The organism is Acidobacteriota bacterium (assembly GCA_026393755.1).
GTDB lineage: Bacteria > Acidobacteriota > Vicinamibacteria > Vicinamibacterales > JAKQTR01 > JBAXOX01.
In genome coordinates this window covers 1-57,671 of the sequence record JAPKZO010000009.1, presented here as the reverse complement: position 1 = coordinate 57,671, position 57,671 = coordinate 1, and the positions used below count along the sequence as shown (strand labels likewise).

General features: G+C 65.1%; 36 protein-coding genes and 1 pseudogene (1 of these 37 running past the window's edge). 17 read left to right on the top strand and 20 right to left on the bottom strand.

The annotated features are described in order from the left end of the window. Positions 1-1,056: the 3' portion of a glycoside hydrolase family 88 protein gene (locus NTV05_04470; GenBank protein ID MCX6543652.1), read on the top strand. Its footprint begins 87 nt before the window's first position; 1,056 of the gene's 1,143 nt are visible here — the last part of the coding sequence; its start codon lies off the left edge, out of view; its stop codon occupies positions 1,054-1,056. A 44-nt stretch (positions 1,057-1,100) separates the two neighbouring features. Continuing rightward, a complete protein-coding gene (locus tag NTV05_04465; protein MCX6543651.1) occupies positions 1,101-4,211 on the top strand; it encodes a DUF4982 domain-containing protein in 3,111 nt (1,036 codons plus the stop codon). Between the two features lie 282 nt (positions 4,212-4,493). Here the strand turns inward: NTV05_04465 and NTV05_04460 are convergent, their stop codons facing one another. The 13 genes and pseudogenes from NTV05_04460 to NTV05_04400 all read right to left on the bottom strand — a co-directional run bounded on the left by NTV05_04460 (position 4,494) and on the right by NTV05_04400 (position 24,135). Next, entirely contained in the window at positions 4,494-5,957 is a 1,464-nt protein-coding gene (locus NTV05_04460; GenBank protein MCX6543650.1) for a Gfo/Idh/MocA family oxidoreductase, read from the bottom strand. A gap of 24 nt (positions 5,958-5,981) precedes the next feature. Next, a complete protein-coding gene (locus NTV05_04455; protein MCX6543649.1) occupies positions 5,982-7,343 on the bottom strand; it encodes a DUF1080 domain-containing protein in 1,362 nt (453 codons plus the stop codon). A gap of 287 nt (positions 7,344-7,630) precedes the next feature. Continuing rightward, a complete protein-coding gene (locus tag NTV05_04450) occupies positions 7,631-10,966 on the bottom strand; it encodes a carboxypeptidase regulatory-like domain-containing protein (protein MCX6543648.1) in 3,336 nt (1,111 codons plus the stop codon). A gap of 337 nt (positions 10,967-11,303) precedes the next feature. Further along, complete coding sequence (locus tag NTV05_04445; protein ID MCX6543647.1) at positions 11,304-11,435, bottom strand: hypothetical protein; 132 nt, start codon at positions 11,433-11,435, stop codon at positions 11,304-11,306. Between the two features lie 42 nt (positions 11,436-11,477). Continuing rightward, entirely contained in the window at positions 11,478-12,560 is a 1,083-nt protein-coding gene (locus tag NTV05_04440) for a sugar kinase (protein MCX6543646.1), read from the bottom strand. 370 nt (positions 12,561-12,930) lie between these two features. Further along, positions 12,931-13,041 (bottom strand): annotated as a pseudogene (locus NTV05_04435) (glycoside hydrolase family 16 protein). Between the two features lie 23 nt (positions 13,042-13,064). Further along, positions 13,065-14,903, bottom strand: a complete 1,839-nt coding sequence (locus tag NTV05_04430; GenBank protein ID MCX6543645.1) for a glycoside hydrolase family 3 C-terminal domain-containing protein — start codon at positions 14,901-14,903, stop codon at positions 13,065-13,067. Between the two features lie 275 nt (positions 14,904-15,178). After that, positions 15,179-16,582, bottom strand: a complete 1,404-nt coding sequence (gndA, locus tag NTV05_04425) for an NADP-dependent phosphogluconate dehydrogenase (protein ID MCX6543644.1) — start codon at positions 16,580-16,582, stop codon at positions 15,179-15,181. Positions 16,583-16,604: 22 nt separating this feature from the next. Then, entirely contained in the window at positions 16,605-17,894 is a 1,290-nt protein-coding gene (locus NTV05_04420; protein MCX6543643.1) for a lactate racemase domain-containing protein, read from the bottom strand. Between the two features lie 50 nt (positions 17,895-17,944). Further along, positions 17,945-18,778, bottom strand: a complete 834-nt coding sequence (locus tag NTV05_04415) for an SDR family oxidoreductase (GenBank protein ID MCX6543642.1) — start codon at positions 18,776-18,778, stop codon at positions 17,945-17,947. 346 nt (positions 18,779-19,124) lie between these two features. After that, positions 19,125-20,483, bottom strand: a complete 1,359-nt coding sequence (locus NTV05_04410) for a sigma-54 dependent transcriptional regulator (protein ID MCX6543641.1) — start codon at positions 20,481-20,483, stop codon at positions 19,125-19,127. After that, positions 20,480-22,330, bottom strand: a complete 1,851-nt coding sequence (locus tag NTV05_04405) for an ATP-binding protein (GenBank protein MCX6543640.1) — start codon at positions 22,328-22,330, stop codon at positions 20,480-20,482. Before NTV05_04405 ends, NTV05_04410 begins: the two co-directional genes overlap by 4 nt. Before the next feature lie 53 nt (positions 22,331-22,383). Next, positions 22,384-24,135: a hypothetical protein gene (locus NTV05_04400; GenBank protein ID MCX6543639.1), complete on the bottom strand. Its 1,752-nt coding sequence runs from the start codon at positions 24,133-24,135 to the stop codon at positions 22,384-22,386. Between the two features lie 367 nt (positions 24,136-24,502). Between NTV05_04400 and NTV05_04395 the strand changes: the two genes are divergently transcribed. The 5 genes from NTV05_04395 to nrfD all read left to right on the top strand — a co-directional run bounded on the left by NTV05_04395 (position 24,503) and on the right by nrfD (position 28,156). Then, complete coding sequence (locus NTV05_04395; protein ID MCX6543638.1) at positions 24,503-24,841, top strand: hypothetical protein; 339 nt, start codon at positions 24,503-24,505, stop codon at positions 24,839-24,841. Positions 24,842-24,954: 113 nt separating this feature from the next. Beyond that, complete coding sequence (locus tag NTV05_04390; protein ID MCX6543637.1) at positions 24,955-25,425, top strand: cyclic nucleotide-binding domain-containing protein; 471 nt, start codon at positions 24,955-24,957, stop codon at positions 25,423-25,425. Between the two features lie 15 nt (positions 25,426-25,440). After that, positions 25,441-25,986 carry a hypothetical protein gene (locus tag NTV05_04385; GenBank protein MCX6543636.1) on the top strand — a complete coding sequence of 182 codons (546 nt, stop codon included), beginning with the start codon at positions 25,441-25,443 and terminating at the stop codon, positions 25,984-25,986. 54 nt (positions 25,987-26,040) lie between these two features. Further along, positions 26,041-26,892: a 4Fe-4S dicluster domain-containing protein gene (locus NTV05_04380; protein MCX6543635.1), complete on the top strand. Its 852-nt coding sequence runs from the start codon at positions 26,041-26,043 to the stop codon at positions 26,890-26,892. Between the two features lie 7 nt (positions 26,893-26,899). Further along, on the top strand, positions 26,900-28,156 hold the full coding sequence (gene nrfD / locus NTV05_04375) for a polysulfide reductase NrfD (GenBank protein ID MCX6543634.1): 1,257 nt from the start codon (positions 26,900-26,902) through the stop codon (positions 28,154-28,156). 34 nt (positions 28,157-28,190) lie between these two features. On the opposite strand, the gene NTV05_04370 is transcribed toward nrfD, so the two are convergent. Beyond that, positions 28,191-28,610: a hypothetical protein gene (locus NTV05_04370; GenBank protein MCX6543633.1), complete on the bottom strand. Its 420-nt coding sequence runs from the start codon at positions 28,608-28,610 to the stop codon at positions 28,191-28,193. 580 nt (positions 28,611-29,190) lie between these two features. Between NTV05_04370 and NTV05_04365 the strand changes: the two genes are divergently transcribed. Genes NTV05_04365 through NTV05_04350 form a run of 4 tightly spaced genes read left to right on the top strand, consistent with a single transcriptional unit; the run spans position 29,191 to position 33,083 of the window. Further along, a complete protein-coding gene (locus NTV05_04365) occupies positions 29,191-30,525 on the top strand; it encodes a hypothetical protein (protein MCX6543632.1) in 1,335 nt (444 codons plus the stop codon). Positions 30,526-30,537: 12 nt separating this feature from the next. Further along, entirely contained in the window at positions 30,538-31,467 is a 930-nt protein-coding gene (locus tag NTV05_04360) for a metal ABC transporter substrate-binding protein (GenBank protein MCX6543631.1), read from the top strand. A gap of 8 nt (positions 31,468-31,475) precedes the next feature. Next, positions 31,476-32,345: a metal ABC transporter permease gene (locus tag NTV05_04355; GenBank protein ID MCX6543630.1), complete on the top strand. Its 870-nt coding sequence runs from the start codon at positions 31,476-31,478 to the stop codon at positions 32,343-32,345. A 48-nt stretch (positions 32,346-32,393) separates the two neighbouring features. Continuing rightward, positions 32,394-33,083, top strand: a complete 690-nt coding sequence (locus tag NTV05_04350) for a hypothetical protein (GenBank protein ID MCX6543629.1) — start codon at positions 32,394-32,396, stop codon at positions 33,081-33,083. A 239-nt stretch (positions 33,084-33,322) separates the two neighbouring features. Here the strand turns inward: NTV05_04350 and NTV05_04345 are convergent, their stop codons facing one another. Then, positions 33,323-35,566 carry a hypothetical protein gene (locus NTV05_04345; GenBank protein ID MCX6543628.1) on the bottom strand — a complete coding sequence of 748 codons (2,244 nt, stop codon included), beginning with the start codon at positions 35,564-35,566 and terminating at the stop codon, positions 33,323-33,325. A gap of 220 nt (positions 35,567-35,786) precedes the next feature. Between NTV05_04345 and NTV05_04340 the strand changes: the two genes are divergently transcribed. Next, complete coding sequence (locus NTV05_04340) at positions 35,787-36,647, top strand: trypsin-like serine protease (GenBank protein MCX6543627.1); 861 nt, start codon at positions 35,787-35,789, stop codon at positions 36,645-36,647. An 80-nt stretch (positions 36,648-36,727) separates the two neighbouring features. On the opposite strand, the gene NTV05_04335 is transcribed toward NTV05_04340, so the two are convergent. Further along, the gene (locus NTV05_04335; GenBank protein ID MCX6543626.1) at positions 36,728-39,934 is read right to left on the bottom strand and encodes a hypothetical protein; all 3,207 of its coding nucleotides are present in this window, start codon (positions 39,932-39,934) and stop codon (positions 36,728-36,730) included. Positions 39,935-40,118: 184 nt separating this feature from the next. On the opposite strand from NTV05_04335, the gene NTV05_04330 reads away from it, so the two are divergent. Beyond that, positions 40,119-44,156 carry an amino acid adenylation domain-containing protein gene (locus tag NTV05_04330; GenBank protein MCX6543625.1) on the top strand — a complete coding sequence of 1,346 codons (4,038 nt, stop codon included), beginning with the start codon at positions 40,119-40,121 and terminating at the stop codon, positions 44,154-44,156. A gap of 11 nt (positions 44,157-44,167) precedes the next feature. Here NTV05_04330 and NTV05_04325 read toward each other — a convergent pair whose 3' ends face one another. Further along, positions 44,168-46,927, bottom strand: a complete 2,760-nt coding sequence (locus tag NTV05_04325; GenBank protein MCX6543624.1) for a hypothetical protein — start codon at positions 46,925-46,927, stop codon at positions 44,168-44,170. Positions 46,928-46,995: 68 nt separating this feature from the next. Here NTV05_04325 and NTV05_04320 point away from each other — a divergent pair, with 68 nt between their 5' ends. The 3 genes from NTV05_04320 to NTV05_04310 are packed head-to-tail and all read left to right on the top strand — an operon-like array spanning position 46,996 to position 51,578. Next, positions 46,996-48,315: an amino acid permease gene (locus NTV05_04320; GenBank protein MCX6543623.1), complete on the top strand. Its 1,320-nt coding sequence runs from the start codon at positions 46,996-46,998 to the stop codon at positions 48,313-48,315. Between the two features lie 47 nt (positions 48,316-48,362). Beyond that, on the top strand, positions 48,363-49,352 hold the full coding sequence (locus tag NTV05_04315) for an amidohydrolase family protein (GenBank protein MCX6543622.1): 990 nt from the start codon (positions 48,363-48,365) through the stop codon (positions 49,350-49,352). Positions 49,353-49,364: 12 nt separating this feature from the next. Next, entirely contained in the window at positions 49,365-51,578 is a 2,214-nt protein-coding gene (locus tag NTV05_04310) for a M20/M25/M40 family metallo-hydrolase (GenBank protein ID MCX6543621.1), read from the top strand. 17 nt (positions 51,579-51,595) lie between these two features. Here NTV05_04310 and NTV05_04305 read toward each other — a convergent pair whose 3' ends face one another. Then, a complete protein-coding gene (locus NTV05_04305) occupies positions 51,596-52,822 on the bottom strand; it encodes a Zn-dependent hydrolase (protein MCX6543620.1) in 1,227 nt (408 codons plus the stop codon). A gap of 155 nt (positions 52,823-52,977) precedes the next feature. Here NTV05_04305 and NTV05_04300 point away from each other — a divergent pair, with 155 nt between their 5' ends. After that, positions 52,978-54,324 (top strand): dipeptidase, encoded by a 1,347-nt coding sequence (locus NTV05_04300; GenBank protein MCX6543619.1) that lies wholly within the window; start codon positions 52,978-52,980, stop codon positions 54,322-54,324. 142 nt (positions 54,325-54,466) lie between these two features. Here NTV05_04300 and NTV05_04295 read toward each other — a convergent pair whose 3' ends face one another. Then, positions 54,467-57,127, bottom strand: coding sequence for a TonB-dependent receptor (locus NTV05_04295; protein ID MCX6543618.1), 2,661 nt, complete (start codon positions 57,125-57,127; stop codon positions 54,467-54,469). Between the two features lie 222 nt (positions 57,128-57,349). Then, the coding region (locus NTV05_04290) for a hypothetical protein (protein MCX6543617.1) at positions 57,350-57,671 on the bottom strand (322 nt) is incomplete at its 5' end.

The window sequence follows — 57,671 nt, the reverse complement described above, 5'->3', positions numbered from 1 at the left end:
GTGTCACCAACGGCGTTCAGCGCCGACATCGACCAGCGAGCCATCCTCAAGGTGATGACGGCCGCGGCCGACTGGCAGCTCGATCACCCATCCGACCATGCGCCGTACGACTGGACACAGGCGGCCTTCTACACGGGGGTGATGGCGTTCGCCGACGTCTCCGACCATCCGAAGTACTTCGAGGCGATGAAGGCGATGGGCCAGCGGAATCAGTGGCGGCCCGGGCTTCGGCCAGGCCACGCGGACGACTACGCCGTGATCGCCACCTACGCGAAGATCTTCCAGCGAGACCGCGACAAGACGATACTCGCGCCGGCGCTGGCGTTGTTCAACTTCCTGCTGACGCGGAAGTACGATGAGCCGCTCCTGTGGGGAAACGCCATCGAGACCCGCGAGTGGGCCTGGTGTGACGCCCTCTTTATGGGGCCGCCGGCGCTCGCGGCCGTGAGCGCGGCGACTGGCGATCGCAGGTACCTCGATCTGGCCAACCGCCTGTGGTGGAAGACCACCGACTACCTGTACGACAGGACCGAGAAGCTCTATTACCGCGACAGCCGGTATCTTGATCAGCGCGAACCGAATGGCAAGAAGGTGTTCTGGAGCCGCGGCAACGGCTGGGTCTTCGCGGGTCTGGCTCGGATGCTGCAGGATATGCCGGCCGACTATCCGGATCGCCCCAGATACGTGGCGCTCTTCAAGGAGATGGCGGACAAGATCGCATCCGTGCAGGGTGAGGACGGGTTCTGGCGGGCGAGCCTGCTGGATGCGACAAGCCTGCCGAATCCTGAGACGAGCGGAACCGGCTTCTTCACGTTCGGCCTCGCGTGGGGGATCAACAACGGCCTGTTGGACAGAACCCGCTACGAGTCCAACGTCCAACGTGGATGGGCCGCGATGGTCAAGGCTGTTCGTCCCGATGGCATGCTTGGCTGGGTCCAGCGCATCGGAGATAAGCCTGGAGCCACGACGGTGGACACGACGGAAGTGTACGGCGTTGGCGCGCTGCTCGCGGCTGGCAGCGAGGTCTACAAGATGGCGAAGTCCTCGGGTTCATGAATGCCTCAACGAGTTGATTGACTCAGGACGTCGTGGAGGAGTCGTTGATCACAGCCGTCTCTTTCCGTCAGGTAGTGCGTCGCCTGATCGTCGGTCTCGTCATGTGCGCGAGTGTGCTGCTGGGCACCGTCAACGCGGCCACAGCGGAACGTACCATCCTGAACTTCAATCCCGACTGGCGATTCATCAAGGCCGATCCAGCCGGGGCTGAGGCGGTCGGGTTCGACGATCGCGCCTGGGCCATCGTCTCGACGCCTCACACCTACAACGACATCGACACATTCGACAACTGGTCGACGCCGGGGCACCGCGGCGAGCAGATTCAATGGAGCGGCCGCACGTGGTATCGGAAGACGTTCACGTTGCCCGAATCGATGCGGGGCAAGCGGGTATTCATCGAGTTCGAGGGCGTGCGGCAGGTGGCGGAGGTGTATCTCAACGGCAGGCGGCTCGGTGTCAGCAAGACGGGATTCACGCCATTTGGCTTCGAGCTCACCCCGCACGTGAGATTCGGCGGCGCACCCAACGTGCTGGCGGTGATGTGCGATAACCGCTTCATGAAGGATCCGCTCGACGAAGCGGCGGCGGCCGCCCTGGGCACCGCGACGCAGGGCGGAAAGTCCGCACCCAACCCCAATCTCGCGCAGCTGTCGGCGAAGGTGAACGAGGCGATTCCTGGCGATCTCGAGCAGTTGTCGGCCGAACAGATCCCGTGGAACAACCCGCACTGGCATCCGGCGCACGGCGGAATCTATCGCAACGTGCGGCTCGTCGTCACCGATCCTCTGCACATTACGCTGCCGCTCTATAGCTTTCTCAAGACGGTGGGGCCGTACGTCTACGCGACCGACGTGACCGCGCAGTCCGCGAAGGTGACGGTTGAGGTGCCCGTCGAAAACGGCCGCAGCGCAGGTGTAGACCGGGTCGACATGCAGGTGGAGGTCTTCGACGCCGATCGGCGATCGATCCTCATCCTGCAGGCAGGGCCGACGTCGATGGCCGCCGGCGGGCGGTTGCGGGTGACGGCCTCCGGCAGCCTCCCGCGGCCGCGCCTGTGGGAGCCAGCCTATCCCCACCTCTATCGCGTCGTCTGCACGCTCAGGGCAAACGGCGTCACCGTCGATAGCAGCGAAGTGCCGCTCGGAATCCGGGGGATTCGCTGGGACGCCCAGGCGGGTCTGTTCCTCAACGGCCAACACTTGAAGCTCCACGGATGGGGCCAGAAGCCGACCAATGAGTGGCCTGGTCTCGGCGCGGCGCTGCCAGACTGGTTGCACGCATCCACTCTTCAATTGATGAAGCAGGCGGGCGGGAACTTCGTCCGATGGGGCCACACGGCGGGCGGTCCGTCGCTCATTGCCGCGGGCGATCGTCTCGGCCTCATCACCGATCAGCCCGGGGTCGATGGCGAGTCCGACACGCGTGCCGCCGCGTGGACACTTCGGGCTTCCGCATTTCGGGATGTGATCATCTACTTCCGCAACAACCCGTCGATCTTCATCTGGGAGGGCGGGAACCAGAAAGTGTCGAGGGAGCACGCGAAAGAACTGCGCGGCCTGATGGACATGTACGATCCGCATGGCGGTCGGGCCTACGCGCACCGCCGCGCGGATCAGGTGACGGCGGAGTTCATGGACGTGGGCATAGGCACCGAAGGCGGCCGCGAGATCGCTCGGCTTCCCGTCGTCGAAGGCGAGTACAACCGCGAGGAGTCGCCTCGCCGCGTGTGGGACGATGCCTCGCCGCCGAACTTCGGGTATCCGGAGGCGAAGGGCCAGACGTATCAGCTCACCTCCGAGCAGTTCGCGGTGAACCAGGTGGCGCAGTATGTGAAGAAACTCGGAGCGCCCGAGCACAGCGGCGGCGCCAACTGGATCTTCTCCGACTCGACCAGCGGTGGCCGCGTGGCCGTCGAAGTGGCGCGCGCCGGCGGCGAGGTTGACGGCGTGCGGTTGCCCAAGGAGGCGTACTACGTGTGCGCGGTGATGTTCCGCGGCGAGCCCGCTGTGCACATCATTGGGCACTGGACCTATCCGGCTGGGACGAAGAAGACGGTCTACGTCGCGTCGAACATGGACGACGTCGAACTCCTCGTCAACGGCCGATCGCTCGGCCATGGCAAGAGGTCGGACACGTATCTCTTTACGTTCCCTGATGTCACATGGGAGGCAGGGGAGATCAGGGCCGTTGCGTCGTCTGCGGGTAAGGCTGTCGCGACGCAGACCAAGCGGACAGCCGGGCCGGCCGCTGCGCTGAAGCTCACGCCCATCGCTGGGCCGGACGGGCTTCGCGCCGACGGGGCCGATATTCTGCTCGTCGACGTCGAGGCCGTGGACGCGCGTGGCGAGCGCGTCCCAACCGTCCAGCAGCGCGTCGATTTCGAGATGTCGGGCCCAGGCACGTGGCGCGGCGGCTACAACAGCGGCAAGATCCATTCGACCAACAACACCTATCTTGACCTTGAGGCTGGCATCAACCGCGTCGCGATTCGCGCCGGGCGAGTGGCCGGGGCGATCTCCGTGCACGCGCGCAGCCGGAGTCTCAAGGACGCCACGGCGACCGTAATGTCGCGGACGGTTGTCGTCGATGGCGGTGTCTCTGCCGTGATGCCGGCGGTGGCCACGATCGAACTGCCTGACCAGCCGCTGAGGCCTCTGGCTGGTCCCGAACCCGGCCTGGGCACGTCAGCACGGGCGTTGAAGAAGGCGTCGGCTGCGGTCGGACGTTTCATCCGATCGTTCAACTACTCGGGCCCCTCGTCCTACATCGTCCACATCGAAAGCCGCGCCGCCGATGGCAAGAACGCCTATGTCGATGTCGATTCGCCGCTCGCGGGATTGACTGACGATCTTCTGGGTGCGGATTGGGTTCAGGCCGCGAACCGGGAAAGTCTCTACGACGCCGTCGACCTGATGGAGCTGGCCGTCGTGGCCGGCAGCGTCGTGTCGATCGCGCACGACGACCGTGTGCCGCGCCCGGCGTGGCTGACACGGCAATTCACGCCGACTGCGAAGCGCATCACGGTGAACGGTCAACCGTCGAGCGTGTTCCAGCGCCGGGTCGAGCGCGACGAAAGCCTGACGCTCGGCGCCAACGTCGAAAGCGGCGCGGTGAAGGCCGCGAACATGTACGTCGTGTTCGTGAAAGCCCCATAGCTCCGGCCGCGATGGGTGGTGAAGGGCCAGGGCCGGCGCCTCGGGGGCACCCGCGTCTTCTGCATGACGCTGAACGGGCCGAGACGCATCGCTTCCTCGGCCGAACGCATCAGCGCGGACCGCGCTTCGGCATTCGCCGTCTGTTGGCCGAGCGCCGCTCGGCTTCCAGGCGCCGAGACCATCAGACATGCCGCCAGCAGAACGCGTCCGCCGCGAGCACACATACGCCGACCTCCGCAGCGGGCCCTCAACGACTCGCGCCGGTCACCGTCATGCTTCTCGTCACTTCACCGGCGACGGCGCTGGGCTCTTGACGAGGCCCGCCGACTTCATGATCTGTGCGAGGTCGTACTTGGCAGCGCGGGGCTTGCGCGCGCACATCGCGTTGGCCTCCGCATCGCCGACGAACTGCTCGAGTTTCGGATCCCACGTGAGCTTTCGCCTGAGCTTCATCCCGATCCAGGCGGCGGCACACGCCTCGAGACTGCGGGCCGCCTGATCAACAGGTGCGATCGGGTCCTGGCGCTTGGCTATTGCTTCGAGCCAGTTTCGATAGGAATTCTCGCTGGCCATCCAGCGCTTGGCGTTGGGTCCGTACGGCGCGCTCAGCAGTCGAAGGTCGCTGGCATCGAGCGACTTCCGCCCGTCCTTCTGGCCAGTGGCCCCAGGATCGCTGCTCGTCACCTGCGCGGATCCGCGCGCACAGAACACCCAGCCTTCAGTGCCCTCGAATCGGACGCCGTTCGGAAACGAGTTGTCCATGATGAGCAGCACGCCGTTGGGGTACGTCATTTCGACGTGATATGTCTCGTGCACCGTCCACACATCTCCGGTCATGAAGTCGGCGCGAGCCTCGATGCTCGTCGGCCCGCTCAATTCCATCCCCATGCCCCAATGGGCGATGTCCATGTGGTGCGCGCCCCAGTTGGTGATCATCCCGAGACCGAAGTCCTCGGTCGTAATCCAACCGGGCCGGCCATACCCCTCCTGGGGGTGCACGCGATCTTCCATGTACGGCTGCTGCGGCGCCGGACCGAGCCACGTCTCGTAGTCGAACGTCGCGGGCACGGGCTGGGCTATTGGCGCCTGTCCTTTCGGCTTGTCCTGGCCAATCCCCACCCTGATGGTCTTGATCTGCCCGATCCTTCCGTTGCGCACCGCTTCGGTGGCAATGCGGAACGTGTTCCATGGTTGTGACGACCGCTGCTGGCTGCCCGTCTGAAGAATGCGTCCCTTGGCGCGAACGGCCGTGCGCAGCGCGATGGCCTCGGCAATGTCGTACGTCAGGGGCTTCTGCACGTGCAGGTCCTTGCCGGCCAGCACCGCCTCAACCGCGACAATCGCGTGCCAGTGATCCGGCGGGGTCACGATCACGGCGTCGATGTCTGGCCTGGCCAGCACCTCGTGGTAGTCGCGGTACGCCTTGACGTCCACGCGACTCTCGCCCTTGGCCTTGTAGAACTGCTCGACCTCGGCCCGCGCCTGTTCCAGGCGCTTCGCGTCGAGATCGCATACCGCCACCATGCGGCAGAGGTCGTGCGCCATCGTGCCGCGCAAATCCTCGGTGCCCATCCGACCGCAGCCAATCTGCGCCACGTTGATCCGGCGGCTCGGTGGAGTCTGCGCGCCGAACAAGTACGTGCGAGGAATGAACGTCGGCAGGAACAACCCGGCGGACGCGGCGATGGACGTCTTCAGAAACCGGCGCCGCGACGCCTCGCGCTCGCTGCGTGATGAATGTGACATGTGCCCTCCGTTCCCTCGACCGGCCTACTTCAGTTCGCGAATCTTGATCGATCGAAACGACACCCGGTTACCGTGGTCCTGCAGCAGAATGTGCCCCTTGGGTGCCTCGCCGAACTTTGGCCAGACCACATACTTGCTGTGATCCACCAGCGCTCGCCACATCTGCGTGGCGCGCTCGTACTCGACCGTCTTGAACCCGTTGAGCCAGTGCTCGACATGTTTCCCCTGGACGATAATCCGCGCACGGTTCCACTCGCCGACGCCATTGAACCGGATGTTTTGTGGCGGAATCAAGTCGTAGAGGCCGGCATTCTTCCGGTTGCCGTTGACCCCCAGCTTCGCGTCGGGGTGCACGTCGTCATCGAGAATCTGGAACTCGCACCCGATCGAAGAGCCCGCCCCCTTGTTCAGCGTCGTGTCGACGAAGTACTTGACGCCGCTGTTGGCGCCCTTCGTGATGTTGTAGTCCACGATCAGTTCGAAGTTCTCGTACTGGTCAACCGTGACGATGTCGCCGCCTGCCGTGGATTCCTGGCCACCGGTTTCGTCAACCGCCAGCACGCCGTCCTTGATCTCCCATCCGCCTGTGGGGAAGGTGTCCGACTTCGCGCCGCGCCACCCGGCTTTCGAGGTGCCGTCCCACAGCAGTGTCCAGCCCTCCTTCTTCTCACGGACGGTCAGCGTGTTCGGGATGTAGTTGAACTGCGGCGTGTCGCCCTTGTCGGCCGTCCGGTTCGCTTCGAGATTCTGCGTGAGGATACGGATGTTGCGGAACCGGATGAGTTCTCCCGTCTTCTTCTCGTCCGATCCGATTGAATGAACCTGCAGGCCGAGGATCCCGGTCGGTGAGAGGTCGTCCACGATGTTCGCGCAGGGAACGCCGTTGAGCCAGGTTCGGATGGACGTGCCGATGGCCTCGACGCGGAACCTGTTCCACTCACCCATCTTGAACGCGTTGCGTGCGGCGTCCTGGCCGACCAGGGTGTGGAGCCACCCCCGGCGAGCCTCGTCGTAGATCCCGCCGCTCCATGCCCGATCCGACGGGTCGATCTCGACCTGGTAGCCGTGAACGCGCCCGTTCTTGATGGCCGGATCGGCGGTGCTTCGAAGCTGCATCCCACTGTTCAGATTGGTCGCGACCCATACGTCGTACTCGAGGATGAAATCGCCGAAGCGTTCCTTCGTGCACAGGAAGCTGTTGGGCGACTTGACGACGGTCCGGCCGGTGATCGTCCCATCCTCGACGGTGAACGGAGCCGTTCCGTTGCACTGATACCAGCCGTCGAGGCTCTTCCCGTTGAAGAGCGGCCGCCAACCGCCGTCTTGCGCGACGACTGGAACGGCCAGCAGCACACATGCGAGCGCAACAGCCAGAATCGTTTTCATCGACGGACTCCATGAAGGCCGAGCAATTCCGGATCCGGATAATCGGGTCATTATGGACTGGGGGGGCTCGAGACACCGCCTGGCCGCACGGACGCCAGGCGATCCCCTGTCGAAACGGTGACGGGCCAGAACCCCGTCGGCCTCCTCGATTTCGAAGACGGCCGGCAGGAGCCTGGCCCGCGCCACTTGTCTCAGCGGCCCGCGACGGGTCCGCAGATGACACTCGGTTTCAACACCCGTCTTGGCGGCCGACTAGCCATCCGCTGACGGAGGTTCTGAGCCCGTCCCTAGAACGTCACCCGGAACCCGAGCTGAATATTGCGAGGCGGCTGCACCGCGGTGATCAACCCGAATCCCGACCCCGACAGGTTGGTCGCCGGGTTCTGGAACTGAACCATGTTGAACGCGTTGAAGAAGTCCGCCTGGAACTGGGCCTTGACCGTTCCCTTGAGCGGGATCTGCTTACGCAGAGAGATGTCCCAGTTGTAGTACGACGGTCCCCGCACCTGGCCTCGCGCCGAGTTGCCCAGCCGATCAGCCGGGGCAACCGCGAACGCGACCGGATCGATGTACGACACGACGCCCGCAGCTGAAATCACTGGCGCACCCGCCAGGTACGGGTCGGTTCCGAGGTAGTCGGCCCGGCGGCCAATCACCTGCGTCCCGGTGATGGTGATCGGCCCGCCAGACTGGTACCGAGCGATCCCGGAGATCTCCCACCCGCCAAGCGTATAGCCCAGGAGGTTCCTCTCGTTGCGGAAGAACGGCACCCGGTATGTCCACGTGCCGACAAATACGTGCCGGCGATCGTTGTCGCTCGGCCCGTAGTTGTAGGCGAGCGGGGCGACGCCGGAATCAGGGTTGTCCCCGTTGCCGCTCCCGTTGTCCATCGCCTTCGACAGCGTATAGTTCAACGAGAAGTTCAGATCACCTCGGCGCTTGCTGAGGAACACCTGCAGCGAGTTGTACGTCGAGCTCGCATCCGACAAGCGCATCAGGATCGACGTGTAGCCCTTATAGGGCCGCAGGTAGTCGATGCTGTACTTTGCCCCGACCGCATTGGCCGCAATGTCGGTGAAGGTCGGATAGTTGATGTCGGGCTGCCGAATCTGCTGCTGGCCCTTGGCGCCCACGTATGTCACCTCGGCGAACAAGCCCCACAACCCCAGGTCGCGCTGCACGCCGATGTTGTAGTTCCAGACGCGCGGGATCTTCATGTTCGGATCGAGCGCGTTCATGCTGGCCCACGGTGTAATGGGCGGCACTGTACCGGCCTGGATGTTCGACAGGTTACCCATCAGGTACGAGGAACTCAAGGAAAACGGCGGGTTGTTGACCAGCGCAAAGTACAGATTGCCTTCCGGCCGGTCGTAGAAGAGGCCCGCGCCGCCGCGGACCACGGTGCGCTTATCGCCAAACGGCGTGTACGCAAAGCTGAAGCGCGGCGCGAACAGATTCTGGGTGTTGTAATAGCCTGGATACTTCGCGTTTGGAACCGTCGCCACAGCCGGGCTGTTGGCATTCGGCACGTTGGCAACCTGATCGCTCGGCACGGCGCCGGGCCTGGTCAGGCCGTTGTACCGATTGCCGGTGCCCGCGACGATGGTCCCATTGGTGTTCATCGTCACCGCCTGAGCGGCGCTGTACAAGGCCGGGTCGAAGCTGGTCGTGTTGTTCCCGAGCGTGGAGGTCGGCATCTGCCACGCGTAGCGAACACCAAATTCGACGCTCAGTTGCTTGTTCACGCGCCACGCGTCGGACACGAACGCCTCGCGCTGCCAGAACCGGAAGTATCCCATCGGGTCGAGTTGAGCCTCGTTGTAGTTGTAGAAGTTCCCCAACAGCACATCGGCGAAGGCGTTGCCGCTGGTGATCGTGTTGCTGTTCGTCTGGAACGTCAGGACGCCCGCGTAACCGGAGCGGCCGTTCTGATCCTTGCCATTACGGACCACCATGACGCCGCCCTGGACGGTGTGCGCGCCCTTGATCCACGTCAGTTTGTCGCTGAACGAGTAGTCCCACGTCGGCGAGATGAGCGACTGCGCCGCACCTCGGAACGAGGCGAAGTTCGTCACGTTCACGTCCGGAATGCTGTTCTCGTACCGTCCGCCACCCGTGTACACCTGCGCGAACTGGAAGCCGTAGGTGTCGCGCTTCCACGTATCGCCCACCGGAGGAATGATCTGGCCGTTGGCCGAGTAATTGAATTTCGCTTCATTGACCAGGTTTCCACCAATCGTCCAGTAGTGATTGACCTGGACGTTCCGGCCTGGGCGCATGCGCTCGGTCGGCACCGTTGGCAGCTGGGACGTGATGAAGGTCCCCCCCGGATCAATCAGATCGTAGTGGTCGAGCACCAGACGACCGGTCAACCGGTGCGACCCACTCGGCTGGAAGTCCAACCGCGCCATCTCCTGTCGGAAACGGAACGGATTCGGGTCCATAAACAGCGCGTTGTTGGTCGTCGGCGTGTCCGTGTACGACGAGGCTTTCAGCGCCATGGCCGCGTAGACGCTCGCAATCGCCTTGCCGTCGGCCGTGATCATGTTCGGTGGAATGATGTTGCCTTGGAACGCGAGCCCGGTGGACGGGTCCTTGAGAGACGTCGCCAGAGAGCTGAAGTCGCCGTTTCGCATGGCACTGTTCGGTATGGTCCGGAACGTCGGCGCCGTAAAGCGATCGATCTTCTTCCACTCAACGCCGCCGAAGAAGAAGAGTTTGTCCTTGAAGACGGGGCCGCCAAGACTGAAGCCGTAGTTGTCGTACTTGAGCGATGGCTTCGCCACGTGCTTCAGGTTCGCAAACCAGTCGTTGGCGTCGAACTTGTCGCGGCGGAGATACTCGTAGACCGATCCCTTGAACGTGTTGGATCCGCTCCGCGTGACCACGTTGATCGCCGCGCCGGAGTTGCGTCCGTACTCCGCCGAGAAGCTCGCCGTCTTGATGCTGACCTCTTCGATGAAGTCGACGCCGACGTTGCTGATCTGGCTGTTATTGCTGCCAGAGTCCATGTTGAATCCGCCGTCCACGGTCAGCGAGTTGGCGTTGCCCCGGCTCCCGTTGATGGACATGTTGATGCCAAGTCCGGTCATGATGTCGAGCGCGTTCATGTTGCCCTGCATCACCGGCGCGCCCGGGATCAAACTGGCCAACTGCAGATAGTTGCGGCCGTTGAGCGCGAGATCCTGCACCTGCGCCCGGTCAACATTGCGCGCGACCTCTCCCGATACGGTGTTGACCGTTTCAGCACCAACCGTGACCTGCACCGTTTCGCTGAACTGTCCCACTTCGAGATTGAAGTCCGCCGTCAAGCGCCCGTCAGCACTGAGCACGAACCCCGACTTCGACGCCTTCTTGAAGCCCTGCAGTTCGGCTCCAACGGTGTAGTTGCCCAGGGGCAACGAGACGAAGATGAAGGCGCCTTGCGCATCGGTGCCCTCGGTGCGCGTGAACCCAGTCTTGGTCTCGGTCACGGTGACCGAGACGCCTGGCAGGACGCCACCGGAAGAGTCTCTGACAATTCCGGAGATCCGGCCCGTTGTCGCCTGCGCGTGCACTGCGGGCGCGACCGCCAACAGAGCCACAGCGATCAGGCTCGTTACCATCCCCAGCCGCCTTCTCATAATGACCTCCACGCTCAAACCATTCGGCCGACTCAAGCACGCATCGCCGTGGCAAATTGGACTGACCAATTCTGAACTGGCAGAAACTACCACACACCGTGGAGTCAGTCAAGAAAATGAAAAATCGGCCAAAACTCTTAGCAATTACGTTTCACGCGGCGTAGGCAATTTGCAGGCTCAGGAACGGAATCTTCAAGTCTGGTCATACCGAAATGTTTGAATGGGCTCTTTCATTCCGGTTACTTCATGAGCCAGATGTCGGCGTGCATCCACTCCTCGGCGCGCTGCGGCCAGTTAGAGTCTCAGCACGTTGTGGGATTTCGGTAAGCCGCTGAGCCTAGACAGGGAAGCGGCCATCGTGCAGGTAGCGCGCCGCCGTGCGGTCGGGCGACACCGACACCGTGCGGCCTTTCCGGTCGGCGGTGCGACGGACGATACAGGTGCCAGGTGAAATGACGGGTTCGCTCATGAGATCCTCCAGGCTCCGTGATTTCAGGCCACCGCTTCCGCGCTACCGCTGAATCCGGGCCGACCCGCCCTTCGCGAACGCGCGCACCTGTTCCACCGTGGCCATCGTTGTGTCGCCTGGGAATGTCGTGAGCAGCGCGCCATGCGCCCAGCCGAGCCTGACTGCCGCGTCGGGCGATTCGCCGGCCAGCAGACCGTAGATGAACCCGGATGCGAAGCCGTCGCCGCCACCGACGCGATCGATGATCTCCAGGTCGCACGTGGGCGACACATAGGTCCTGCCGTCTAACCACGCCACCGCGCCCCAGCCGTGTCGATTGGTCGAGTGGACTTCTCTGAGCGTGGTAGCGACGGCCTTCACGTTGGGGTGTTTCCTGATGACCGATTCGATCATCGCAACGAACACACTCGGGTCGAGCTTCGACGTTGCCGCGACTTCCGGGCCCGCAATGCCGAGCCCCTTCTGCAGGTCCTCTTCGTTGCCCACCAGCACATCCACGTGTTCGACGATGCGCCGGACGACCTCCACCGCCTTCGCCTGACCGCCCCAGATGTTCCAGAGTTTCTCGCGGAAGTTGAGGTCAAACGAGGTCACTGCTCCTGCGGCTTTCGCCGCCGTCATGGCCTCAACAATCAACTCGCCGGTTGTCGCCGACAGCGACGCAAAGATACCGCCACTGTGGAACCAACGCACGCCGCCGCCGAAGATGGCGTTCCAGTCGAAGTCGCCCGGTTTGAGCAGCGCCGCCGCCTCGTTCGATCGGTTGTAAAACACTACGGGCGCGCGAACGCCGAATCCCCGGTCGCTGTAGACGGTGGCCATGTTGGGGCCATTCACGCCATTGTGCGCGAAGCGCTTGTAGAACGGCACGACGCCCATGGCCCGCACGCGTTCGGCGATGAGATCGCCGATGGGGTAGTCGGCCATGGCCGTGACGACGGCGGTCTTAAGCCGGAAGCAGTCGGCCAGGTTGGCCGCGCAGTTGAACTCGCCGCCGCTCACGTGGATGGCGCACGTCGTGGCTTTGCGGAACGGCACGATGCCCGGATCGAGACGATGAACCAGCGCCCCGAGCGACACGAAATCAAACTCGCCATCAGGCCGGATCGTGAGTCGGCTGGTCATGGTCTACCACTGTTCCAGGTTCATGGCCGTTCCCATCAACACCGCGTCGTCGTTCGAGGCGGCTGCCATCGCCGTTTCGGGCCGAGAGCCCCGGGGCGCGGGTATTCTTCCGGTCTGACCACAGTGAAAGCGAGGCGTGGCGACGGATGTTCACCGGCAACCTTACGTGGAGAGGACCCGGCTGTCAAGCCGAGAGCGTGACATGTGCTGCCATGCCTTAAGTAAAGGCAAGTATGGCCTTTGCCTGGGTTCGTGCCAGTCGCCTCCACGATCGGTCACCTGAAGCATCGCCGCCGACAGCCTGGCGTTGTGGACGGACCAATTTGTCAACCTCATGTTCGGCGGCCGGTCGTGTGACTGGTCGACGGCCTCACCGCCGCTGGTAGATCCGAACGTAGTCGATGAGGAAGCGCTTCGGAAACAGCGCGTCGTCGATGCCCTTCTGTCCGCCCCATGAACCGCCAATCGCGAGGTTGATTAATCCGTCGCGACCGGTTCACGCCGCTACCGATACCGAAGGCCGAAGCCGTACTCGAAGAGCGGAACGGCTCTCGGCTTCTCATCCCTCGGTTCGACGTTGATCGGAATCTGCTCCATCGACCGGGGCCAGGTGTGGCTGAGCTTGCCGGTCGGGTTGTACGAGCCAAACAGGACGTCGGCGACGCCGTCCCCCTCGGTACCCGGCAACCAGGCCGCAACGATCGCGTCGGCATCAGCCAGGATCGGCTCGATGATCATCGGCCGGCCCGACAGCAGCACCACGACGGTCGGCAGCCCCGCGGCCTTGACGCGCCGAACGAGCGCGACGTCCGCCCGATCGAGCGACAGGTCGGAGCGATCCCCCTGCATCTCAGCGTAAGGTGCTTCGCCGATCACGACCACCGCGACCTTGGCTTCCTTCGCTACTTCACCGGTCGGAGAGAAGCTGACCGTGCTGCGCGGCGCGGCGTTGCGGATAGCCTGGAGAATCGTCGTGCCCTTCGTGATGGGGCCCGCCGCCCCCTGCCACGTGATGGTCCATCCCCCGCACTGCATGCCAATGTCGTCGGCCGCCTTCCCGGCGACCACAATGGCAGGCGTGGTCTGGGCGAGCGGAAGCACCGCATTTCGGTTAGCCAGCAGTACCAACGACTCACGAACGGCCTGACGTGCCACCGAACGGTGCGCGGCCGATCCGACCTGCGCCAGCAGCGACTGATCGCCAAACGGCCGCTCGAATAGCCCCATACGGAACTTCACTGTCAGAATGCGCCGCACGGCGTCGTCGATGCGCGCGATCGGCATGCGCCCTGAAACGACGAGCGTCTTCAGCGTCTCGAAGAACTGGGGGTAGATATCCGGGACCATCACCATGTCGACGCCGGCGTCGACTGACTTCTCGATCTGCTGCGCGTAGTCGCCGGGCAGTTGCTCCAGCGCCTTCCAGTCGGATACGACGAACCCCTTGAAGCCCAACTCACCCTTGAGAACGGTGGTGAGCAGGTACTTGTGGCCGTGAATCTTCTGGCTGTTCCAGCTGCTGAACGACGCCATGACGGAACCGACGCCCGCCTTGACCGCCGCAACGTACCCTGGCAGATGGATCCGGCGGAGCGTGGCCTCGTCGACGCGGGCGTCCCCCTGGTCGATCCCGTTGGTCGTGCCGCCGTCGCCAACATAGTGTTTGGCCGACGCGAGCACGCCGCCTGGCCGCGACAGATCCTCGCCCTGGAAGCCGCGAATGGCGGCGGCTCCCAGCTCGGCCACGAGTTCCGGCGTCTCGCCGAAGCCCTCGTAGGTCCGTCCCCACCGCTCGTCCTGTGGGACGGCGAGGCAGGGTCCGAACGTCCAGTGCATACCCGTTGCCGCAACTTCCTGCGCCGTGACGCGGGCGGCATCTTCGACGATTCTCGGATTCCGCGTGCAGCCCAGCCCGATGTTGTGGGGAAAGATCACGGCGTTGCGCACGTTGTTGTGTCCGTGCACGGCGTCGATGCCGTACAGGATAGGAATGCCGAGCCGCGTGGCCAGGGCCCGTTTCTCCAGTCCCGTGACGAATTCCGCCCAGCCAGCCGGCGACACGTCCGGGATTTCCGAGTTCCCGCCGCTCAGAACCGATCCGACGAAGTAGCGGGCGACGTCGTCCGGGGATTTCAGGTAGGTGTGGTCTGGCTGTGTCATCTGCCCGACCTTCTCGTCAATCGTCATGAGCGCGAGCAGGTCGTCGACGCGCTCGACGACGGGTCGTCGAGAGTCCTGGTAGGGCAACATGCCTCGTGCAGGCCCAGCCTGTCTCGCGCCGGTCAGGGTGACGGCACATACAACGACCACGGCCAGGATGGCGGCCGGATACCGAGTCAGCATGGAAACTCCTTTCGGCATCTTGAGGATACCGCGACGAGTTCGCGCCACGAACACCCACTGGCGCAGAGGCAGGCACATCGTGCCCTTACCAGCCAGGCCGACGGTGCCATCCCCGACGTCCAGTCCGACACCGGCAGCCCGGGCGGCTTCCTTGCCGCCCTCGCTTCATCCGCGGCCGACATTCTATGCCCGTGGGGCAACAAGCTCACGCAATCGTGCTGAGATCGTCTTCCCGGGCGCGTTCCGGATGAGCCTCGCCGCTCCGCAGACATGGCCTACCACTCCGTGTGAAACACACCCGGCTTGTCAATGCGACGATACGTGTGGGCGCCGAAGTAGTCTCTCTGCCCCTGCGTAAGGTTGGCAGGCAGCCTCTCGCTGCGGTACGCGTCGAAGTAGCCGAGCGACGCGCTCATCGCCAGCACGGGAATCCCCAGACCGACGCTGGTCTGGATGACGAAGCGCCACGAGTGCTGTCGCCGCTCGATCGCGTCGCGGAACGCCTCGTCCATCAGCAGATTGACGAGCGACGGCGTGAGCCTGAACGCCGCCATGATGTCGCCGAGCAGGCCCGCGCGGATGATGCAGCCGGCTCGCCAGATCTTGCTGATGTCGCCCGGCTGCAGGTCGTAACCATACTCGTCTGACGCCATGCGCAGCAATCCCAGGCCTTGCGCGTATGACGTGATCTTGCTCGCGTAGAGCGCATCGCGCGTGGCGTCGATCAGGAACTGCCGGTTGCCGACGTGCCGCGGTTCGGGGCCGTGCAGGAACCGGCTGGCCGCCACTCGCTGCGGCTTCAACGCTGAGATGATCCGTCCCTCGACCGCCGCATTGACCGTCGGGATGGGCGCGCCCACATCAAGCGCGTTCTGGCTCATCCACTTGCCCGTGCCCTTCTGCGCCGCCTCGTCGAGGATCACGTCCACGAGCGGCCGGCCCGTGTCGGGGTCGATCCTTCTGAGCACCTCGGCCGTGATCTCAATCAGATAGGACTTGAGTTCGCCCGTGTTCCACTCCTCGAACACGTCGGCCAGTTCGGGCGCCGACAGGCCAAGGCCGCGCGACAGAATGTCGTAGGTTTCGGCGATCAGTTGCATGTCGCCGTACTCGATTCCGTTGTGCACCATCTTGACATAATGGCCGGCGCCCCCGGGTCCCATGTACTCAACGCACGGCGCCCCATCGTCAGCCTTGGCGGCGATCGCACGGAAGATCGGGGCGAGCGCCTCCCAGGCCTCCCGCTGACCACCCGGCATGATGCTCGGACCCCAGAGCGCACCCTGTTCGCCGCCCGACACGCCGGTGCCGACATAGTGGAAGCCCTCGGCGGCGAGTGCCTTGTTGCGGCGCTCGGTGTCGGAGAACAGGGAGTTGCCGCCGTCGATCAGGATGTCACCCGTCTCGAGATGGCCTTTGAGATGGGCGATCGCGTGATCGACCGGATCCCCGGCCGGCACCATCATCAGCACGCGGCGGGGCTTCTTCAGAATGGCCATCAGCTGATCGGGCGTGGCCGCGACTTCGACCTGCTTACCGGCTGCGGGTCCGGCGGCCCACGCCACGGCCTTGGCGGCATCAAGGTCGTAGCCCGCAATCCGGAATCCGTGGCGTTCCATATTGAGGGCCAGGTTGCTGCCCATCACTCCCAGTCCCACCACCCCGATATCGCACGTCATGCTTCAGGCTCCCTCGGCATCCTCATGATTTCATCCGGTACAGCATCTCGCCGGCGCGCGGGACGACCAGCACGCCTTCGTGTTCGCGGCCGACCCACTCCTCTGTCTTAACGCTTGCCGGATCGAGATAGCCAAGATTGATCCGCCGGCAACGCTCTTCCGGGATGCTGGTGGCGAGCGTGACCCGGATGCGGGGCGTCTCGACGCCGGTCGTGGCGTCGTACTGTCCGAGGCCCTTCAGGTGTGTCGAGTGCGCGAGTACGCCGCCCGGGTACTGTTTGAATCGCTCCCACTGGCCGAGGAAGTAATCCCGGCAGTGATATCCCACTTCGTCGATGATCCGGCCGTGCGTGTAGCTCACCTCGGTGATGTGCGGCGCGTAGATTACCACCTCGCCGCCATCGGCGATGGCCGGCTCGAGCTTGTACATGCCCTTGGCCGCCGTCCAGAGGTCGTCGTACATCTCCGGCATGATCGACAGCACGCGGCGAAACGGCCGATCGACGTAGATGATGTGGGTCTTCGCCGAAACCGCCGACGCCGCGCGCCACGCGTCCTCGGGGGCGCCGAAGTAGATCCCGTCGACGCCATCGTGGGTCACGACCAATGCGAGGCAACTCACCGGAACAGTGACCAGCGAGGCCGCCCGGTCGATGACGGCGCGCACCGGCGTGTAGCCCGCACCGATCACGTGGTAGCTGCAGATGATGGCGCCCAGCCAATGCGTGAAGTTGATGAGATCCGGGCCCGCGATGCCCGGAAACAGGTACTTGTTGCCGCCCGAGAACCCGACGACTTCGTGCGGAAATACCGGACCGCAGATGAGCACCTGGTCGTAGTCGAAGATGAGCTTGTTCAGTGAGACGACGACCGATCGATCGAACAGACCGCCGGTCAACGTCCCGATCTCGGATGCCGGAATGGTCCCCAGCGTGACGAACGTGGCCGGATCATCCCAGCGGTGGTTGAAGATCCGGCTCCGGCCCGCGCGGCCGCCGACCACCGTCCGGCCCACGAGGCGGGTAAGTTGCTGGTCGTTCATCGGCTGGTGCGTGCCGAGTGCAACCAGATAATCGAGCGCCGACACCCGCGGCCACGCTTCAGTCTCGAGCGTGTCCCAGATCAGCGGCATCGGCATCGTTCGCGTGCCGTCGGGGATGATCACCAGCAGTCGCTTGCCATCAAGCGGCAGAGACGCCAGCGCCTCCCGCACGACGGCTCGGACATCGTCTGGCGCCAGGTGCGCCGCGCCGGCTCCGCGACCGATCACCCCGTGCACGGAGCCAACTGGCGAGTGTGTGACCGTTTCCACCGTAGAAGCTCCGTCAGCGGTGCTGCGACTATCCCACTTGCCCGTATGTCCTACACGCCGCTGAACGCGGAGAAGCCCCCGTCGACTGGGACGACGATCCCCGTCACGAAGGCCGAGGCTGGCGACAAGAGCCACAGCACCGTGCCGAACAAGTCTACAGGCTCGCCGAACCGACCCATCGGCGTGTGACTGATAATGGACTGTCCTCGCGGCGTGAGGTCGCCCGTCTTCTCGTCGGTCAGCAAGAAGCGATTCTGTTGCGTGAGGAAGAAGCCAGGCGCGATGGCATTAACGCGGATCAGGGGCGAGTACTCCTGCGCCAGATGCACCGCCAGCCACTGCGTGAAGTTGCTCACGCCGGCCTTCGCCGCCGAGTACGCGGGGATGCGGGTGAGCGGACGGAACGCGTTCATCGACGAGATATTGAGGATGGTCCCGCTCTTCTGCCGGGCCATCATCTGGCCGAACACCTGGCAGGGGAGGATCGTGCCGAGGAGGTTGAGATCAAAGACCCATCGCAGCGCATCAGGGGGCAGATGGAAGAACGAGGACTTGGGACCGGTTGTGGAGTTCGGATGATTGCCACCGGCGCCGTTGACCAGGGCATCGATTCTGCCGAATTTCTCCAGGATCTGATCCGCGGCGCGTTGCAGGCTCGCCGCGTCCAGCACGTCGGTGCCGATCACCACCGTGCGGCTTGCCGCCGCGCCCACCCGATCCAGCAACCCGGCGGCCGGATCGGTATTGCGGTCGAGAATCGCAACATTGGCACCGCATCCGACCAGTGCGCAGGCGATCTCGCCGCCGAGGATGCCGGTGCCGCCCGTGACCGCGATGGTCTGACCACTGAAGTTGTACAGCCGAGCCAGTTCTTCCAGGTTCATAGCGATTCTCAATCAGCACGATACCGACTTCGAGGCGGCTGACGCGGCCAATTCGGCCGCGGTTGCGCCGGGGCATCCATCTCTATCCGGTCTGACCGCAGGCAGTAGCCTGCGACGGCCACGAGTGTCCACTGGAAACGTTACGCGGATGGCACCAGCCTGTCAAGCCGGGATCGACATCGGGTCTATATGGCCATAAGTACAAGCAAAAATGGTACTTTCAATGATTGATTATCCCGTCGATCACGTTCCACTCCTCGGCTGGCGTTCGTTGGCCGTCCGACCGTTTGGACGGACCAATCTATTGTCGCTCGCCCATGCCGCGCAGAAACAGCAGGACAAACCGTCAGGTCAACAGGCCGTACTGCCGCAGTTTGCGATAGAGATTGCGCTCGCTGATGCCCAGCATCTTCGCGGCGCCGCCGCGGTGGCCTCCCGTCGCGCGAAGCGCCGATTCGATGTGGGCGCGTTCGAGGACGTCCAGCGTCGGCAGGGCGCCGTCGCCGGTCGGCGTGTGCGGGGCCGCGGCGCCGCGAATGGAGTTCGGCAGGTGTTCCGGCTGGATCTCGGTGCCCTCGCAGACGATCATCGCAGCCTCGATCGCGTGCAGCAGTTCGCGGACATTGCCCGGCCAGTCGTGGCGGCACAAGACTTCGCGGGCGGCGGCACCGAGCCGCTTCTCGTATCCAAATCGTTCGTTGAGCCGCTCGACGAAGTAGTCGGCCAGCAGATCGATGTCCGGACGGCGCTTCCTCAGCGGCGGGATTTCAATCGCAATCGTGCTCAGCCGGTAGTACAGATCCTCTCGAAACAGCCCCTGCCGTACCATCGCCGGCAGATCGCGATTGGTGGCCGCCAGGACGCGCACATCAACGCGAATCTCACTGGTGCCCCCGACGTGCCTGAATGTTGAGGTGTCGAGCACTCTCAACAGCTTGACCTGCGTCGTCTGACTGACTTCTCCGATTTCGTCCAGGAAGATCGTGCCCCCGTTGGCCACTTCGAACAGGCCCGCCTTGGCGCGATCGGCGCCGGTGAACGCGCCACGCTCATGACCGAACAGCTCGCTCTGGAGCAGCGTCTCCTGCAGCGCCGCGCACTCGACGACGACAAACGGCCGCCCGCGCCGCAGGCTTCGCGTATGGATGAGCTTGGACACCATCTCCTTGCCCGATCCGGTCTCGCCCGTCACCAGTACGGTGGAGTCTGTCGGCGCGACCCGGTCGATCAAGCGAAGAAGATGACTGAACTCCGGGCTGTTTCCCACAAACGAGCTGCCGAGATCGGGCGGCGTCAGCCCCCGCTCGAGGATCGAGGCTCGCCGGCGAAGCGCCTGCCGCTCCAGGGCGCGCTGGATCCGGACTTCGAGTTCATCGAGCGGACAGGGCTTCACGACGTAATCGAACGCCCCCGCGCGGATCGATTCGATGGCGGTGTCAATCGATCCGTGACCGGTCAGCATGATGACCTCGACGCCAGGGTTCGATTCGCGGATGGCCTTGAGCGTATCGAGGCCGCTGATGCCCGGCATCTGCAGGTCGAGCAGGACGATGTCCGGTTCGTGTTCGATGATGCGCTTGAGGCCCTCTTCACCCGATCCCGCGTCGGACACCTCGAATTGCATCCGCGTCAACTCGCCCGCCATCACGTGGCGAAACGCCACATCATCATCGACGAGAAGGATGGACCGTGTGGCCTTCGTCATGCCGACTCCTGCCCGGCCGTGCTGCCGAACGCCGGGAGTACCACTTCGAATGTCGAGCCCTTGCCCTGAGTGCTGCTCACGACGATATCGCCTCCCCATCGCCGGACGAAGTTCAATGACAGGAACAGACCCAGGCCTGTCCCCCCCTTCCGCATGCTGAAGAACGGTTCAAAGATCCGGCTCTGGAATTCCGGCTGGATCCCGCACCCATCGTCGGCGACGCGCAGGTGAACCTGCGGCCCTCCTTCGGTCGACAGCACGACTCGTCCGCCTTGTTTGCACGCCTGGATCGCGTTCAACACCAGGTTGATGAGCGCATGCTGCAGCTCGGCCTCGTCTGCGCGCACGCGCAGCGGTTCGGCGGGCGGCTCGACCGCGATGGTGACCGAATGCGCGCGTGCGGTCGGCTCAATCAGCCGCGCGACAGCGGTGATGATCGCCGGCACTTCGACGATGTCGCCGGCGGACGGCTGGCCGCGAGACAAACGCAGGAAGTGCTGCGTGATGCCGCGGCATCGCAGCACCTGGTCACGCGCGATCGTGGCGCTTTCGCCAATGCGCCCCAGATCGGCGCCTCCAGGCTCGGAGGTCTGCGCCTCACGGAGGATGCCCTCGACGCACATCAGCACGGTTCCGAGCGGCGTGTTGAGCTCGTGCGAGAAGCCCGAGGCCAGGACGCCGAGCGAGGCCAGGCGATGCGACTCGGCCAGCCGCGCCTCGGCGGCCCGCCGATCGGAGATATCGCGCCACACTTCGACGACGTTGAGGACCTTGCCGGCCGCATCGCGGATGGGAGAGGTGTGCACCTCCTCCCACACCGGCGTGCCATCGCTCCCGCGCCGTTCGGTGATGTGAACCTGGCGCTCGCCCGACTCCAGGCAGCCGACGGTCGGGCAGTCCGCAGCGTCGCACATCCCTTCCGTCACGTCCTGGCAGCACATGCCGAGCACCTGATCGCGTGAGCGCCCGGTGCGCTGCAGGAACGCATCGTTGGCGGCAATCACCTGCCGCTTGCCGTCGAGCACCGCGATGCCGTCGTCGATGCTGTTGATGATCGTCTCCAGGCGCTCGCGCTGGCTTCGAACTTCGCCCACCAGGCCGGTGACCGAATCTGCCATCGTGTTGAACTCGCGGGCGAGCCACGAGACGGTGTCTGAGCCTCCTCCGGCGGGCACGCGCCGGCTCAAGTCGCCCGCGGCAATCAGGCGCGCGGTCGTTTCGAACCGCTGGAGGCGGCGCAGCACCGCGACCCGCACGACGATCGCGATGGCGCCGACCAGCAGGAGCGTCAGCGCGCAGCTGCCGGCGACCATGTAGCGAAGATCCCGGTTCATCGCCGTCCGGATTTCACCCGCATTGATGTCGAGGATCAGAATGCCGTTGATTCGGAGGTTCGCATCGTGGCACCGGTGGCATTCCGCCTTGTTGCGGACGGGCACGACCGTGCGAAGAACGATGCCGCCCTGGGTTTCGATGACGCGGCTCGTGCCGCGCTTCTCAGCCGGATACTGGTGACACGACTGGCACGTCGGCGATTTCAACGTGAGGTCGCCGGTGGGCAGCAGGGGCGAACTCGTGAATCGCGGGATCCCGAAGCGGTCGAGCAGCGCGACGCTCTCGATGCGCGGCTGCTTGCCGAACGTCTCAATCATCCTGGCAATGAGGCTTCGGTCGTTCTCGATCATCTGATGCTCGAGGGCGGCGGTGATCAGTTCGCCTTCCGCCAGCGCCGTGGTTCGAGCCGTCTCAATCAGCGATTCGAAGTGATGGAGGGAATACACGTAGGCGCCGGCGGCGCAGGCGGCAGTGACCGCCGCAGTCACCCCCACAGCCAGGCCGACGGACATGCTCGTGAATCGGGGCCAGAATCGCATGATGAAGGGCACAACACCCGGGCGGTTCACTTCTTCCGGGATTGCAGCTGCTCCATGGTGGTCTTGGCCGCGCGGTCGAGCGCGGCGCCGACCGTCTGCGTCAGGGCCGCCTCGCTGTCGTCATCACCTCCCGGAGCGCCGGCCATCGCCCCCAAGCCGTTCATCCCGACCGTACTCACGATCTGCGTCATCGAGCTCATCGCTTTCATGCGCGGATCAAACAGCCCGCTCGCCGCGAACGACCCCGCCGCGCCGCTGAGCCCCGGGATCGACATCAGGGGATTCATCATCCCCATGCCCAGCCCACCCATGCCGTACATGCTCAAGTACATTCGCCCGGCAACGGCGGCAAGCTTCAGCCCAGTGCTGACCCCGATGCCGCCGCTCGAGGCCTTCGAGCTGCCCGTCGCCACCGTGGTCGCCGTTCCGCCGACCGCGTAGAGCTTGTAGTCGAGCTTCACCTCGTGAATGTCGCGCGTGGCGTCCTCGCCTGCGGTGCGTTTCAACAGCCCGGTCACCCTTCCCGGCTTCGACGTCCTGATGTCGGTGACCTCCGTAAACAGGATGTAGTCGCAACCGAAGCGCGCGGCATCCTGCTGGGAGTCGCCTGCCGCCGTGCCCGCCAGCGCCAGTGCTTCGAAGGGCGCCTTGTGGAACTCGCCAACGAGATGTTCGCGAAGCTGCCGGGCAGCGATCGCGTGCGACGTCTGGTTTGTCGGCTCGAGGACCCCGACCCTGATGATGCCGGGCCTTTTCGGTGCCGCCGAGCTCGTGCCATCAGCCGTCGATCCGAAAAGGGTCTCCGTCAGGCTGCCGCCCGCGGCAAGCGTGGGCAGCAACTCCGCTGAGCTGTTGGCTTCGACGAAGTCCGGCGGCACGCCGAAGAGCGCGGCCGGAAGCCTCGTGACCGCCAGGTCGGTCACCTCCATCGACGTGCTGCTCGTTTCCTTCTTGTCACCGTCGCCGGTGGTCGTTGTGGTGACCATCGCCACGGGGAACCCCAGCTTCGCGTCCCCGACGCTCCGGGATTCGACCCGATCCACGCACGCGTCGGTGGAAGGGGCCGCGGGAACTTCTGGCGCGGCCGACCGCTTGGTGCAACCGGCCGATTCCGGAAGATCCACGTACCACCCGTCCACCTCGATCTTCAATCCCGTCTTATCGCACGCAGATGCGCTGGGCTGCTTGACGATCACCGTCCTGATGCGGCGAGCGTCCTTGCCGAACAGGGGCTTGCGCTCGAGCGTATCGGTGAGCGTCGCCGTGTACGTGATCACGCCGCCCTTGGGCTGCGGCTGGCCGCCGCGGCCCATCATGCCCATCGCCGCCATGGCCTCCATGTCCGTCGATGGCGGCGGGGCGACGGCGGCCGGCGCCTCCGCCGGGTAAGGCCGGATCAGGTACTTCTTCGACGCGCCGTTCAGGAGCACGGTGCGACTCAGGTCGCACTGGTCGAGCGTGACAATCCCGGGAAACTCCACTCGCTGGCGCGGGCCATGAATGTAGGTCGTGTTCTCGGACACTTCCGCGCCGCGGGTGTACCGGGTATGGATCTTGACGTCGCTGGCCGGTGGCTCCGGCGCTGGCGTCGCTTTGACGGGTCCGGCCGCGGGTGCGGCCTTGGCTGGTGGAGTCTTGACTGCTGGAACCGCAGGCTTTGCGGTCGCCTGCGGTCTGGCCGGCGGCTTGGGTGGGGGAGTCTGGGCCAGCGATGAGGTTCCCAGAAAGATCGAAAGCAGACAGGCGGCGAACACGCGCAAGGGGGCCTGACGCGACATGACGCTCCCTCCTGAGGGACGGCTGCAAGGAACCGGACATCCTGATCACGCGCCGGCCGACGGGACATTCAGACGTGGCGTGCGAATCTTCCCGACGCACCGCGACTGCGAACGTTGGCGCCGGCCGATCAACTGAGCAGGTATATCGACTAGTAGGCCCCCTGCGGCAGCTCTTGTCAACTCCGCCGCTCCCCGCACCCGCCGGGTTCTGAGCCCATCGTGCCTGACGTCCTGTCAGTTCGCGCCTGACAATCTGTCAGAAGCCAGTCCTTCGCAGCTCCCGGATCAGCACGATTGCCCCAGGATTCTGTCGCGTTCGATCTGGCACCGATCGTGATTATGCCGACGTCAGAAAAGGAGGGTGCCGATGGCGATGTTCCTGATGATTCTGACGATGAGCGTCTTCTGTTTCGCGGTGGCGTGCGTGGCGTTTGGTGCGGCTACGCGCGAGGAGCAGGACGTTCAGGTGGCGCGCCCCATCGCCCGACCGGGCATGCATCTGTCGTTCGCGCAACCCCGCTTCTTCTCGGACATCGCCGAGGCGTCGCTCGCCGCGTCGGCCGGGCCCCGGCAGGTGCCCCTCGAAGTATTGCTGCTCCAGATCGATCGCCACGTTCGCCTCGAGCAGGCCGCGGCAGAATCGTTCCTTGACGCGCCGACGGCGGCATCACTTCATAGCCGGACGACGTCGCCCCTTGTTCACTAGAAAGAACTGGAACCGGTTTCGAAACCGTCCCCAAATAGACCCCCCGCAGCGTCTGGCCGTGGCCCCCATGCCCCCGACCAGACGCTGCGTTCTTCTTTCTTTGAGGTGCTCCCATGACCGCTAATCACATCGACCTCGTGAAAGACCTCGCGGACGCTGATGCCGTCGAGGTACTGGCCCTGGGCGTGCGGAGCCGCATCCCGAGCGGCGGCGAATTGTTCAAGCTCGGCGCCGAGGCCACCAGTTTGTACGTCATCGAGCGCGGCCGGATCTCGCTGACGCTGCCGCTGCAGGTGCAGGGCCGCGAAGAAGACATCCTCGTCGAAGAGCGGCTGCCGGGACAGACGGTCGGGTGGTCGGCACTGATTCCGCCGCACCGGTTCACATTGAAGGCGACTGCCCAGCTCGAGACCGACGTGCTGGCGTTTTCGCGAGACGCCCTGCTGGCGCACTTTGCGGCGCATCCGCTTGTGGGGTACGTTATGACGCATAACCTTGCGTCGGTGGTCGGCCAGCGGCTGCAGGTGTTCCAGGCCATGTGGCTGCGCGAGATGCAACGCGTCGTCGAACTTCGGGCTCTGTAGGGCGTCGAGGCATTCATGTTGAGACGGATCGTCTTGTTTGCCGCGGCCGTGGTGCTGGCGGGCGCGGCGCTCTACGCGGTCGGCCAGCAGCCGCAGCAGGCGGCGCCGCAGGGCAGGCCGGCGGCTGCCAAGGCGGAGGAACGCCCGGAAGTGCCGCCGCCTCCGTTTTCCGACGGGATCTTCCCGTGTTCGGCGTGCCACAAGGACCTGAAGGTCAACCGCACGCGGCGGGTCCTCACCGACATGCATACCGACATCGATCTCAAGCATGATGCCGAGCATCGGTGGTGTCTGGATTGTCACGATGCGAACGACCGCGACTACCTGCATCTGGCCAGTGGCGAACTCGTGCCCTTCGAAGAGTCTTACCGATTGTGCGGGCAATGCCACGGTGAGAAGTTTCGCGATTGGCGCGCTGGCGTGCACGGCCGGCGCACGGGCGACTGGAACGGCCACAAGAAGTACCTGCTGTGCGCGAATTGCCATAACCCGCACCAGCCGCGGTTCAAACCGATCGCACCGAAACCTGCACCCGTGCGGCCGACTCGGCCGCCGAAGTAGTTCGAGCTCGAGAGAGGGGAATTCCGGATGGAGGCCAACGGGCGACCAGCGGGGATGACGCGCAGGCAGTTCACGACGTCGGCGGCGGCGGCAGCTGCCGGTTTCGTCCTGACGGCGTGCGGTCCGAAGCGCCTGCACGAGATGTCGAAGGACCGGCTGAAGGGGCTCATCGCCGAGATGGAGCGCAAGTACGCCGAGCAGTACGGCACGGCGGTTCATGTGGCCGACACGGCGGCGATGCCTGGGGTCGAGTTTGCCTACGCCCTCGACATCTCACGCTGCATCGGATGCCGGCGGTGTGTGTACGCATGCGTCGACGAGAACAATCAGTCGCGGGATCCCCAGGTTCACTGGATTCGCGTGTTCTCGATGGAGAAGGAGAAGGGCGTCGATTTCGCCGAAGCGAATCCCTACTACCAGCCGAAGGAAGTTCCCGAGGAGGGCCATTTCTACGTGCCGGTGGCCTGTCAACAGTGCCGCCAGGCGCCGTGCACCAAGGTGTGTCCGACCGGGGCTACCTGGACGGATCCTGACGGCATCGTCGTCATCGACTACGACTGGTGCATCGGGTGCCGCTACTGCATGGCAGCCTGTCCGTACGGCGCGCGTCATTTCAACTGGCGGCAGCCGACGATTCCGAAGGATCAACTGAATGTGAATACGCACTATCTTGGCAACCGGCCGCGGCCAAAAGGCGTCGTCGAGAAGTGCACCTTCTGTATCCAGCGCACCAGGAAGGGCCGCTACCCGGCCTGCGTCGAAGTCTGCCCGGTGGGCGCGCGCAAGTTCGGGAACCTGCTCGACCCGGAGAGCGAGATTCGGTACATCATCGAACACAAGCGCGTGATGGTGCTCAAGGAAGAACTGAACACGCTGCCGAAGTTCTTTTACTTTTACGCGACGTGAGGATCCCGTGACCGTTGTGCGTCAGTTCGCGCAGTTCGTCAAAGGCAGTCTTCGCCTGGTGTGGCACGGCAACGCGGCCTACTGGACGTGGCTGGCGTTCCTGGGTGTCCTGATCGCGTCGGGCGGCCTGGCCTATGCGCGGCAGGTGTCCGAGGGCCTCGGCGTCACGGCCATGCGGGACCAGGTCAGTTGGGGCTTCTACATCGGCAACTTCACGTTTCTGGTCGGCGTGGCCGCGGCCGCCGTCGTGCTGGTGATTCCGGCGTATGTCTACGACTGGAAGCCGATCCGGGAGATCGTGATCTATGGAGAACTGCTGGCGTTGAGCGCCATCACCATGTGCCTGCTCTTCGTGCTGGTCGACATCGGCCGGCCGGATCGCTTCTGGCACCTGCTGCCGCCAGTTGGGCGCCTCAACTTCCCGCAGTCGATCCTGGCGTGGGATGTGATCGTGCTCAACATCTACTTCGCGATCAACTTCATCGTCGTGACCCACATCCTGTATCGGGCCTTCAACGGGCGCCACTACAACACGCGAGTCGTCGTTCCGCTCGTGCTGCTGTCGATCCCGATGGCCGTGGGCATTCACACCGTGACCGCGTTCCTGTTCAATGGCCTGGCGGCACGGCCGTACTGGAACGCCTCGATCCTCGCGCCGCAGTTCCTGGCGTCGGCCTTCTGCTCGGGCCCCGCCATTCTGCTGATCGTGCTCCAGCTGCTGCGGCGGTTCACGCGTTTCGAAATTCAGGATGAGGCCATCTCGAAGATTGCCGAGTTGATGGCCTACGCGATGTTCTTGAACCTGTTTCTGCACGGCGCCGAGGCGTTCAAGGAGTTCTACTCCAACACCGAACACGCGGTGTACGTCCGGTACTGGTTCTTCGGCCTGGGCACGCACACCACGCTGGTGCCCTACGCGTGGACGGCGGTCGGGCTCAATGTGCTGGCCTTCGGACTCTTCATTGTTCCGGCCGCCCGCCGCAACTGGGTGCTCCTCAATATCGGGTGCCTGGCGACGTACGCCGGGTGCTACATCGACAAGGGGATGGGGCTGATCATTCCCGGGCTGACGCCGGACACACTCGGCGAGATCTACGAGTATGCGCCGTCGATCGTGGAACTGCGCGTCGCGGCCGGCGTGTTCGCCATCGGCTTCCTGATCTTCACGCTGATGCTGAAGGTCGCCGTGCCCATTACCCTGGGCGAGTTTCACGGGGATGACGCGCCGGAGCCTGCTCCGGGCTGGCCAGTCGCCTGGCACTGACGGCTGCGGCCCCCGTGCGCCGCCGGCGCCACGCCTACTTCTTCTGCTTCTTCGCCGACCAGGTGCCGCTGGCCATCCCGCCGAAGTCGCACAGGCCCGAGATCGAATCCCCGTCGACCTTGCCGGTAAACGCGATCGGCATCGCCTGGCCGCCCCAGTCGATGGTGATCCCGTACTTCAGGTCCGCCCCGGTGAGCGTGCCCTCGACGGCGACCTCACCCGCCTGCTGGCTGGCCTGTGTCCCCGTCACCTTCTCGCCCTCTTGCTTGAACGTCGTGGTGACGTTGAAGGTCCCCTCCGGGCTTTCGATAATCGTGTCCCATACGCCGGTGATGTCGATCTTGTCAGTCTTGGTGTCTTTTGGTTTCTCGGGTTCCTTCGGCGGGTTCTGAGCGAACACCGCGGCCGGGAACAGCAGCGCCGCGACAAACAGCGTGGTCAACAGCTTCTTCATGCGACACTCCAGGGTTTCGCGCCGCCCGAGCCTTGGACGACGCCGATTTGAGCACCATCATAGCCGAAAGCGTTGGAGAATCTTCTGGCTGGAAGGACCGGAAAACGACAAGAGTCGCGGCCCCGGATTGAAATTGGTCGCGCCCGCTACTATCATTGAAACAGTGGGCATAGTCGAAGTCGACCGGCGCGTGCGAGCATGTGCGGGGTGGAGCATTGCGCTGTACCTCGTGGTTATCATGGCCACCCCCGCCTTGCACCACGACTTTGCGTGTCATCAACACTCTCCCCGACACTGTGCCGCCTGTGCGGCGAATCAGGTCGCTGATCACACCGGCGACCAGACCGTTCGCACGACGGGGGTGTTCCGTGTCGTCGGAGAGGTCGTAGCCACCCCGCGGCTCGCTGTGATGACTCCCGTCGCTTCCGCGACGACGGGCCGATCGCCTCCACTCGTTATTTCCTGATCCCGACTGCCCCTGTAGTTCCTCGGAGTTGCTCCCGCGAAGACGCGGAGGCACCGGTGTCTGCCCGGCCCCCAGGCTGGTGCACGTGAGCGGACTCGGCATCTGGAGGTCTCTATGCGTCACTGGTTGCGTATTTCGGCATTGGTGGCAGCGATAGCCCTCGTGTTTGCGATCGCGCCGGCTCGAGCGCAGACGACAGATCCCGAGGCTATGCGAAAAGCGATCGAACAACTCCGCAGGGAATTTGAGCAGATCCGGAAGCAGTATGGAGATCGCCTCGCCGCGCTGGAAGCGAAGGTTGCGGCATCAGCCGTGGTGACGCAGGATCAGCCCGCCGTAGCGGCGACCTCGCCAGCACCGGCCCCGCCAGCGCCGGCCCCGCAAGCCCCGGCGGAGGCCGGCATTCAGACTCAGCCTGCACCCGCGCCCGGCGGCGCCAGCAGCGCGGGGGCGTCGAAGGTGTTCAACCCCGACATTTCGGCGATAGGGAACTTCCTCGGGACGGGGGGCAACAGCACCGGCAATCCCGATCCCGGCAAGGCGCTGGAACTGCACGAATCTGAAATCGCCTTGCAGGCGATCGTCGATCCGTACGCGCGTGCCGATTTCTTTCTGTCTTTCGGCGAGGAGGGCGTGAGCGTCGAAGAGGGCTTTGTGACGTTTCCGACGATCCCCGGCGGGCTGCTGCTCAAGGTGGGGAAGATGAGAGCGGCATTTGGCAAGGTGAACGGCCTGCATACGCACGTGCTTCCGTGGGCCGACCGCCCTCTGGTTACGAGAAACCTGGTGGGCGGCGAAGACGGGATCAACGATGCTGGCATCTCGGCGGCCCGCCTCATTCCGAACCCCTGGTTCTTCCTCGAGGCAACCGGACAGCTGTTCCGGGGCGATTCGGCCGACGTTTTCCGGTCCAGCCAACGAAGCGACTTGGCGTACCTCGCGCGGCTGCGGGCGTACCAGGACCTCAGCGAGTCGACCAATGTCGATCTGGGAACGTCGTTCGCGACGGGCCACAACAACTCAGGAGTGACGAACGGCATTGACCTCGGCCGGTTCACGACCCGGCTGTTCGGCCTGGACGCGACGCTGCGCTGGAAGCCGTTGCAGCGCTCGATCTACCGCTCGTTCATCGCCCGCAGCGAGTTCGTGTGGAGCCGGCGCGAGCAGAACGACGGCCCTCAGTCGGCCTTCGGGTACTATGTGTCTGGTGACTACCAGCTTGGCCGCCGGTGGTTCACCGGCGTGCGCGTAGACCGCTCGGCGCACGCCGACCATGCGGTGCTCATCGACACCGGGCAGGCGCTCGTGCTCACGTACGTGCCCAGCGAATTCAGCATCATTCGCGGGATGTACAGGCGGACACGCTACGCGCAGCAGACCCAGACCGCCAACGAATTCCTGATGCAATTCCAGTTCGCGATTGGCGCGCACGGCGCCCATCCGTTCTAAGGGCACACGCATATGACCAGACACGCTGTCACGCTCATCGTTGTCTCGGCGCTGATGATGCCGGCCGGGGCAATCGCGCAATCGAAGCTCAACGTCGTTGCGGCCACTGAGGATCTGGCTTCGCTGGCCCGCGAGGTCGGCGGTGATCGCACAAACGTCGAGGCGATCGCCAAGGGCTACCAGGATCCACACTTCGTTGAAGCCAAGCCGAGCTTTATCCTCAAGCTGCAAAAGGCCGACCTGCTGATCGTGGTCGGCCGTGACCTCGAGATTGGCTGGTTGCCGCCCCTCATTCAACAGAGCCGCAACGCGAAGGTGCAGGAGGGCGCTGCGGGCTACCTGGATGCCTCGCAGCGTGTGAGGATCCTGGACATCCCGACCGGTCAGATTACGCGGGCGATGGGGGACGTGCACCCGCTTGGCAATCCGCACTACTGGATGGACCCAGAAAATGGGCGCATCATCGCGAAGGAAATCGCCGATAGGCTCTCACAGTTCCGGCCTGGCGACAGCGCGTACTTCGAGCAGCGGCGCGCCGATTTCAATGTTCGACTGACGGAGGGGGAGAAGCGCTGGTACGCCGACATGGCGCCCTACAAGGGCATCAAGATCGTCACGTACCATCGGTCGTTTTCGAACTTTGCCGATCGATTCGGCCTGGACGTGATCGGTTACGTGGAACCCCGGCCTGGCATTTCCCCAAGCCCCGGTCACACCCTCGAGCTGGTGGGCGAGATGAAACGTCTGAGCGTCAAGATCGTGCTGGTCGAGCCGTATTTCGACCTCAAGACGCCAGAGGCCATCGGCCGAGCGACCGGAGCGCGGGTGCTGGTGATGCCCCCGTCGGTAGGGGGAGTGAAGGAGGCGACCGACTACGTCAGCCTCTTCGAGTACAACATCAAGCTGCTGGTGGGCGGAATCAAGGCGGTTGGGGGGAAATAGGAGTCACGATGGATTGGACGATCGTGAGCTTTCTCGCGGCGCCGTTCGCCGCGAGCCTGATCCTTACGGGGATTCACGCGTATCTCGGGGTCCACGTGGTCGAGCGTGGAGTGATCTTCGTGGACCTGTCTCTCGCGCAGTTCGCCGCGCTCGGCGCCACGCTTGCGCTGGTGATCCAGGCCGGTGCGGGGCAGGCCCACACGTCCCTGGTCTACTGGATGAGCCTGGGCTTCACCTTTATCGGCGCGGCGGTGTTCGCGCTTGTCCGGACCCACAAGTCGCGGATTCCGCAGGAGGCCGTCATAGGCATCTGCTACGCCGTCGCGTCGGCGGCGTCGATGCTCGCCATGAGCAAGGCACCATCTGAGAGCGAACACCTCAAAGACATGCTGGTCGGCAACATTCTGGCGGTGTCCTGGGAGAAGGTCATCCAGACCGCCCTGCTCTACGCTGCGGTCGGGGCCTTCCATTTCGTCTTCCGCAAGAAGTTCCTCGCCATTTCGGTGAACCATGATCGCCCGGAAGTGACCGGGCTAAACGTCCGGTTCTGGGACTTCCTGTTCTATGTGTCGTTCGGCTTGGTTGTCACCTCGTCGGTGTCGATCGCGGGTGTCGTCCTGGTGTTCTGTTACCTGATCGTGCCGTCAGTCGCCGCCATGCTCTATTCGGAGCGCATCGGGACGCGCCTGGCGATCGGATGGACGATGGGGACGGTCGTGTCGGCGGTGGGCGTGTACCTCTCCCTCATTCTCGACTTCCCGACCGGAGCGACCATCGTGTGCACGTTCGGCGTGACGCTGGTCCTCATGGCCGCGGTCCGGCCGCTGATCCTCTATAGGGGTCGGGACCAATTGTCGACAACGTCTCGAGTGGATTAGAGAATTGGCGCCTGCGTGACCGGATTACAATTCTGTAATGAGAGACGCATGCCGACGGTAATCCGTCCCGGCCCCTCTTCCTCGTGGCGATGGGGGGGACTCCTGCTGGTCAGGCTCCTGATGGACGCCGCGCTGATCGACGCCGGCATCGAAACGTGGCTGAGCGGGTCGCCGGCTCGCCTATGGGTGGCGGCGCCGATTGCGCTCTATGTCGTGCTGAGCCTCTGGGCCCTTCGACAAGGCTCTCGGCTTGCGGCTCCTGGGATCGTCACTCAGACGCCAGCGGCGTTCTACCTGTTTCTGGGGATTCTCGTGTGGCTTACCCAGGAACCGGCGGGGCTCGCCGTCGGCGTCGTCATGTTCAAGCGGTCAATGCCCGCCATCCTGACATCGACCGCGCTGGTCATCACCGTGCTCGCCACGCTGCGCATGGCCACGCCACGCGGCCTCGCCGTATGGCTCAGGCTGATCATTCTGGCGCTCGGCGCATATGCCGCGTCCGCACTCGCCCTGGGCCTCGCGCACGGCACGCCGCTGCAGGAACTGCTGCGCGGCCACAGCGAGTGGCACCGCGTGCCCTATTGGGTCCAGGGAGCGTTTCTGGGCGCCGCCGTGCTCACGCCGCTCGCCTTTGTTCGAGAACTCATCGTCAGCATGAAGGTGCTCACCCTGCGGGGCCATCTCCGCTGGATGGTCGTGTTCGGTCTCGGCGCCTGGATCGCTATCAACGCGTTGTAGAGAAATTGGGGTCGGACCTAATTTCCTGTTCGGCGCAGGAATTACGTTCCTGTTGGGTTCGGGGGTGTCCTACTTCCACACGATTGGGACGCCCGTGGCGCTCACATCCGTGGCGTTCCTGATCGGGCTGTTCCTGCTCCCGCTGGGCGTAGAGACCAGGGGGCAATCGCTTCCGGACTAACTGGAGGCGGGAAGGCGCCGCGGCCACGACGCGGAAGCGGGATCTCCATCCGCCCGCGTCACGCCGCGAGGGCGGCTTCCTTGGCCGGGGGGCGGCCGGCCGGATGTCGAAACACGCCTGATGCGAATGCGGCCACCGCGTAGCACGCGGCCCCCGCCAGCATCGCCCAGGTGAACCCGAAGACGACGGCGACCGACATCGTGCCGATCGAACCGACGACCGAGAAGATGCCGTTGAGGCCCCAGTAGAATGGCGGCGGCGGGAACGGTCCGACTCCGCTCGCCTGCAGGCCGCGGGGAAACGGCATGCCCATCAGGAAACCAAGCGGCGCCGCCACAACGATGGCAATCGCGATGCGGGCAGTAAGCGGCATCCAGAGCAAGGTTGGCACCAGGCGCGGCAGCGCGAACGCGTAGGCCGCGGCGAGCAGGGCAATTCCCGCGCACACCTTTCCAATCGAGAATCGGCCGCTCGACATGCTGCCGACCCCGCCGGCCGCCAGCAGCGTAAACAGCAAGATCGACAGCGTGAAGATCGGATGACCCAGCAGCAGTGTGAGGTGCTGAAGCAGGGCCAGTTCCACCGCGATGAACCCGAGGCCGAGCGACGCGAAATAGACCAGAGACCGCGCGTAAGGACCGGCCGGTTCGCCTTCCGGCTTGCCGAGAGCGAGAAACGCCACGCACAGGAGTGCGACCGGTGCGAGGATCAGGAAGAACGCACGCCTCATCGTCGCCGGGATGCCCCACGGCTTCTGTCGCGCGAAGAAGAACGGGCGATCGTCGAATACCGGGTCCACGCGCGTGTCGGCGGCGTCGACGTACTGTGCCAGGGTCGTACGGCCGTCGAACAGCGCCGCATATGGCTCCTCGACGTGGCGGCCCGGGATGATGATCGGCCGCGCCGATTGCCAGCCATCCATCCGCGCCGTCTCGGCGCCGGTGAATGGCTGCTTCTTCAGGATGAAGATCATCTGCGGCGGATCGCCGGGTCCGCCATCCCGTTTCTCGAGGAACACGGCGACGCGCTTGCCGGCCTCAGTCGGCCCGAGCAAGGCGACGGCGTTCGAGACCAGGCGCGCCACGTCAACGTCCCAGCGCAGAATCACCAGTTCGCCCTCCGGCGTCAGGTGATCGAAGTACGCCTTGAACGCCTCCACCGTGTAGAGGTGGTTTTCGGAGAGTGACAACCCGCCCGACGCCACGGCCGCCCACGAATCTACGAAGCCGAGCAGAATCACGTCGAACCGGCGATCGGTCCGCATGATGAAATTGCGACCTTCAGAGAGAATGGTCTCGACTTTCGGGTGATCGTAGAGGTTGCCGGCCTTCGCGCCGAAATGCCGCACGAACTGGAGCATGAGCGGGTTCATCTCGACCGCAGTCACCTGCTCGGCGCCCGCCGCGATGGCAACCAGCACATCCGAACCGCCTCCAGGCCCGATGACGAGCGTCTTCGGCTTGTCCGGCGCGACCTTGAACGGCAGCGCGCGGTACCACTCCTTCAATGGGGCGATGCTCTCGGCCCGGCCGTCCCATTCCAGGATGCTCGTCCACGCGTCCGAATCAATGTAGAGTCTCGCGAGATAGGGCGACGCGAAGCCCGTTACTGCGTCGATGCGCGAGTACGCGTTCCACCCGGTCAGCGCAACCTTCGCCCCGGGCGTGGCTGCCATGTGCTGATACATGCCCTTGGTCGGCGCGCTGCGGATCTTGAACAGGCCCGTCTGTTCGTTGAGACCGATGGCGACCAGCAGCAGCACAATCGCGACGCCAGCCGGCACGCGCAGGCGCCGCCAGAAGCAGAACGACGCGATCAGCGGTGCGACCCCGACAGCCAGTATCGCGTTCTCGCCGCCCAGGTACGAGAGGATGGCGGTGACCGCCAGCGCGCCGCCGGATGCGCCGAGCAGATCGGCGAAGTAGAGGCGCGCGGCTTCACTCTGCCGGATCGTGAACACCATCGACAGCGCCATCCCGGCCAGCAGGAACGGAAAGAGCGACACCGCGAAGTAGAACGGCAACAGGCCCGGATCGAAGGGCGCCCGCACCATCAGCCAGAGGCACAGGGGAATCGAGAGCCCGTAGGCGAACGTGACGCCGGCCGCGCGCTCGATCGTCAGCGCCACGCGCCGGCGGAGCAGATGAACCGCGAAGCCTCCCACGCCCCAGCCGAGCAGCGCGACCGAAATCGCGATAAAGGCGAAGTGATACCAGATTGTCGCCGAGAAGATGCGCGTCAGCCCGATCTCGAACATGAGACCGGAGAGCGTGATGAGGAAGATCCCCGCGTAAAGGGCCATAGTGCAACCGTTCGTTGTCGTCGATCCGGATCAGGGCAAGCGCGTCACGTTACGTCGGTCTGAGGGTGAGCGTCAAGCCCGGTTATGTCAGGCCGGTGCCCGTGTGTGCTTGAAGTGCCGCCCCGCGGGCCATACACTCATGGGAGAGCGTGGCAGTCGGCGCCGGTCACGGTCGCACGACCCCCCGCCCTCGCGATCCGACTGGAGGGCCCACGTGCGTATGTCGGCAAGGATGACGCTGGCGCGTATGGCTGTTGGCATTGCCGCGGTCGCGGCCATGACGGCACCCGCTTGCGGCGGCGGCTCCAATTCGACGCCGACGACGCCCACCAGTCCCACCTCACCGTCGAACCCCATCCCCCCCGTGACAGGAAACGCCTGCGGCGCGGTGGCGGGGTTCTTGACCACGCCAGAGACGATCGTCAACGGGACCGACTGCGTGCCTCAGGCCGCCAGTTCGAGTGTGCTGTGGTTGCAGGTGCTCGTTGGCGCTGAGAAGTTGGACCACTACTGTTCCGGCACGGTGATCGACAGCCAGTGGGTGATGACCGCGGCGCACTGCCTGCACGCAGACGCGGCTGACGTCACGGGTGTGAGGGTCGACCTGGGCAGCGGACCTTTCGTGTTCTCGACCGAGTTCCATGCCAGCCCGGGCTACTCAGGCACCGGTGCATCGTCGCTCGATGTCGGCGTTGTGAAGTTCTCGCAGTCGTTGGGCCGGACGCCGACACCGCTCCTGCTGAGCCGCGACGTGAGCCGAGGCGAGCAGGGCGTGATCGCCGGCTACGGCCAGTCAGCGACCGGGAGCATCGGCACGTTGCGCGCGGGCTTTGTCACGGTGTCGGACGTCACGTCCTCCTATCTCGTTGTGACCGCCACGACGCCGACAGCCAGTTCTGTCTGTGCCGGCGATTCTGGCGGGCCACTGCTGATCTCCGACGGAGGCGTATGGGCGGTGGCGGGGATCACCTCGTCGGCGACGGACTACTGCGTGAATGGCACGAGCAACTTCGCGCGGGTGAAGAACGACGGCATCTCGAGCTTCATTCTGAGCTACGTGTCCAATGCGGCACAGAGATAGACAGGACGGGCCTGAGGATCGGAAAGCTGTTCGATCCTCAGGCCCGCGATCTGCCACGCGAACCGGTTCTGAAACCGGCCCTACTGCGGAATCATGACGACGAGGAACGACTGCGGCGCGCCGATGGCCGTCACCTGGTCGCCCACCAGCTTGCCGAGTACGGCCTGATACCGTCCGGTTGTTGCCAGCGGCGCCCCGCCGCCGCGTCCGCCGCCGAAGCCTCCCTGGGCTTGTCCGGCGGCGCCAGGGGTTCCACCCGCCTGGCCACGCCCGCCCGCCTGGCCCGTGCTGCCGATCTGGCCGACTGACTGGATCGGGACAACTCCCTGAGGCACCTGGCTGTCTCCGTCCGTCGTCTCCGCATCGCCCGGCCGCGCCGGTGCCGCCGGGGCTTCCCCGCGCAGATTCCACACCACGCGCCGCAAGCCGGCCGTCTTCTCGAGGTCGAGCCGGCGGACCTGTTTGCCCGTCTCATCGGTGATCGTCAACACGAGCTTGGCGTCGGCGGGCATGTCCCTGCTGACGTTGTACGTGAACACCGCGCCGAACGGCGGATTCGGCGTCGTCCAGTTTCCCGACAGCGATCCGATGCCGGCGGTGCCGGCGGGCGCCATCCCGGTCTGGCTGAACGAATACGCGTCCCGCAGCGGGAACAGGTGCGCGTCTTCGGCGAGCGTCTTCGCGTTGACGTCCCTGAGGGCGCTGTAATCATCGAGGATGTAGAAGCCGCGACCGAACGTCGCCAGCACGAGGTCGTTCTCGCGGCGCTGCACGGTCATGTCACGCACCTGGATGACCGGGATCCCGGCCTTGAACTGCGTCCAGTGCCGCCCGCCATCCACGCTGACAAAGAGGCCAAACTCAGTACCCGCAAACAGCAGGTCGCCGTTGACGTGATCCTGAATGATCGACCACACGTCGTGACGGTCCGGCAGGTCGCCAGCGATGTTGGTCCATGTGCGCCCGCGGTCGGCGCTCTTCACCACGTATGGCTTAAAGTCTCCGCGCTGCCAGTTGTTGAGCGTGACGAATACGACGTTGGCGTCGCGTGGCGATGCGAACACGTCGGACACGTAGGTCCACTGTGGCACCCCAGGGAACTGGTCAATCTTGCGCCAGTTCTTTCCGCCGTCCTCAGTCGCCTGCACGAGCCCATCGTCTGTGCCTGCGTAGATCAAGCCTTCGAGCAGCGGCGACTCATCGAGTGACACGATGTTGCTGAGCGCCGTGCTCGATGTGTTTCGTGCAACCGAGTCTGCGGGCCACAGCTTGCCCATAATCGGGATCTCGTCGCGATTGAGGTTGCGCGAGAGATCGCCGCTTACGGCCGTCCAGGTATCGCCGCGATCGTCACTGCGATAGAGCTTGTTGCTCGCCCAGTACAGTCGTTTCGATGAATGCGGACTGATGATATACGGTGCGTCCCAGTTGGCGCGATCGCCGCCGGCGGCCCCGCCGCGTCCGCCGCCCTGTCCGCGTCCGCCTGCCGGCGCCGCCCCAGGCTGGCCCGCAGGAGGCTGAACCACGGGAGGCTGGCCGCCTGCCATGGCATCGTCGCCGCCGCTGCTGCCGCCCCGGCCGGAGCCGCGCGACTGCGGCGGCCGGATCGACTTCGAGACACCCGTCGACACGTCGTAACGACTCACGTTTCCATCCTGCGACGAGGCGTACACGATGTTGGGATCTTCCGGATCGTTGCGGCTCTGGAAGCCGTCGCCGCCGGCGGCGATGAACCAGTCGCTCGTGCGGATGCCCCAGCGATTCAGGGTCCGCGATGGCCCGCAATGCGACCAGTTGTCCTGCGCGCCGCCGCAGACGCGGTAGAACGGGCTCGAGTTGTCCGTCGACACGCGGTAGTACTGAGTCACCGGCAGGTTCGTGAAGAACCTCCAGGTTGCGCCCTCATCGTAGGATTCGTAGACGCCGCCGTCGTTGCCGAGCAGCATGTGGCGTTTGTCGGAGGGATCAAAGGTGAGCACGTGGTGGTCGACGTGAACGCCCGTGTTCTCCCAGCCCGTCCGCAGCCAGTTCTTGCCGCCGTCGGTGCTGCGTTCCATGTTCACGTTGATCGAGTAGATCGTATCTGGCCGCCACGGGTCGACAAACAGCTTGTGGTAGTACTGTGCGCCGCCGCCGCGATACCAGTCGTCGCGGGCTGGAGTTGCCTGGCCGGCCGCCGGAGCGGCCGCCGCCTGCGCTCCTGCCGCTGCGCGTCCTCTACCGGCCGCGGCTCGAGCACCGGCCGCGCCCGCTGGGGCAGCCGCTGCCTGCGCCCCGGCCGCTCCTGCCGGAGGAGTGGCCGCCGCCTGCGCGCCGCCCGCGGCAGCTGCCCGGCCACCGCCGCCGCCCCGACCGGCTGGCGGCGTCATGTGACCGATTCGCGACCAGGTCGCGCCGAGATCGTCAGACCGGTAGAATCCCGCCTCGTCGCGCTTCGCATCCACAATCGCAAACAGCGTCGCCGGCGATTTTCGTCCGTCAATGGCGAGGCCGACCCGCCCCATGTCGCCCGTTGGCAGGCCCTTGGTGAGCTTGGTGAACGTCTTGCCGGCGTTGGTCGACTTGAAGATCCCGCCTTCCGGACCGCCGCCGATCATCTGGCCCACCGCCCGCCGCCGCTGATACGCCGCCGCGATCACGATGTCCGGATTCCTGGTGTCGAGCACGACATCGGTGATGCCGGTGTCCGGGCTGATCGTCAGGACCGCTGTCCACGTGGCTCCGCCGTCGATGGTCTTGTAGAGTCCGCGCTCTCCGCCGGCCGACCACAGCGGGCCTTGAGACGCCACGTAGACCACGCTCGTATTGCGAGGATCGATGGCGATCCGTCCGATGTGCTCAGACGTGGCAAGCCCCATGCGCTTCCAGGTCTTGCCGCCGTCGATCGACTTGTAGACGCCGTCGCCGAAGTGGGCGCTGCGCTGACTGTTGTGCTCGCCGGTCCCGAGCCATAACGTGTTCGAGTCCTTCGGATCGATCACCACGCAACAGAGCGAAAAAGATCCGCCGTCGTCGAAGATCGGATTGAACGTGACGCCCCGGTTGGTCGTCTTCCACAGACCGCCGAAGGCCGAAGCGATGTACCACACCGACGGGTTCTTCGCGTCGATCGCGATGTCGGCTATGCGTCCGGTGGCGATGCCGGGCCCGATGCTGCGCAGTTCGAAGCCTTTGAGCAGGTCGGCCGTCAGACGGTCCGTACCGCCGCCGGGACCCTGCCCGGCTCCGACGATCGCCGTCGCGACCAGACCGATCCCGAGGGCTGTCAGTAGAAACAGTCTTCTCATGTCAGCGCTCCCCGAAAATGATGTGACGTCGAATCGCCTCAGAGGTGCAGCCGGTGCGAGGTCGATTCTCCTCAGACGTGTCATGGCGTGACGGCATCCCGTCGAGCCAGATGGAGGCGGTGCGAATGGTACCACAGTGAGGCGTTCATGAAGCGTCATCATGCCGTATAATCAAGCGTCCTTCATGAGTCATCGAGTCCACAGCGATCTGTCGCCCCTGCCGGTCGTGGACTCGACGTCCGGGCCGCGTCGGCACCCTGAACTGCTGCACGAGTTCTTTGAACGTGCCGCGATACGCTGGCCGGACCATGTCGCGGTTGAAGTGCCGCCGGGCCTCGGGCGGCCGCAGCGACGGTTCGTCACCTACGCTCAACTCAACGAGCAGGCAGACGCGTTGGCCACAGCGCTTCGCCAGCGCACGTCGGGCGAGTGCGTTATCGCAATTCAGCTGCCTCGCACTTCCGAACATCTGTATGTGGCCCAGCTGGCCGTGCTCAAGGCAGGCGCCGCGTACGCGTGCATCGATCCGGCGTTCCCCGATGCCCAGGCCGAGGAGATTCTGCGCGATTCGAACGCGATCGCGCTGCTCACCGACCGCGACGGAGCTGAGCGCGCCGTGACGTGCGGGCTCGATCCGGGCTTGACGATCGACGTGGTCGACTGGTGCCGCCAGGAGGGATTGCCCTTCGCATCGGCAGGAGCGCCGGCGTGGGTGACGCCCCGGGATCTCGCCTACGTGATCTACACCTCGGGCACGACGGGACGGCCCAAGGGCGTCATGATCGAGCACGGCAGCGCCGCGAACCTCGTGGCTGCCGACATCGACGAACTCAACGTGTCCTCGGCCGACCGCGTGTCGCAGAACTCCTCGTCGGCCTACGACTCCTCGGTCGAGGAGATCTGGCTGGGCTGGGCGGTGGGCGCCACGCTTGTGGTGATGGACGAAGACACGGCAAGGCTTGGGCCGGATCTGGTGGCGTGGTTGCAGCGCGAACACATCACGGTGCTCTGTCCGCCGCCCACGATGCTTCGCGCGATGGGATGCGCCGACCCGTTGACCGCACTGCCCGACCTTCGGTTCGTCTACGTCGGCGGCGAGGCGTTGCCCAGGGACGTGGCCGATCGATGGGCTCCCGGCCGCCTCCTGATCAATGGCTGGGGACCCACCGAGTGCACCGTGACCGCCATCCGCACGGAGATTCGGGCGGGCGACCCGATTTCGATTGGCCGTCCCGTGCCCGGACTTCAGGCGTTCATCTTGGATGAGCACCTCGAACAGGTTCCCGATGGCGTCAAGGGCGAGCTGTGCATAGCCGGCATCGGGCTGGCAAGAGGGTATCGCCATCGGGAGGCGCTGACAGCGGAACGCTTCCCGCATCACCCGACGCACGGCCGCATCTACCGCACCGGCGATCTAGCCACGCGCCAACCCGACGGCCTCTTCTTCTATCACGGCCGGATCGACGGGCAAGTGAAGATCAGGGGCTACCGCGTGGAACTCGAGGCGATCGAGACGCGGTTGTCAGAATGCCCGGGCGTTCGCGAAGCCGCGTGCCGCGTGCAGGAAGATGAAGCCGGACAGACACTGGTGGCGTTTGTGGTGCCGGAGCGACCCGATGCGGTGCCGACCGCGGACGAACTGAAAGCGGCCATCCGGGGCGTGCTGCCGGCCTACATGGTGCCCAGCCGCTTCGGCGTGTTGAAGGCACTGCCGAGGACCGTGGGCGGCAAGGTGAGCCGGACCGCGCTGCCGATCCTCGAGGCGGGCGGCAACGGCCATGCCGATGGCGTGGCAGACCGGCCCGCGGCCACTCCCCGGAGCCCGATCGAGATCCGGATCGAGGCGGCCATTCGCGACGTCCTCCGGCGCAAGGATCCGATCTCGATTCACGACGACTTCTTCTCTGATCTCGGCGGGGATTCGCTGCACGCGGCGATGCTTGTCTCGCTGTTGCGCGACGACCCGTCCACTGCGAGCGTGACCGTCCGGGACGTGTACGTCGCGCCGACCATCGCCAGGCTGGCCCACAAGGTGGCCGCAGCCCCGCACCAGGGGGCGCCGCGGGAGGCCTCCGCGCCACGTGTCGAGGGACGTCCCGTCTTCGCCACCATCGTTCAGCTCGCATGGTTGACTGCGGGCCTGCTGGTCGTGTCGCCCGCGGCATATCTGATCACATTCACGCTCGCGCCAGCAGTAGTCAATCGCCTTGGCCTTGGCGTGTTCATCCTCGCGGCTCCGTGGCTGTCGATGGCGGCACTGGTCCTCTACACGCCACTGGCGGCGCTCGCGGCGATCGCCATCAAGCGCGTGTTGATAGGGAAGTATGAGCCGCTGACCGCGCCGGTGTGGGGCGGGTTCTACGTCCGCAACTGGATCGTGCAGCGGGCGGTGCGGCTGGTGCCGTGGCGGCTGCTCGAGGCCACCCTGTTTCAGCAGACGGTGCTGCGCGCGCTCGGCGCCCGCATCGGCAAGGGCGTGCACATCCATCGGGGCGTCAACCTGCTGTCGGGCGGATGGGATCTGCTGGACATTGGAGACGATGTCACGATCAGCCAGGACGCGGCGCTCAACGTCGTGGACTACGAGGACGGGCAGGTCGTGCTCGCTCCCGTGACGCTCGGCTCGGGCGTCACGATCGAGACCCGCGGCGGTGTCGCTGGCTGGGCCGTCATGGCGCCTGACAGTCAACTGGCCGCGCTGTCGTACCTGCCGCGTGGCGCGAGCGTGCCAGGTGGAGAGCGATGGGACGGCGTTCCAGCCGCACCAGCGGGCGCGGCCGCGATTCGGCCGTCGATCGCAGATGGATCGCACGAGTGGTCGCCCGCATCGCACGGCATCCTCATGATCCTGGCGCGCACCGGGTTTGCCGCGCTGCGCCTGGTGCCGCTGGCGCTGCTGACCGTGGCCGCCGCCAGCGTTCTGGGCGTCGAGGCCCGGCACGTGGTGGCGTGGTTGAACGCGCCGACGGTTGGCGCCTCGTGGCTGGTTCCGTTGCTGATCGTGATCCTGGCCGCGTCGCCGTTGACGCTCATGCTGGAGATCGGGTTGATGCGCGCCCTCGGACGCGTGCCCGAGGGAGTCATCAGCCGGTGGAGCCTGGCGTACATTCGCGTGTGGCTGAAGACGAGTCTGGTGCACAAGGCCGGCGAATGGCTGAGCGGCACGATGTTCTGGCCCACGTGGCTCCGTCTCACGGGCATGACCATCGGTCCCAACTGCGAGATCAGCACGATTCTCGATCTGGTGCCCGAACTGGTCGAGATCGGGGGAGAGACCTTCTTCGCCGATGGCATCTACATCGGTGGACCGTTCGTGCATCGCGGCACCGTGACCCTCTCGCGGACACACGTCGGGGATGATTCGTTCGCGGGGAACCACGCCGTGATTCCATCCGGCCAGCATCTGCCGGACGGCATCCTGGTCGGCGTCAGCACGCGGGCCGACGACCAGTTGATGCGGCCGCACACGTCCTGGTTCGGCCATCCGCCGTTCGAACTGGTCAAGCGGGAGATCGTCGAAGTCGACCGCAGTCTGACGCACGAGCCGTCGTGGATCCGCTACATCAACCGGATGCTGTGGGAGGCGGCGCGGTCGGCCCTGCCGATCGGATCCGCGCTGGTTGGCCTCGCCTGGCTGAAGACGCTGGCCGCGGCCGACGACATGGTGCCATCGGCCGTGGTGCTATGGGGTGTGATGCCGCTCGTCACGCTCGGCACGGGCGCGGCGTTCTGTCTGCTGGTGTTCGCACTCAAGTGGGGATTGCTCGGTCGCGTGCGGCCCGGTGTGCATCCGCTCTGGTCGTGCTGGTGCAGCCGGTGGGATTTCTTCTTCGTCGCCTGGCAGGTGTACGCGCGGTTCCCGTTGTCGTACCTTGAAGGCACGCTGCTGCTGCCGTGGTACCTGCGCGCGATGGGCATGCAGATCGGCCGGCACGTCGTGCTCGGCGGCGGCTACTCGCAGGTGGTCGATCCCGACATGCTGCAGTTCGAAGACGAGGCGACGGTGTGCTGCCAGTTTCAGGCGCACACCTTCGAGGACCGCGTACTCAAGATCGACCGCGTCAGGGTTCGCCGCCGCGCGAGCGTGGGCGACGCGGGCGTGCTGCTCTATGGCGCCGACGTGGGCGAGGACACCCTTGTGCTGCCGCACAGCGTGATCATGAAGCGCGAACGGCTGCTCCCCGGGTGCACGTACGCCGGCTGCCCGACGCAGCCGGTGTAGGTCTCATCCCGTCATCGCAACCGCGGATCCGGCCTCACCACCAACGGCTGCGTGTAGCTCTTTCCGTCGACGGTCAGCTTGACCGTGTACGTCCCCGGTTGCGAGAGCGCAGCGCCACCCCGGCCACCACCGCCACCGGCCCCGCCACGACCGCCGCCGCCGGCAACTCCCGCACCGCGCCCACCACCACCGACCGATGGCGCCGCTCTCAGATCCCAGATCCAACGGTGCGTGCCTGCCGCCGTCGAGAGCGGTTCCGGCGTGGACACCCAGTGCGCGGGAATGTTGAGCGTGTTCGGATCGCGGGCCGGCGTCGGATCGGCGCTCGAGACGTGCCTGATCGTCTGCCCGGCGCCATCGAGAACCTCGATCGTTACCGGGCCGGCAGACGCGCTCTTGAGGTAGTAGTCGACGATCGCGCCATACGGCCGGTTCTCCGCGAACGGTTCATCCCTCGGCAGGGGCGTGCCCTGCTCGCTCGGCACGGGCACATTGACAGCGTCTGCCGGTTTGAAGAGGAACGCGCCGGCGGCAATCACGCCATCTCCAATCTGGCGCAGCGGCGTGATGTCGTCGAGAATCCAGAATCCTCTGCCGTGCGTGGCCACGATCAGATCGTCGTTCTTCACGGCCAGATCGCGCATCGATGTCGCCGGCAGGTTCAGTTGCAACGATTGCCAGTCGTCGCCGTCGTTGAACGACATGAACACGCCGCGCTCGGTGCCGGCAAAGAGCAACCCCCGGCGCACGGGATCTTCCTTCACCGTCTGGACGTAGTCACCAGCGGGCAAGCCGCGCGTAATGAGCTTCCACGTCTTACCGCCGTCGCGCGTCCGGTAGATGTAGGGCTCGTAGTCCTGCAGCTGGTGCCGCTCGACGGCGGCGTAGGCTTCCAGCTCGTCGGCGTATGACGCCTCGATCATCGTCACCTTGCTCCACGACGTCAGGGCCGGAGGCGTCACGTTCTGCCATGTCTTGCCATCATCGGGAGTGACGTGGATGTACCCGTCATCGGTGCCGACCCAGACGAGATAGTCGCGGACAGGCGACGGCGCGATGGTGTAGATCACGCCGCGGCGCTTCTCGGCTGGGGCATCGGCGGCGGCCGCGGCATCGAGATTCGACGGCACGCCCGGATCGTCGCGCGTGAGGTCGGGGCTGATTCGTGTCCAGCTGTCGCCCCCGGTCGTGGTCTTGTACAGATACTGGTTCGCGAAGTAGAGCTTGTGGGGGTTCGCCTCGGAGAACACGAGCGGCTGCGTCCACGCGTGACGGAACGGACCGCCTTCCGCGCCGCGTTCGGGCGACACGTTCTCGGTGAGGCCGGTCACGACGTTGCAGCGCGACACGGTGCCTCCAAACAGGATTTCGGGATGGAGCGGATCGGGCGCGGTGTAGCCGCTTTCGCCGCCAGCGCAGGTTCCCGTCCATTCGTGCATCGATATCACAGCGTGCGGACCGCGCGAAGGCACGGTCACCGCACCGCTGTCCTGCTGCGCGCCGGAGATCCAGTAGGGAAACCGGTTGTCGGCCGCCACGTGGTAGAGCTGAGCGGTGGACTGGTTGTACCAGGAACTCCACGTCTCGGCGCCATCGACCGTGACAATGGCGCCCTGGTCACTGGCCAGCACCATGCGCCTGGAATCCTCGGGCGAGATCCAGAGCTGATGGTAATCGTCGCCACCCGGCGCGCCCTTGATGGGTGTCCAGCTCTTGCCGCCGTCTGAGGATCGATAGAGCGACGTGTTCGAGACGTAGACGAGATCGACATTCTTCGGATCGGCTGCGATCTTCTCGAAATACCATCCACGACCCCAGACGCGGGTATCGCCGGAGATCTTCAGCCACGTCGCTCCGGCGTCCTCGGACCGATAGAGTCCGCCGTTCTTCGCGTCGACGATGGCGTACACCCGCCGCGGATTCGCGGCGAGGGCGAGCCCGATGCGGCCGACGCCTTCGGTGGGAAGGCCGCCGGCGAGCGCCTGCCACGACGTGCCGCCATCGGTCGACTTGAAGATGCCGCTCCCCGGCCCGTTCGACGGTCCGTAGACGTACCATGGCGGACGGCGCGTGGCCCACATCGCCGCATAGACCACTCGTGGATTCGCCGGGTTGATCACCAGATCGACCGCGCCGACGCTGTCGTTCCTGTACAGCACCTTCTTCCACGTCTTCCCGCCGTCGAGCGAGCGGTAGACCCCACGGTCGGGACTTGGGCCGTAGGCGCTGCCGAGGGCGGCCACGAACACGATGTTGGCGTTCTTCGGATCGACAACGACCCGGGCGATTTGTTTCGTCTCGTCGAGACCCACGTGCGCCCACGTCTCGCCACCGTCAGCGGACTTGTACATCCCGTTGCCATAGCCAATCGAATCGCGCATGTCGGATTCGCCCGTGCCGACGTACATCACGGCTGGATTGGACGGCGCGACTGCGATGGCGCCGATCGACGCGACGGGCTGCCCATCGAACACCGGCCTCCACGTGCGGCCCGCATTGGCGGACTTCCAGACGCCGCCGCCCACCGATCCGTAGAAGAACGTGTTGGGCTGACCAGGCACTCCACTCACGGCATTGATGCGCCCGCCGCGGAACGGCCCGACCAGGCGCCACCGCAGCGCGGATGAGAGACTTTGAGCGATTGGCTGCTGGGCTGACACCGGCGACAGGCCGACCGCCGCCGCCGCAACACCGATTCCGAGGCACACGACAACAAGGGTTCGCCTGAACGTGAACATGTCTGATTTCTCCTGGCCCAGATCTGACAGCATCGCATCTTCGCCCGCGCGGATCAACGGGAGACCGCAGACATGGGCCTCCGTGCTAGCATGCGGGCTTGATGGCCGCCGCTCCCGCTCCGCCACCGGAACTCCAGCGCTCCCTCCGATTGCCGCATGCAACGGCGATGGTGGTCGGCACGATTATCGGCGCGTCGATCTTTGTCCAGCCCTCGGAGATCAGCAGCGCGCTGCCGTCGATTCCCGGAATCCTGGCGGCATGGACGGTCGCCGGCCTGCTCACGATCGCCGGTTCTCTCATCTGCGCCGAGCTCTCCTCCGCGTATCCGCGCACCGGCGGCGTGTATGTGTTTCTCCGTGAAACGCTCTCGCCGGCGGTCGGGTTTCTCTGGGCGTGGGCGATGTTCTGGACGATGCACTCCGGCATCATCGCGGCGATCGCCGTCGTGTTCGCCCGCTATGCGGCGTACTTCGTGCCGCTCTCATCGGCCGGGCAGCAGGCGGCCGCGATCGTGGCCATCTTCATGCTCTCTGCGATCAATTACGTGGGCGTCAGGTTCGGCAGCCGCGTGCAGGCCGGCTTCACGCTGGGCAAGCTCTGCGCCGTCGCGCTGATCATCCTGTTCGGATTCGTCCTCGGCGCGCACCTGCCCCATTTCGCCGGGAGTCGTACGCGTCCCGACGCGCTGCTGCAATTCCCGCGGGCGGTGGCGGCGGGACTGTTCGCGTTCGGCGGCTGGCACATGGTGACGTACATCGGAGGAGAAACGGTCGAGGCCAGACGAACCATCCCGAGGGCGCTGATGCTGGGCACCGCGATCGTGACGGTCTGCTACGTCGCGCTGAACGCCGTGTACCTCTATGTGCTGCCGCTCGACCGCGTCATGGCGTCGACCCGCGTGGCCGCCGATGCGGCCGATGCCGTGCTCGGCTACGGGGGAGGCGCCTTCCTGTCGGCGCTGGTCGTCTTCTCGACGTTTGGTGCGTTGAGCGGCATCATCCTGCTCGGTCCGCGCGTCTACTTCTCGATGGCGGGCGACAACCGCGCGCTCGGGTGGCTCGGGGTCGTGCACCCCCGTTTCCAGACGCCGCACCGGGCCATCATGGCTCAGGCGGTGTGGGCGTCGGTGCTGGTGGCGACGGGCACCTATCGGGCGCTCTTCACCCGCGTCGTCTACACGGAGTGGATCTTCTTCGCCGCCATGGCGGTGGGGTTGTTCGTCGCGCGCAGGAGAACCGACTACCGGCCGACCTATCGCGTGCCCGGGTATCCGGTCGTGCCCGCGCTGTTCGCGCTCGTGGCCGCGGCGATTGCCATCAATCAACTCGTCGCGGATCCGGTCGAGGCGCTGATTGGGCTGCTGCTGGTCGGCGCCGGCCTTCCGGCGTACTATTTGTTCAGGCCGCGAGGTCGAACGTAGCGCTTTGTTGCCGACTTGGTGAGTCGGAGGATTTAGGAGGACGTTGCATGCCCGTGATCGATTTTCACAATCACTATTACCCTCCAGCCTACCTCGACGCATTGCGATCGGGTGGCACCAGCGTAACCGTCGGCGTCGACAAGGAGGGCAACCCGCTCCTGTACTACCCCGGCGACTACAACATCGTCGTGCCTGGACATCGCGATATCGAGTACCGCGAACGGGTCCTCGACGAGCACGGTGTCGATCGCCAGGTCGTCACGCTGACGACGCCCGGAACGCACGTGGAGACGCCCGAGCGGGCCGCCGAACTCGCCCGGCTCGTCAACGACGGATTCGCGCAGGCGGTCGCCAGGCCTGGCGGCCGGTTTGCCGCGCTCGCGACGCTGCCCCTCAACGATCCGCGCGCATCCGCCAGGGAACTGGAGCGGGCGATGAAGAAGCTGGGTCTGCCCGGGGCGATGCTGTTCAGTAATGTGAACGGTGTGGCGCTTGCCGACCATCGATTCTGGCCGCTCTACGAGGTCGCCAACGACATGGGCGCGGTCTTCTTCATCCACCCGAATCACCCGACGAGCGTCGAGGCGATGACGGAGTTCTGGTTGATGCCGCTGGTCGGGTTCCTCATGGATACGACGCTGGCCGCGGCGCACCTGGTGTTTGCCGGCGTGCCCGAGCGGTTCCCGCGGATCAAGTGGGTGCTTGGACATCTCGGCGGCGCCATCCCGTATCTGGCCGAGCGGCTTGATCGCGGATTCCGGGCGTTCCGCGAATGCCGCGAGCACATCACGCGGCCGCCAAGCGAGTACCTCAAGGCGTTCTACTTCGACACCGTGAACTTCAACCCCGACGCCCAGAAGATGGCCATTGCCTTCGCCGGGGCGGACCACATCCTGGCTGGCAGCGACTACCCGCATCAGATCGGCAGCCTGTCGCTGATGCTGGAGAGCATCCGCTCGCTCGACATCGATGATGCGGCCAGAGCCGGCATTCTCGGCGGCAACGCGGCGAAACTGCTCGGTATCGGGGACAGGTAGCTGGAGGAGATCATGCTGTTCAGAAGCAGACCGAGTCGGACAATCGCCGCATACGGGTGGGCCCTGGCCGCCATCAGCCTGTGGTCGGTGGCGATCCGCGGTGCTGATCCGGCCACGCCCGGACAGGGAGTATTCAGCCGGCTCGTCGAGACACCAGGCGTATCCGGTGATGAAACCGCGGTGCGTGAGGTGATTGCGGCGGCGCTCCCGAAATGGGCCAGGCCGCGCGTCGACTCGATCGGCAACCTGATCGTAACGACTGGAAGCGGCAGCCCGCACGTGCTGCTGGTCACCAACATCGATGAGGATGGCTTCATCGTGTCGCGCGTCGGCGACGATGGGTATCTGCGATTGCAGCGCTACACCTCTGGCATTCAGCATCGGCTGTTCGAGCAGTATCACTACAGCCAGCCCGTCGTCATCCGAACCGATCATGGCGCGCTGGTGCCGGGCGTCGTGGCATCGACATCACAGCATCTGGGTGGGCCGCAGGTGCTGGCGCGATCGATCCGGACGATCGACGACCTGTGGGTGGACATCGGATCATCGGGCCAGGCCGAGACACAGCCGCTGGGCATTCAGTTGCTGGACACGGTGTCGCTTCGCGACCGCATACAGCCGCTGGAGCGTGGCAGGACTGCCGGCGTCGTGACCCAGGGCCGCGCGAATGCCTTCGCACTGGTCGAACTGCTCGCGAGGCGGGAGAAGGCGCCGGAGATCGCCGGCACGTTGACCGTGGCCTGGACGACGCAGGGGGTCTATCGCGGGCGTGGCCTCGCGCGACTGGCGCGCGAGATTGAGCCCGATCGCGTCGTTCTGCTGGATCGGGTGACGCTGTCGTCGGATGTGAGCGGCCGAGGAGCGGCAGGCGAATTGGGCGGTGGTCCGCTCGTGCGGAAGGGCGACGCTCCCGCGGAGGCCGCCGCAGCCAGAGCCGGCGTGAAGATTCAGATGGCCTCGCTGCCCGCAGGGAGTCTGCCGTGGCCGGCCGCCAAGGTGTCGGCGATCGCGTTGCCGGTGCTCTTTGCGCAGACCCCGGTCGAGGTCGTGGACGCGCGCGACGTGCAGTCACTCGTGAGGCTCCTGGAGGAGTGCGCCGGGCTGCCTGCGACGGCGGCGACTCAGTCGGAGGCGGCTCCTTCGGTCGGCACCGCGCCGGCCGGGAAGAAGACCGGTCGCGCCTTCGGTGCGCCGCCGTTGTTCTCGGTGTTGTCGGCGCTCATCGAGACGCACGGAGTGTCTCCGAACGAAGTGGCGGTGGCCGACGTCGTGCGGCAGTGGCTGCCGTCATGGGCCAAGCCCGTGGTCGACGAGAAGGGCAATGTCTCGGTCTCGTTTGGCAAGGGCGGCGCCTCCCTGGTGTTTGTCGCGCACATGGACGAAGTGGGTTATCAGATCTCAGCCGTGCGCGACGACGGCACCGCGACGGTGAGACGCCGCGGCGGCGTGATGGATGCGATCTACGAAGCCAGGCCAGTGGTCGTGCACACCGCCCGGGGGACCGTGCAGGCGGTGATGGCGCCCCGCGCCAACTACGCGAAAGCCGCCGAGGCATTTCCGGCGGCAGACGACGTGTTCGTGTACTTCGGGACCGATTCAAAGGCCGAGACCACCGCACTGGGGATCGCCGCGGGCGACACGCTGTCGGTGAGAAAAGTCTTCACGAAACTGGCGGGCCAGCGAGCCACCGGCCGATCGATGGACGACCGGGTCGGCGACGCGGCGCTTATCGAAGCCCTGTGGCGGATTGATCCGGCTCGCGTGGCCAACCGCGTCACGTTTGCCTGGGTCGTGGGCGAGGAGATCGGGCTGGTCGGATCGGCGTTTCTGGCCGGGAACGTGCCCGCGGATTACATGTTTGCCGTCGATACGTCACCCTCGTCCGATTCTCCCGTCGATTCAATGCGGCTCGCGTATCTCAAGCTGGGGGCGGGAGCCGCTGTCGTTCGTGGAATCGACAGCAGTTCGATGGCCCCGAGGGCGCTCGTATCAGGCCTCACGGCGTTTGCACGTGCGCGGGGCATTCCGACGGTGCTCGGCGCGAACGGGGGGGGGACCGATGCCGGCAGTTTCGTGCCGGTCGGCGTCGCGACGGCGGGTCTCAGTTGGCCCGGGCGGTACTCGCACTCGTCCGTCGAGGTCGTCGATGCGCGTGACGTCGATGCGCTCGTGCGGATGCTTGTGGCGGTGGCGGAGTCGTTTCCAGGAGCGGCGGCCCGGCGGTAACCGACCCCGTTTCCGCTCTACACCGCCAGCGCCAGCACCGTATGCAGCAGCACGTTTGCGCCGGCTTCCAGATCACTGGTCGATGTGAACTCGTCAACGTTGTGACTGATCCCGCCGCGGCTCGGAACGAAGATCATGGCGGCCGGGAACTTCCGCGAGAGAATCTGGGCGTCGTGCCCGGCGCCGCTCACCATGCGCATCGACGAGTAACCCAGCGCCGTGGCCGCATCCTGCACGTGCGTCACCACTGCCGTGTCGAACTGCACGGGCGGCACCCTGACGTCGGTGACGTATGACACCGTGACGCGTTCGGCCGCCGCCCGGTCGGCCACGAACTGCTGCAGACGCTGCTCGGCCATCGCGAGACGATCGGCATCGGGATTCCGAAGATCAACCGTCAGGCGGGCACGCTCCGGGACAACATTGACGATGTTCGGAGCGAGCGAAAGCGCTCCGACGGTGGCGCGCTGGCCCTCGATGTCGTGGGACAGAGTCCGCGCGTACTGGACGATGGCGGCTGCCACATAGCCGGCATCGCGCCGCATGTCGATGGGAGTTGCGCCCGCATGGGCCGTGGCGCCCGTGAGCGTGAAGGTGATCCAGGTGAGACCCTGCACGGCTTCGACGACACCAATCGTCGTGTGCGCGTGCTCGAGGATCGGCCCCTGCTCGATGTGCAGCTCGAGGTAGGCGCGCACGGCGACGTCGTCAAGATTGTCGGGGCCCGCGTAACCGGTCAGATCGATTGCCTCACCCACAGACATGCCGTCTCTGTCGACCCGGCTTCGCGCATCTTCGATCCGAAGATCGCCGCGGAACACCAGACTGCCCATCATGTCGGGCGCGAAGCGGGCACCCTCTTCGTTGGCGAAGGCGATGACGCCAATCGGCGGCCCGGTCGAAACCCGGGCGTCGTTGAGGGTTTCGATGACCTCGAGCGCGCCGAGGACGCCGACACTGCCGTCGAACCGGCCGGCGGTCCCCACCGTGTCGAGGTGAGAACCGGCCAGCACCAGTCGGCCGGCGTCTGCGCCCCGCCGGACGCCGAGGAGGTTGCCAATCCGATCGATTCGCACCGCGAGGCCGAGCGATCGCATGCGCGCTTCGACATAGTCCCGTCCCTGTTTGTCCGCCACGCTGAAGGCCAGCCGGCAGACGCCACCGGAGGCGGGCGCCCCAATCCGGGCCAACTCGTCGAGGTGATGCTGCAGGCGGGCGGCATTGACTCGCAGGCTCACCGGCATACTCTAGCTCGTCTTCCTCCGGCGTGCTTGCGGCAAGGGTGCCCGGCAACGTATCCTACGCGCCATTGAGGTATTCTTCTCGATTGCTGGTGACGCGTCACGCCCCCTGGCGCGAACGGGCCAGCCGCCTGAACGTTCACCGGAGACACCGCATCATGCCGACCAAGTTCGTTGCCCTCTGTAGTCTTGTGATTCTGCCCATCGCGCTCGTTGCGTTCCAGCAGGCCGCCGAGAAACCGGATCCTCTCGTCGCCAAAGCGATGGCCATCCACAAGGACGCCATCACGCTTGACACCCATGTGGACATCGGCGGCGCGGACTACGCCACGCCGGCGCTCGATCCCGGCGCGCCGACGAGCCGGTTGAAGTGCGATTTGACGAAGATGGAGAAGGGCGGCCTCAAAGGGGTGTTCCTGGCCGTATACGTCGGACAGGGGCCACTGGACGCCGCCGGGTACGCGCGGGCGCATGAGCAGGCGATGGTCAAGTTTGCTGCGCTCAAGCGCCTGACCGAACAGATGTATCCGAACCGCTGCGCGTTTGCCACCTCGCCCGCCGATGTCGAACGGATTGCCAAGACGGGCAAGCGGGTGATTATGACCGGCGTCGAGAACGGCTACCCAATGGGAATGGACCTGGCCAACGTCAAGAAGTTCTACGACCTCGGGGCGCGGTACATCACGCTGTCGCACAGTGGCAATAACCAGCTGGCCGATTCGTCCGGGTCCCGCGAGCCGCTTCACAACGGTCTGTCCGCGTTGGGTCGCCAAGTCGTGGCCGAAATGAACCGTCTCGGCATGATGATCGACGTGTCGCACATCGCTGAGAAGTCGTTCTGGGACGTGATCGCTCTCACAAAGGCGCCGATCATCGCGTCGCATTCCGGCAGCAAGGCGCTCGCCGACGTCGACCGCAATCTCACCGACGACCAGCTCAAGGCCCTGACGAAGAACGGCGGCGTCATCCAGACCGTGGCGCTGGCCAGCTTCCTGAAGATGGATGATCCGGCCCGGACCGCAGCCATCGCGAAACTGCGTGAGGAAATCGGGCTGCCGGCCCGTGGCGGGCGCGGCGCTGGCGGTGGTCGTGGCGGTGCGGGAGCAGCGGCGGGTGCGGCAGCGGAGGTCGTCGGTCGTCGGGCCGCGGCGGCGCCGATGACTGACGAGCAGCGCGCCGAGTACGAGAAGAAGATGGCGCTGCTCGAGGAACGGATGAAGGACGTTGATGCGAAGTTCCCGCCGGCGTCGCTCAAGGACTTCGTCGATCACATCGACCACGCGGTCAAGGTTGCCGGCATCGATCACGTGGGCATTGGCACCGACTTCGATGGCGGCGGCGGCATCGCCGGGTTCAACGACGACACCGACGCGCCCAATGTGACAATCGAGTTGGTGAGGCGCGGCTATACCGAAGAGCAGATCAAGAAGATCTGGGGAGGCAACCTGCTGCGTGTCTGGCGCGACGTGGAGAACGTCGCGGCGAAGCTGCAGAAGACCAGGTAGGCGAGACCCCAAGTTGATAGCCGCCTCTGCCGCGGCTTGGCGCGAACGCGGACGTCCCGTAGGGGCACGGCATGCCGTGCCCCTGCCATCAGACAAGACTCACGATCACGATCGATTCACGCGCCGACTCGAACGCCGAACCTCAGAAGCTCAGGCTCGCGCTCAGGCTGACGGTCCGCACGCCTTGAACATTGGTCGGCTTCAGGAAGAACGGCGACGTCATGTTGCCGTTGTAGCCGACGTAGTTCGCGTGATTGGTCAGGTTCTGGACGTACGCAGAGAACACGAGACGATAGCGGGTCAGATTGCCCCTGTCCACCGGCGTCACCTGCAGCCCGCTTGCGGTCGACGTGACCGAGATTCCGAGGCCGCCAGGTACCTTCTTCGTGCCGAACCCAATCGTGTACGAGAAGTTGCCGTACACATCCCACTGGCCCGTTGCTCGCTCAGTGTTTCGACCCACGCCCGCCGGGCGATCGTTGAACAGGAGATCGCCATTGTCATCGCGGCCCGTGCGGATCGTGTACGGCGAGCCGGATGATGCCCGAATCGCGATCATGGCGGTCAGGTTCTTGAGCGCCGTGCTGTTCAACGACGCATAGACCCGGTGTCGCACGTCGCCGAACGATGGACCCCACTCCGTATCCAGCCGTCCGCTCGCCGGGACGCTGAAGGCGTCATCCACGTTGTTCCGGGCTGTCGCGAGCGTGTAGCCCGCGTACACGATCAACCCCCGCCGCCAATTGAAGCGCCGACCGGTCGTTGCCGGTCCGATCGACGGCGGAGCGAGATTCAGATTCAGCGTCGTGGCCAGGGATCGCGAACGCGACTCACCGGCCGACGCCGTCTCGATAATATTCGCAAACGTCGGGTTCGAGCGCACGCCATCCACCGGGGCGTTCAGGTTGTCGCCAGCCAGCAGGCCGCTGGCCCAGGTGTCGGCGTAGAGGACATTGATCCGCATCACTTTGGTGATCTGCTGATCGAGTCCGAAGCTCACGCGCGTATTGTTCGCCATTCGCGCGTCCGCCCCGAGCAGATATCTGTTGGTCGCCGGAATCAGCCCAAGTGTCCCGGTATCCGGGTACGCCGGCGTGACGATGTTCAACTCCTGCTGGCGAAAGCCGTCAACGCGCAGGGTCTGTTCGTATGTGCCCGCATTGAGCCAGTCGTAGAAGCGGCCGACACTCGCCCGCAGCGTCGTCTTGCCGCTCTTGAATGGCGCCCACGTGATGCCGAACCGCGGGCCGATGTTGTTGTGATCATTCAGATGCGTCTGCGCCTCCACCCGAATGCCCGGGCTGAGCGTGAGGCTCTTGCGTACGCGAATGTCGTCCTGCAGATACCAGGCCGCCTGCACGTTCCAGTAGCTGATGCTCGGATCACCAATCCGTCGAGTATACGTGCGGGGCAGGCCGGCCTGGAACGCGGCAAGGCTCTCGAATGTGTACGTGCCCAGGACGTTCGCGGTGTCGTCTGACCGATACCGGCCGCCGTCGAACGAGATGCCCGTGCGCCAGGAGTGAACGCCGCGGACGTAGTCGAGGTCGGACTGCAGCGAGAGCCTGCGCGTGTGGCGGCCGCCGGACCGCTGGGCCCCGCCGCTTGTGAAGGCGTCGTTGACGATGACCGTCGGCGCCTCGAGCGACGATGTGGACGTGCTGTCGTTCCAGGTCATCAAGAGCCGGGTGTTGATAAAGAACCGCCGGCCAATCGGGCCGGCTTCCTGCAGGCGCAGCACCGCGGCGGTATCCTGCGTCGAGTACGCGCGTTCGATGAGATCGTACGCGCCGACACCAAGGTTCCTCATCCGGTCTGTGTAGCGGTACCCGACCGCGCGCAGGGTCTGGTCCGGCGTAAGGGCGTAATCGAACATGCCCTGAACGGCGAGCATGTCTTCCAGGACACGCACATTCATGTTCTCCGCGAGCGTGCCCGTGGGCGTTGCCGCGTACTGGATCGGCGTCGTGTACCCGTGGTAGCGGCTGACCCACAGACCGACGCTGCTCTTATCCTTGATGAGCGGGCCGCTGACGCTGAACACGGGGTTCTGCCACTGAGCCGGTCCTTTCTTCGGGATGAGCGGGTTGCGTCCGTCCAGCGCGCTGTCGGCGAGCGAAAGGCGCACGGTACCCTGCAGCGCTCCGATGCCCGGCTGCGTGATGATGTCGACAAACATCCCGCCGGCCGAGTGGTTCTCCGCGGCAAACTTATCGCGCGTGATGTGGATGGCCTTGATCTGCGCCTTGGGCGGCAGTTGCTGGCCCTCGAAACTATCGACGCGAATTGCCGCGCCAGCGCCCGCCATGTCCTGAAGCTGCTTCGCCATCTCGTTGGGGTCGTCCGAGAGCGCATCGATCTGTTCTCGCGTGAGCGCCGATCCGAACGTGGTGCCGCGGTCAGACGCCGTCGTCTGCGGGTCGCGAGCCACCGTGATCTCGGTCGTCATCCTGGCGAGGGGCAAGAGCAGCAGGTGCCTGTTGTCGCCCGCCTTGAGCCGAAGTTCTCCGATCGCGCCCAGTTCAAAGCCCGGAAATTCGCCGTGCACCGCATATCGGCCGAGAGGCAATCCCTCAAACGTCGCGAGCCCCCTGTCGGTCGACTTGATCGGCGCGATGTTCGTCTTCTTTGTGGCGTCGTCGATGCCGACGACCGTGACGACGGCACCGGGAATCACCAGACGGCTTGGATCGACGACCGTAATGATCAACCTGCTGATTGGCGCCGGCTGCGCCATTGATGTGGCGGAAAGCCCGCCGAGGACGTACAGCAGCGCAAGACTGCGGAAGAGGCGACGAGTCATGCCCACCTCCCGAATGTCATTCCTCCGACGGTGGCGCTGGCGACGGCGACGCACGCAACACGGGAAGCGAAAGCTGTCACGGGGGCGCGCCGCTGACTTCTTTAGGGGGCGAGGTGGACGGGGGAGACAGCTGTCTATTCTAGACCAGAAAGCCGGGACCGGGACACGGCTCATGACACGCGTCATCTCACAATTCTGACGTGCGCCCCGCCGCCTTCGGTTTCAGAAGCTGAAGTTCGCCGACAGGTTGAACGTCCGCACTCCCTGCACCTGCGTCGGTTTCTTGAACAGCGGCGACGTCATGATGCCGTTGTAGCCGACGTAGTTCGCGTGGTTCGTCAGGTTCGACATGTTAAGGCTGAACGAGAGCCGGTAACGGGGTTGAGCCTGCGGGGCCGGCATGGCCGGCATCGAAATGCCTGCAGCCCTCGCAATGGTCGCCAGATCGATCCCGCCGGCAGCCGGCGCCTTCCTCTTGCCGAATCCAATGAAGTACGAGAAGTACCCGTACGTGTTCCACTGACCTGAGGCCCGCTCGGTGTTG

Excerpts from the sequence above, each read along its gene's own strand:
- NTV05_04380 (MCX6543635.1), top strand. The coding sequence starts at position 26,041 with ATGACGCGCAGGCAGTTCACGACGTCGGCGGCGGCGGCAGCTGCCGGT.
- NTV05_04445 (MCX6543647.1), bottom strand. The coding sequence starts at position 11,435 with ATGAGCGAACCCGTCATTTCACCTGGCACCTGTATCGTCCGTCGCACC.
- NTV05_04460 (MCX6543650.1), bottom strand. The coding sequence starts at position 5,957 with ATGTCACATTCATCACGCAGCGAGCGCGAGGCGTCGCGGCGCCGGTTT.
- NTV05_04450 (MCX6543648.1), bottom strand. The coding sequence starts at position 10,966 with ATGAGAAGGCGGCTGGGGATGGTAACGAGCCTGATCGCTGTGGCTCTG.
- NTV05_04455 (MCX6543649.1), bottom strand. The coding sequence starts at position 7,343 with ATGAAAACGATTCTGGCTGTTGCGCTCGCATGTGTGCTGCTGGCCGTT.
- NTV05_04295 (MCX6543618.1), bottom strand. The coding sequence starts at position 57,127 with ATGACTCGTCGCCTCTTCCGCAGTCTTGCGCTGCTGTACGTCCTCGGC.
- NTV05_04385 (MCX6543636.1), top strand. The coding sequence starts at position 25,441 with ATGTTGAGACGGATCGTCTTGTTTGCCGCGGCCGTGGTGCTGGCGGGC.
- NTV05_04345 (MCX6543628.1), bottom strand. The coding sequence starts at position 35,566 with ATGGCCCTTTACGCGGGGATCTTCCTCATCACGCTCTCCGGTCTCATG.
- NTV05_04395 (MCX6543638.1), top strand. The coding sequence starts at position 24,503 with ATGGCGATGTTCCTGATGATTCTGACGATGAGCGTCTTCTGTTTCGCG.
- NTV05_04440 (MCX6543646.1), bottom strand. The coding sequence starts at position 12,560 with ATGACCAGCCGACTCACGATCCGGCCTGATGGCGAGTTTGATTTCGTG.
- gndA (MCX6543644.1), bottom strand. The coding sequence starts at position 16,582 with ATGACGTGCGATATCGGGGTGGTGGGACTGGGAGTGATGGGCAGCAAC.
- NTV05_04360 (MCX6543631.1), top strand. The coding sequence starts at position 30,538 with ATGACCAGACACGCTGTCACGCTCATCGTTGTCTCGGCGCTGATGATG.
- NTV05_04305 (MCX6543620.1), bottom strand. The coding sequence starts at position 52,822 with ATGCCGGTGAGCCTGCGAGTCAATGCCGCCCGCCTGCAGCATCACCTC.
- NTV05_04320 (MCX6543623.1), top strand. The coding sequence starts at position 46,996 with ATGGCCGCCGCTCCCGCTCCGCCACCGGAACTCCAGCGCTCCCTCCGA.
- NTV05_04430 (MCX6543645.1), bottom strand. The coding sequence starts at position 14,903 with ATGCTGACTCGGTATCCGGCCGCCATCCTGGCCGTGGTCGTTGTATGT.
- NTV05_04330 (MCX6543625.1), top strand. The coding sequence starts at position 40,119 with ATGAGTCATCGAGTCCACAGCGATCTGTCGCCCCTGCCGGTCGTGGAC.
- NTV05_04405 (MCX6543640.1), bottom strand. The coding sequence starts at position 22,330 with ATGTCCGTCGGCCTGGCTGTGGGGGTGACTGCGGCGGTCACTGCCGCC.
- NTV05_04415 (MCX6543642.1), bottom strand. The coding sequence starts at position 18,778 with ATGAACCTGGAAGAACTGGCTCGGCTGTACAACTTCAGTGGTCAGACC.
- NTV05_04315 (MCX6543622.1), top strand. The coding sequence starts at position 48,363 with ATGCCCGTGATCGATTTTCACAATCACTATTACCCTCCAGCCTACCTC.
- NTV05_04350 (MCX6543629.1), top strand. The coding sequence starts at position 32,394 with ATGCCGACGGTAATCCGTCCCGGCCCCTCTTCCTCGTGGCGATGGGGG.
- NTV05_04400 (MCX6543639.1), bottom strand. The coding sequence starts at position 24,135 with ATGTCGCGTCAGGCCCCCTTGCGCGTGTTCGCCGCCTGTCTGCTTTCG.
- NTV05_04335 (MCX6543626.1), bottom strand. The coding sequence starts at position 39,934 with ATGAGAAGACTGTTTCTACTGACAGCCCTCGGGATCGGTCTGGTCGCG.
- NTV05_04355 (MCX6543630.1), top strand. The coding sequence starts at position 31,476 with ATGGATTGGACGATCGTGAGCTTTCTCGCGGCGCCGTTCGCCGCGAGC.
- NTV05_04340 (MCX6543627.1), top strand. The coding sequence starts at position 35,787 with ATGTCGGCAAGGATGACGCTGGCGCGTATGGCTGTTGGCATTGCCGCG.
- NTV05_04325 (MCX6543624.1), bottom strand. The coding sequence starts at position 46,927 with ATGCTGTCAGATCTGGGCCAGGAGAAATCAGACATGTTCACGTTCAGG.
- NTV05_04410 (MCX6543641.1), bottom strand. The coding sequence starts at position 20,483 with ATGACGAAGGCCACACGGTCCATCCTTCTCGTCGATGATGATGTGGCG.
- NTV05_04390 (MCX6543637.1), top strand. The coding sequence starts at position 24,955 with ATGACCGCTAATCACATCGACCTCGTGAAAGACCTCGCGGACGCTGAT.
- NTV05_04300 (MCX6543619.1), top strand. The coding sequence starts at position 52,978 with ATGCCGACCAAGTTCGTTGCCCTCTGTAGTCTTGTGATTCTGCCCATC.
- NTV05_04370 (MCX6543633.1), bottom strand. The coding sequence starts at position 28,610 with ATGAAGAAGCTGTTGACCACGCTGTTTGTCGCGGCGCTGCTGTTCCCG.
- NTV05_04310 (MCX6543621.1), top strand. The coding sequence starts at position 49,365 with ATGCTGTTCAGAAGCAGACCGAGTCGGACAATCGCCGCATACGGGTGG.
- NTV05_04365 (MCX6543632.1), top strand. The coding sequence starts at position 29,191 with ATGCGTCACTGGTTGCGTATTTCGGCATTGGTGGCAGCGATAGCCCTC.